This is a genomic window from Vibrio sp. T9 (assembly GCF_003123985.1).
GTDB classification, from domain to species: Bacteria; Pseudomonadota; Gammaproteobacteria; order Enterobacterales; family Vibrionaceae; genus Vibrio; species Vibrio diabolicus.
The window spans coordinates 171824-229494 of record NZ_NIGY01000006.1 but is presented as its reverse complement, the minus strand read 5'-3'; the positions used below and the strand labels follow the sequence as shown (position 1 = coordinate 229494).

49 protein-coding genes and 2 tRNA genes (2 of these 51 running past the window's edge) are annotated in these 57671 nt (G+C 45.1%); 13 read left to right on the top strand and 38 right to left on the bottom strand.

Annotated features, from left to right (window positions below; genetic code table 11):
• Both fusA and radA read right to left on the bottom strand, forming a co-directional pair.
• A protein-coding gene (gene fusA, locus CBX98_RS14020) for an elongation factor G (RefSeq protein WP_012841459.1) crosses the window boundary here: on the bottom strand, positions 1-817 show its start. The gene continues 1274 nt to the left of window position 1, outside the view; only the first 817 of its 2091 coding nucleotides appear in the window; its start codon is at positions 815-817; the stop codon falls past the left edge of the window.
• A gap of 215 nt (positions 818-1032) precedes the next feature.
• Positions 1033-2412 carry a DNA repair protein RadA gene (gene radA, locus CBX98_RS14015; protein ID WP_012841458.1) on the bottom strand — a complete coding sequence of 460 codons (1380 nt, stop codon included), beginning with the start codon at positions 2410-2412 and terminating at the stop codon, positions 1033-1035.
• Positions 2413-2548: 136 nt separating this feature from the next.
• On the opposite strand from radA, the gene CBX98_RS14010 reads away from it, so the two are divergent.
• On the top strand, positions 2549-4897 hold the full coding sequence (locus CBX98_RS14010; RefSeq protein WP_109169519.1) for a PilZ domain-containing protein: 2349 nt from the start codon (positions 2549-2551) through the stop codon (positions 4895-4897).
• A 66-nt stretch (positions 4898-4963) separates the two neighbouring features.
• Here the strand turns inward: CBX98_RS14010 and serB are convergent, their stop codons facing one another.
• A complete protein-coding gene (serB, locus tag CBX98_RS14005) occupies positions 4964-5944 on the bottom strand; it encodes a phosphoserine phosphatase (protein WP_109169517.1) in 981 nt (326 codons plus the stop codon).
• Positions 5945-6035: 91 nt separating this feature from the next.
• Here serB and CBX98_RS14000 point away from each other — a divergent pair, with 91 nt between their 5' ends.
• Complete coding sequence (locus CBX98_RS14000) at positions 6036-6641, top strand: YtjB family periplasmic protein (protein WP_041852892.1); 606 nt, start codon at positions 6036-6038, stop codon at positions 6639-6641.
• A gap of 97 nt (positions 6642-6738) precedes the next feature.
• Here the strand turns inward: CBX98_RS14000 and deoD are convergent, their stop codons facing one another.
• The 10 genes from deoD to CBX98_RS13945 all read right to left on the bottom strand — a co-directional run bounded on the left by deoD (position 6739) and on the right by CBX98_RS13945 (position 16866).
• Complete coding sequence (deoD, locus tag CBX98_RS13995; RefSeq protein ID WP_006742381.1) at positions 6739-7458, bottom strand: purine-nucleoside phosphorylase; 720 nt, start codon at positions 7456-7458, stop codon at positions 6739-6741.
• Positions 7459-7596: 138 nt separating this feature from the next.
• The gene (locus CBX98_RS13990) at positions 7597-8817 is read right to left on the bottom strand and encodes a phosphopentomutase (RefSeq protein ID WP_109169515.1); all 1221 of its coding nucleotides are present in this window, start codon (positions 8815-8817) and stop codon (positions 7597-7599) included.
• A gap of 68 nt (positions 8818-8885) precedes the next feature.
• Positions 8886-10214: a thymidine phosphorylase gene (gene deoA / locus CBX98_RS13985; protein WP_109169513.1), complete on the bottom strand. Its 1329-nt coding sequence runs from the start codon at positions 10212-10214 to the stop codon at positions 8886-8888.
• Positions 10215-10310: 96 nt separating this feature from the next.
• Complete coding sequence (gene deoC, locus CBX98_RS13980) at positions 10311-11087, bottom strand: deoxyribose-phosphate aldolase (protein ID WP_006742378.1); 777 nt, start codon at positions 11085-11087, stop codon at positions 10311-10313.
• A gap of 581 nt (positions 11088-11668) precedes the next feature.
• Positions 11669-12952, bottom strand: coding sequence for a NupC/NupG family nucleoside CNT transporter (locus CBX98_RS13970; protein WP_006742377.1), 1284 nt, complete (start codon positions 12950-12952; stop codon positions 11669-11671).
• A gap of 204 nt (positions 12953-13156) precedes the next feature.
• Positions 13157-13930 (bottom strand): TatD family hydrolase, encoded by a 774-nt coding sequence (locus CBX98_RS13965; RefSeq protein WP_109169511.1) that lies wholly within the window; start codon positions 13928-13930, stop codon positions 13157-13159.
• On the bottom strand, positions 13917-14114 hold the full coding sequence (locus tag CBX98_RS13960; protein ID WP_104970908.1) for a DUF5363 family protein: 198 nt from the start codon (positions 14112-14114) through the stop codon (positions 13917-13919). The genes CBX98_RS13965 and CBX98_RS13960 overlap by 14 nt, the downstream gene beginning before the upstream one ends.
• Before the next feature lie 94 nt (positions 14115-14208).
• Positions 14209-15798, bottom strand: a complete 1590-nt coding sequence (gene prfC, locus CBX98_RS13955; protein ID WP_012841453.1) for a peptide chain release factor 3 — start codon at positions 15796-15798, stop codon at positions 14209-14211.
• Between the two features lie 146 nt (positions 15799-15944).
• Positions 15945-16400: a ribosomal protein S18-alanine N-acetyltransferase gene (gene rimI / locus CBX98_RS13950; protein WP_109169509.1), complete on the bottom strand. Its 456-nt coding sequence runs from the start codon at positions 16398-16400 to the stop codon at positions 15945-15947.
• Positions 16401-16455: 55 nt separating this feature from the next.
• On the bottom strand, positions 16456-16866 hold the full coding sequence (locus CBX98_RS13945; protein WP_109169507.1) for a DNA polymerase III subunit psi: 411 nt from the start codon (positions 16864-16866) through the stop codon (positions 16456-16458).
• Between the two features lie 150 nt (positions 16867-17016).
• On the opposite strand from CBX98_RS13945, the gene CBX98_RS13940 reads away from it, so the two are divergent.
• Complete coding sequence (locus CBX98_RS13940) at positions 17017-17463, top strand: hypothetical protein (protein ID WP_109169505.1); 447 nt, start codon at positions 17017-17019, stop codon at positions 17461-17463.
• Between the two features lie 64 nt (positions 17464-17527).
• Here the strand turns inward: CBX98_RS13940 and CBX98_RS13935 are convergent, their stop codons facing one another.
• On the bottom strand, positions 17528-18031 hold the full coding sequence (locus CBX98_RS13935) for an N-acetyltransferase (RefSeq protein WP_047008946.1): 504 nt from the start codon (positions 18029-18031) through the stop codon (positions 17528-17530).
• Entirely contained in the window at positions 18015-18542 is a 528-nt protein-coding gene (locus CBX98_RS13930) for an SCP2 domain-containing protein (RefSeq protein WP_005394645.1), read from the bottom strand. Before CBX98_RS13930 ends, CBX98_RS13935 begins: the two co-directional genes overlap by 17 nt.
• 362 nt (positions 18543-18904) lie before the next feature.
• On the opposite strand from CBX98_RS13930, the gene CBX98_RS13920 reads away from it, so the two are divergent.
• The 3 genes from CBX98_RS13920 to CBX98_RS13910 all read left to right on the top strand — a co-directional run bounded on the left by CBX98_RS13920 (position 18905) and on the right by CBX98_RS13910 (position 22990).
• Positions 18905-20944: a bifunctional diguanylate cyclase/phosphodiesterase gene (locus CBX98_RS13920; RefSeq protein WP_047008947.1), complete on the top strand. Its 2040-nt coding sequence runs from the start codon at positions 18905-18907 to the stop codon at positions 20942-20944.
• 133 nt (positions 20945-21077) lie between these two features.
• On the top strand, positions 21078-22091 hold the full coding sequence (locus tag CBX98_RS13915; RefSeq protein WP_005394650.1) for a peptidase U32 family protein: 1014 nt from the start codon (positions 21078-21080) through the stop codon (positions 22089-22091).
• Positions 22092-22111: 20 nt separating this feature from the next.
• The gene (locus CBX98_RS13910; RefSeq protein WP_085342718.1) at positions 22112-22990 is read left to right on the top strand and encodes a U32 family peptidase; all 879 of its coding nucleotides are present in this window, start codon (positions 22112-22114) and stop codon (positions 22988-22990) included.
• A 53-nt stretch (positions 22991-23043) separates the two neighbouring features.
• Here CBX98_RS13910 and CBX98_RS13905 read toward each other — a convergent pair whose 3' ends face one another.
• The 17 genes from CBX98_RS13905 to rlmE form a co-directional block, all read right to left on the bottom strand.
• Entirely contained in the window at positions 23044-24390 is a 1347-nt protein-coding gene (locus CBX98_RS13905) for an MATE family efflux transporter (protein ID WP_109169503.1), read from the bottom strand.
• A 124-nt stretch (positions 24391-24514) separates the two neighbouring features.
• The gene (locus CBX98_RS13900; RefSeq protein ID WP_005394653.1) at positions 24515-24937 is read right to left on the bottom strand and encodes a MarR family transcriptional regulator; all 423 of its coding nucleotides are present in this window, start codon (positions 24935-24937) and stop codon (positions 24515-24517) included.
• Between the two features lie 98 nt (positions 24938-25035).
• Positions 25036-25956 carry a lipoprotein NlpI gene (gene nlpI, locus CBX98_RS13895; protein ID WP_109169501.1) on the bottom strand — a complete coding sequence of 307 codons (921 nt, stop codon included), beginning with the start codon at positions 25954-25956 and terminating at the stop codon, positions 25036-25038.
• 179 nt (positions 25957-26135) lie between these two features.
• On the bottom strand, positions 26136-28271 hold the full coding sequence (pnp, locus tag CBX98_RS13890; RefSeq protein ID WP_005394655.1) for a polyribonucleotide nucleotidyltransferase: 2136 nt from the start codon (positions 28269-28271) through the stop codon (positions 26136-26138).
• Between the two features lie 292 nt (positions 28272-28563).
• Positions 28564-28833, bottom strand: a complete 270-nt coding sequence (gene rpsO, locus CBX98_RS13885) for a 30S ribosomal protein S15 (protein WP_005380094.1) — start codon at positions 28831-28833, stop codon at positions 28564-28566.
• Between the two features lie 141 nt (positions 28834-28974).
• Positions 28975-29928, bottom strand: a complete 954-nt coding sequence (gene truB / locus CBX98_RS13880; RefSeq protein WP_005394656.1) for a tRNA pseudouridine(55) synthase TruB — start codon at positions 29926-29928, stop codon at positions 28975-28977.
• A complete protein-coding gene (gene rbfA / locus CBX98_RS13875) occupies positions 29928-30323 on the bottom strand; it encodes a 30S ribosome-binding factor RbfA (RefSeq protein WP_005394657.1) in 396 nt (131 codons plus the stop codon). Before rbfA ends, truB begins: the two co-directional genes overlap by 1 nt.
• Before the next feature lie 114 nt (positions 30324-30437).
• Positions 30438-33146, bottom strand: a complete 2709-nt coding sequence (gene infB, locus CBX98_RS13870; RefSeq protein ID WP_012841448.1) for a translation initiation factor IF-2 — start codon at positions 33144-33146, stop codon at positions 30438-30440.
• Between the two features lie 22 nt (positions 33147-33168).
• The gene (nusA, locus tag CBX98_RS13865) at positions 33169-34656 is read right to left on the bottom strand and encodes a transcription termination factor NusA (protein ID WP_109169499.1); all 1488 of its coding nucleotides are present in this window, start codon (positions 34654-34656) and stop codon (positions 33169-33171) included.
• Positions 34657-34692: 36 nt separating this feature from the next.
• Positions 34693-35148 (bottom strand): ribosome maturation factor RimP, encoded by a 456-nt coding sequence (rimP, locus tag CBX98_RS13860; RefSeq protein ID WP_005394659.1) that lies wholly within the window; start codon positions 35146-35148, stop codon positions 34693-34695.
• A gap of 225 nt (positions 35149-35373) precedes the next feature.
• Positions 35374-35450, bottom strand: a tRNA-Met gene (locus tag CBX98_RS13855).
• A gap of 56 nt (positions 35451-35506) precedes the next feature.
• Positions 35507-35590: transfer RNA gene (locus CBX98_RS13850), tRNA-Leu, on the bottom strand.
• Positions 35591-35606: 16 nt separating this feature from the next.
• A complete protein-coding gene (gene secG / locus CBX98_RS13845) occupies positions 35607-35945 on the bottom strand; it encodes a preprotein translocase subunit SecG (protein ID WP_005380080.1) in 339 nt (112 codons plus the stop codon).
• A 221-nt stretch (positions 35946-36166) separates the two neighbouring features.
• Positions 36167-37507, bottom strand: coding sequence for a phosphoglucosamine mutase (gene glmM / locus CBX98_RS13835; RefSeq protein ID WP_109169497.1), 1341 nt, complete (start codon positions 37505-37507; stop codon positions 36167-36169).
• A 19-nt stretch (positions 37508-37526) separates the two neighbouring features.
• Entirely contained in the window at positions 37527-38357 is an 831-nt protein-coding gene (folP, locus tag CBX98_RS13830) for a dihydropteroate synthase (RefSeq protein ID WP_065645530.1), read from the bottom strand.
• Positions 38358-38409: 52 nt separating this feature from the next.
• Positions 38410-40383 (bottom strand): ATP-dependent zinc metalloprotease FtsH, encoded by a 1974-nt coding sequence (ftsH, locus tag CBX98_RS13825; RefSeq protein ID WP_041852890.1) that lies wholly within the window; start codon positions 40381-40383, stop codon positions 38410-38412.
• A 108-nt stretch (positions 40384-40491) separates the two neighbouring features.
• A complete protein-coding gene (gene rlmE / locus CBX98_RS13820) occupies positions 40492-41121 on the bottom strand; it encodes a 23S rRNA (uridine(2552)-2'-O)-methyltransferase RlmE (RefSeq protein ID WP_005388985.1) in 630 nt (209 codons plus the stop codon).
• Positions 41122-41259: 138 nt separating this feature from the next.
• Between rlmE and yhbY the strand changes: the two genes are divergently transcribed.
• Positions 41260-41556, top strand: coding sequence for a ribosome assembly RNA-binding protein YhbY (gene yhbY / locus CBX98_RS13815; protein ID WP_005380066.1), 297 nt, complete (start codon positions 41260-41262; stop codon positions 41554-41556).
• A gap of 84 nt (positions 41557-41640) precedes the next feature.
• On the opposite strand, the gene greA is transcribed toward yhbY, so the two are convergent.
• The gene (gene greA, locus CBX98_RS13810; RefSeq protein ID WP_005380065.1) at positions 41641-42114 is read right to left on the bottom strand and encodes a transcription elongation factor GreA; all 474 of its coding nucleotides are present in this window, start codon (positions 42112-42114) and stop codon (positions 41641-41643) included.
• A 545-nt stretch (positions 42115-42659) separates the two neighbouring features.
• Here greA and CBX98_RS13805 point away from each other — a divergent pair.
• Together CBX98_RS13805 and dacB are read left to right on the top strand one after the other, a co-directional pair.
• Entirely contained in the window at positions 42660-43682 is a 1023-nt protein-coding gene (locus tag CBX98_RS13805) for a porin (RefSeq protein ID WP_046875051.1), read from the top strand.
• 186 nt (positions 43683-43868) lie between these two features.
• The gene (gene dacB / locus CBX98_RS13800; RefSeq protein ID WP_104969760.1) at positions 43869-45290 is read left to right on the top strand and encodes a serine-type D-Ala-D-Ala carboxypeptidase; all 1422 of its coding nucleotides are present in this window, start codon (positions 43869-43871) and stop codon (positions 45288-45290) included.
• Here the strand turns inward: dacB and CBX98_RS13795 are convergent.
• Both CBX98_RS13795 and tyrS read right to left on the bottom strand, forming a co-directional pair.
• The gene (locus CBX98_RS13795) at positions 45269-46114 is read right to left on the bottom strand and encodes a magnesium transporter (protein WP_012841442.1); all 846 of its coding nucleotides are present in this window, start codon (positions 46112-46114) and stop codon (positions 45269-45271) included. The two genes, dacB and CBX98_RS13795, sit on opposite strands and share 22 nt — an antisense overlap.
• Positions 46115-46532: 418 nt before the next feature.
• The gene (gene tyrS / locus CBX98_RS13790) at positions 46533-47720 is read right to left on the bottom strand and encodes a tyrosine--tRNA ligase (protein ID WP_012841441.1); all 1188 of its coding nucleotides are present in this window, start codon (positions 47718-47720) and stop codon (positions 46533-46535) included.
• Between the two features lie 130 nt (positions 47721-47850).
• On the opposite strand from tyrS, the gene CBX98_RS13785 reads away from it, so the two are divergent.
• Complete coding sequence (locus tag CBX98_RS13785; RefSeq protein ID WP_109169495.1) at positions 47851-49143, top strand: peptidoglycan DD-metalloendopeptidase family protein; 1293 nt, start codon at positions 47851-47853, stop codon at positions 49141-49143.
• 65 nt (positions 49144-49208) lie between these two features.
• On the opposite strand, the gene vmeK is transcribed toward CBX98_RS13785, so the two are convergent.
• The 3 genes from vmeK to erpA all read right to left on the bottom strand — a co-directional run bounded on the left by vmeK (position 49209) and on the right by erpA (position 53888).
• Positions 49209-52313 carry a multidrug efflux RND transporter permease subunit VmeK gene (gene vmeK / locus CBX98_RS13780; RefSeq protein WP_109169493.1) on the bottom strand — a complete coding sequence of 1035 codons (3105 nt, stop codon included), beginning with the start codon at positions 52311-52313 and terminating at the stop codon, positions 49209-49211.
• A gap of 9 nt (positions 52314-52322) precedes the next feature.
• Positions 52323-53441, bottom strand: coding sequence for an efflux RND transporter periplasmic adaptor subunit (locus CBX98_RS13775; protein ID WP_109169492.1), 1119 nt, complete (start codon positions 53439-53441; stop codon positions 52323-52325).
• 105 nt (positions 53442-53546) lie between these two features.
• Complete coding sequence (gene erpA / locus CBX98_RS13770; RefSeq protein ID WP_109169490.1) at positions 53547-53888, bottom strand: iron-sulfur cluster insertion protein ErpA; 342 nt, start codon at positions 53886-53888, stop codon at positions 53547-53549.
• Between the two features lie 246 nt (positions 53889-54134).
• Here erpA and hemL point away from each other — a divergent pair, with 246 nt between their 5' ends.
• From hemL to rsmC, 3 genes are all read left to right on the top strand, one after another.
• On the top strand, positions 54135-55430 hold the full coding sequence (hemL, locus tag CBX98_RS13765) for a glutamate-1-semialdehyde 2,1-aminomutase (RefSeq protein ID WP_012841437.1): 1296 nt from the start codon (positions 54135-54137) through the stop codon (positions 55428-55430).
• Between the two features lie 346 nt (positions 55431-55776).
• Positions 55777-56862, top strand: coding sequence for an AI-2E family transporter (locus tag CBX98_RS13760; RefSeq protein ID WP_006743285.1), 1086 nt, complete (start codon positions 55777-55779; stop codon positions 56860-56862).
• A 75-nt stretch (positions 56863-56937) separates the two neighbouring features.
• Positions 56938-57671: the 5' portion of a 16S rRNA (guanine(1207)-N(2))-methyltransferase RsmC gene (gene rsmC / locus CBX98_RS13755; RefSeq protein WP_109169489.1), read on the top strand. It continues 292 nt past the right edge of the window; the window shows 734 of its 1026 coding nt (coding positions 1-734); it begins with the start codon at positions 56938-56940; its stop codon lies off the right edge, out of view.

Below are 57671 nucleotides of genomic sequence, written 5' to 3'. Positions count from 1 at the left end.
CCGCGTCAAGAATAAGTTGGATACCTTTGTTCTTGTACGCTGAACCACAGTAAGTTGGGAAGAATGCTAGATCACGAGTACCTTTACGGATACAACGTTTGATGTCTTCTAGAGATGGCTCTTCGCCTTCTTCTAGGTAAGCCATCATTAGATCTTCGTCTTGCTCTAGAGCAGTTTCGATTAGCATTTCACGGTATTCAGCAGCTTTTTCTACCATGTCTGCTGGAATATCTTGAACTTCGTAGTTCTCTGGCTGGCCAGACTCATCCCATACGTAAGCTTGTTGGCTTAGTACGTCTACAACACCTACGAAATCTTCTTCGATACCGATAGGTAGAGTCATAACTAGAGGTGTAGCACCTAGTACGTTTTGTACTTGATCTACAACTTTGTAGAAATCTGCGCCCATACGGTCTAGTTTGTTAACGAAGATCAGACGTGATACGTGTGATTCGTCAGCGTAACGCCAGTTAGTTTCTGACTGAGGCTCAACACCACCAGAACCACAGAATACACCGATACCACCGTCAAGTACTTTTAGAGAACGGTAAACTTCGATAGTGAAGTCAACGTGTCCAGGAGTATCGATGATGTTTAGACGGTGATCGTTCCAGAAACAAGTTGTTGCTGCAGACTGGATTGTGATACCACGTTCAGCTTCCTGCTCCATGAAGTCAGTTGTAGTTGAACCGTCGTGTGTATCACCGATCTTATGGATCTTACCAGTTAGCTTTAGGATACGCTCTGTAGAGGTAGTTTTACCCGCGTCTACGTGAGCAAAAATACCAATGTTTCTGTATTTTGATAAATCAGTCATTGTCTTACTCTGTTAATAAGGTATAAAGTGCGCGCAGAGTATATCACATTCTGTCAATACTGATACCCTTGCGTGCGGATGGAAGAAAAAAAATTTTAACGTGAAATTTCCGTCCCCAAAGCATAGTCAAACACAGCAATTTATGTACTTTATTCGCATTTTATTGAGGACGGATAGAACAGTTTGTGATTACACAAATACCATTCTTATGAGCATTACAGCTCGTCAAAAGCCTCTATAGCTTCCGACAATTTCTTAACGCCGTGAATTTGCATGCCAGGAATGCCGCCTTTCGGCATGTTGGCTGCAGGCACAATGGCTTTCTTGAAACCATGTTTGAACGCTTCATTCAAACGTTCTTGCCCACTTGGCACAGGACGGATTTCGCCTGCAAGCCCGACCTCACCAAAAATAACCACATCTTTGGGTAGTGGACGGTCACGAAAACTCGATAAAAGCGCCATAACTAACGCAAGATCGGCACTCGTCTCCGTCACCTTAACACCGCCAACCACATTAACAAAGACATCTTGGTCTGCCATTTGTAAGCCACCATGCTTATGCAACACAGCGAGCAAAAGTGATAAGCGGTTCTGCTCCAAACCGACCGCAACACGGCGAGGGTTTGCCAATTGCGAGTAATCCACCAACGCTTGAATCTCTACTAATAGAGGACGCGTACCTTCCCAAACCACCATAACAGAAGAACCAGATGTTTCTTCTTCACCACGAGAAAGGAAAATCGCGGATGGGTTACTCACTTCTTTCAACCCTTGGCCTGTCATTGCAAAAACACCGAGCTCATTCACAGCGCCAAAGCGGTTTTTATGACTACGCAATGTGCGAAAGCGGCTATCAGTACCACCATCAAGCAGCACTGAACAGTCTATAATGTGCTCAAGAACTTTAGGGCCCGCAAGAGTACCATCTTTTGTTACGTGACCAACAATAAATACCGCGACGTTATTCTGTTTTGCGTATCGTGTCAGAGCTGTCGCAGATTCACGTACTTGAGCAACACTGCCCGGTGACGATTGAACATCTGAAACGTGCATTACCTGAATCGAGTCAATCACCATAATGCGAGGTTGCTCTTTTTCGGCGATTTGGCAAATTTTGTCGACGTTCGTTTCCGATAGCATTTTTAAATGATCTTTTGGCAAGCCTAGTCGAGAAGCTCGCATTGCCACCTGCTGCAACGACTCTTCACCTGTTACATAGAGCGTTGGCATTTGCGCAGACAAACTACACATGGTTTGCAGCAGCAAGGTGGATTTACCCGCGCCAGGGTTACCACCAATCAAAATAGCGGCGCCGGGCACAACGCCCCCACCTAATACGCGGTCAAGCTCTTTAAACCCACTGGTGAAGCGTGGCACTTCCTGCAGATCAATTTCAGATAACGTTTGAACTGTTGCTTCTGTTGCGGAACCAGCGTAGCCGGATAAACGTTCATTACGAGCAACCGTTGGCGATGCAGCGATACGGACTTCTGTTATCGTATTCCACGAACCACATGCGTTACACTGCCCCTGCCAACGGGGAAAATCCGCGCCACAATCATTACAAACATACGCTCGTTTTGCTTTCGCCATGATGCCTCGATTTTTTCTACAAATGTGACTAAGCACAGCCAAGTCAGACCTTAACTGAAATGAACTATTGATATACTTAAGTTTTACTTCGCTTAGCCGATACAATTTAAAGTAACGACATACTCTAACAGAAATAATGCAGCAATCTGAAATTCTCTCGATCGCAGAACGACTCATTCCCGTTTACGGTTCGGATGACTTTGACTTTGTCCTTGGCCAATTGACCGAGGAAGAGCCGCCTTCGGCCAAAATCTTAGTGAAAATGGAACTTAACCGCTTGATGGCTCCGTGCAAAAAAAGCATCGATCTGCGCGGTCGCGTCCAAGGTGAATGTCGCGAGTATATTTTGGATGGTATTCCACATTGGTTAGATGACGTTGCTTTCAACGCTTACCATAAAAACATCAAAAAGTTTGGCGGCTACACTGAGGGAATGTGGGAAGCTTTGGTCAACACACGGAATAACTTTCGCGTAATGAGCAAACGTCTTACTCAACAAAGAACGCAATCGTTAACGGTTCCTAAAAGCCCTTTCTTAGCGGAGCCCGTTCACCTCGGCTATGACTTAAAGCGCCAAGAAAAGCGCTTGAAAGTCCAATCTCAAGTCGAGATTTGCCGCTCTAAAGGGCAACTTCTGCATGGGTTAAGCATTGACTTATCCTGCTCTGGCGCAAAGTTCAAAGTCCCAAGTGCGTTTAAATATAACCTTGGGGAGATTATTCAGGTCACGTTTACTGAGTTTGCCAGCAAATCTCAGGTTGCCGGTATCGAGAAACCGCTGGCGTACCGCATACTTGCGGTTGATGACTGTTACGAGAATGACTCAGTTCGATACCTCAGAACCATACGTTTAACTGAAACCAATGTCGTTACTCGAGTGATCGATGAAGCGCTCAACAGCGCAGCTAAAAGAGCTCGTCACGATAATCAAGATAAGATCATTCGAGCTCGAACTCGTGGTTATGAGCACATCGCGCTCAAGCACACCAGCAGCTTACCCCTATTCTTTGATGGCAGTGAGCTGAAACTCGCTATGTTGACGCCAAACAATCAAAAGCTTTGGCAGTACTGGCATGATGAAAGGAACCAGCAAATGTTTGGGTCCTTATTTAATGAGAAGCGAGTCGCGTCACTCATTAAACCTGGCGTTAAAGGCACCACCAATGTCCTTTATTCATTTACTCACGAGCACGAAAACCGAACCTATTTCTATTCGATGCTTCGTCCTGAGGCCACTCGTGAACAACGCCAGCTATTTTGGCATTTAGGTGCTAAACGTGAAAGTTGGCGCGCGTTTAGAATTTCGATATTTGAACTGTCAGAGCAAGAACAGGAAGACTTAGCCGCTTTCTCTCCGGAGTTAGCTGAAACGTCCCAATCATTGACTCACATTGGCATCTTGCAAGAAATTGCTGACGAAAAATCAGGGCAGGATTATCTGCTCACTGAAAAGCCGCGCTTACCCGCAAATACGTTAAATGCATTTCGCCATCCGAGAAGAATTATAGGCAACCCGAAAGGCATTTATTTTGATGCCAAGTCTCGTCGTAAAGAGCCACGTTACCGATTTAAGACCCCAATAGAACTACGTTCTGGGCCCGTCACAGCGATCGGCAGCACCGTCGATATTTCAAAGCGAGGGCTCGGCATTAAACTGGACGAACCTACCATGTTGCGCTCTGGGCAAGAGGTTCAGGTCAACTTCCGAGAGTTACAACTCTACGACAAAAAGCTGCCTTTAACGTCGGTGCCATACCGGGTAATTCGTGTTAGCCCAGATGGCTGTAGCGTACAGTTAGTTATTGATGAAAGCAGCCACACCATTAAAGTGATCGCCTTTTTCAACAGCATTATCGAGCACAATCAAGATAAGTTGATCCCGCAGAAAGAGATGCTACCGAGTAATGCGTTACTTGAAAGACTGCACAGCATGTTGCTCTCTCGAACTCTGAGCACACCAATTTTTATCAGTAAAACAGCGTCGTCTTCAATCAAAACCCCCGTTATTGGGGTGAATTTGCCGCTACCTAAGCACATTGAGCTTTTTGCACGCCTTGGGCACGATCAATTGTTGTCACTTGAACCTATCTTTAAAGGTCGAACAAGCACATTAATCGCAGAGCCGATAAAGCGTGTAGAAGGTGCTCAAGCAAGACATCAGGATATCTACATTAGCGCAGCCAAAGTCGGCAATAAAATTACAGGCATTGAGTCTAAGCTTCATCAAGAGTTCAACAGCGTAAAAGAACGGATTCAATTTATAAAGAAAGCACGAATGATGGGTGACTTCTACGTGATTCGCTTATCTACAGCCCCAATTTTCGATCCGATGACATCGTTGCTGCAACAAGATTTAAGTGACTTAACCCAATTTGGCGTGCATCAAGCGAGCAAATTAGAAAAGGAGCTGACCGCTTTGGTCGGTTACAGTGAGTTTGAAGACATTACGGAAGAAGTTGTAATTAGATTGGAGTTAACCGAGTAAATTTAGAGCCATACCAAGTCAACGAAAAAACACCGCCAGAAAGGCGGTGTTTTTTGAATGGATAAATTAAGGTTTTGCTTTCCAGCTGACCTTTTGCTGCTTCACCAGTGCACCAGATAAAATACAGAGCACACCGCCTAAGCCTGCAAAGCGAATCGCAGATTGCGCTTGAGCTTCCACTTTAGGTTTTGCGTGGTACGCGATACCTAAGCCCGCCACCGACATCATCACAAGATCGTTAGCGCCATCACCGACAGCAACGGTGTTGTGCTGCTCAATTTCGTATTCATCCGCCAACTCCACCAGGATATCTGACTTCATCTGCGCGGTAACCACATCGCCAAGTACGTTCCCCGTGAGCTTACCATCAATGATTTCTAACTGATTAGAGCGAGCAAAATCTAAATCGACTTTATCTTTGATGTAGTCCGAGAAGTAAGTAAAACCACCGGAAGCAATCGCTGTTTTCCAGCCTAGTGCTTTTAACGTTGCGATTAACGCTTCAAAGTCCGGCATAAATGGCAATTGGGAACGAACTTGTTCAAGAATTGATTCATCAGCACCTTTGAGCTTGCCTACGCGTTGACGCAAACTTTGCTCAAAATCCAGTTCTCCTTGCATCGCACGTTCAGTAACTTCTGCCACCTCATCCCCGACTCCGGCCAATTTTGCGATTTCATCAATACACTCTATCTGGATTGCCGTTGAGTCCATGTCAAATACAATCAACCCTTGGGTTGAGAGATCTGGAACTTCATTAAGCGAGGCGTAATCCAAGTTGAGGCTTTGTAAGATCGTTTCGTGTTGAGGGGTCAACTCTCCTGCCATCAAGGCGACTTCATATTGGCCAACTTTCCACGTTTCTAACACGGGGTTGTAGACACCTGTGAAGAAATCAATGTCTTCAAAATGACGTGGCGAAAGGTATTCTGCAAACACTATCCAGTTTGCTTTTGCTTTATCTAGTTGGGAGGCAAATCGAGTCTCGGGTAATCGTTTTAAAAGTGTCGTATGTTTTCTGATAAGCAAGCTTTTTGACGCGTCCATGTATATAATCCCTTATGACTTTGCTAAAACGTTACCTCAACAAACTAAAAAGGCAAGTCTTTGTTTTATTTTAAATGGATGAGTAAAGAGCATGAGTGAATCCTTGTTCTCAGTAAGGAATGCCCTAAGAATTCTGGCACTAATCCTACTGTGTGTGATGTTGTTTATCACGATCAAAAACAGTGTTGTGATCAGTAAGGGCAACGAGAAAATTCAAGCACAGCAGCTTGAGACACTCACCAAAGTTTTGATTTCACAGGCGTCTCTTTCTGCCAGTGAAATGATTTTGACTAAAGATCAAGAACGCTTACTTAAACTGACAAACCAGCTAGCACAAGACCGTTTGGTGTTTGATGCGACAATATATGATGCACAAGGCGTACGTTTAGCGTCTAGTGAAGATGCGCTATCGGTACGCGAAGTTTTAGGCTTAGACACGCCTTTGGCAACAGCTTCCATTGGCCGCCAGCAGTTGGTTGAACCAGTATTTGCCGATGAAGCACTCATCGGTTTTGTTCGCGTTACCTTTGAGACAGGTCGTGTAACCGCGATTTCTGACCACCACTATCGTAAGAGTGATCGCTACATGTACATGATGGTGCTAATGAGTTTTGTGTGCGGCATGTTATTCATTATGATTTTACGTAGACAGCCTATCCGCCGTAAAAAAGCGCAAAACCTACTGCTAACCAAATAGTCAGTCGGTAATCAACATCTAATACAAAAACAGCCCGCATTGTGCGGGCTGTTCTTTTAGTTCTTAATGTCAAGAAACTAAGATGACTCTTTGTCGCTTATTCTTCGTCGCCTAGCAATACTGAATCTAGTGCGATTAGCATCATGTCGTTGAATGTTGTTTGACGCTCATCAGAAGTTGTTTGCTCACCCGTTTTGATGTGATCTGATACCGTACAGATTGTCAGAGCTTTTGCACCGTATTCTGCCGCTACGCCGTAAATACCCGCCGCTTCCATTTCAACACCAACAATGCCGTACTTGTCCATTACGTCGAACATTTCTGGATCTGGCGTGTAGAAAAGCTCCGCTGAAAACAGGTTACCCACTTTCACATCAATGCCACGTGCTTTTGCTGCGTCTTCTGCCGCGCGAACCATTTTGTAGTCTGCGATTGCTGCAAAGTCATGACCTTTAAAACGGATGCGGTTCACTTTAGAATCCGTACACGCGCCCATGCCGATCACAACATCACGCACTTTGATGTCTTCGTTTACTGCGCCACAGCTACCTACACGGATAATTTTCTTCACGCCGAAGTCTTTAATTAGCTCCGTTGCGTAAATCGAACATGATGGGATACCCATACCGTGGCCCATTACCGAGATCTTACGGCCTTTGTATGTGCCCGTGTAACCGAACATATTACGCACATCACACACTTGCACAACGTCTTCAAGGAAGGTTTCTGCGATGTATTTTGCACGTAGCGGGTCACCCGGCATCAGTACGACGTCTGCGAATGCACCCATTTCAGCATTGATATGTGGAGTTGCCATTTTCTTTTCCTTAACCTTTCTCTAGCGCTCCGCGCTTAAGGCGATATAAGCCAGAGTATTCTCATTTCCGACAAGCAGTACTTGCATACTGCAAACATAAAACTAGGAGCATTCAGCTCCTAGTTTTCAATATCCTAATTATAGGAAATTCTTACCGTAATCCATTGGAGAAGTACCGAAGTAGCTCGCCAATGTTTGGCCAATGTCTGCGAATGTTTCGCGGCGGCCAAGAGAGCCTGCTGGCACTTTTTGACCGTAAACCAATACTGGGATGTGCTCACGAGTATGGTCAGTACCTGGCCATGTTGGATCACAGCCGTGGTCTGCTGTTAGGATAAGCACGTCATCTTCACCCATCAGTTCTAGCACTTCATTGATGCGACCATCAAAGTACTCAAGCGCTGCAGCGTAACCCGCCACATCACGACGGTGACCGTAAGCTGAATCGAAGTCGACGAAGTTAGTGAATACGATGGTGTTATCAGCCGCTTCTTTGATCGCTTCTTTCGTTGCTTCAAATAGTGCTGGAATGCCTGTTGCTTTGGTTTTTTTAGTGATCCCGCAACCAGCATAAATATCTGAAATCTTACCGATGGAATGAACCTGACCGCCCTTCTCATCAACTAACTTTTGTAAGATAGTCGCTGATGGTGGCTCTACAGATAGGTCACGACGGTTACCCGTACGCTCAAATTGACCTTTACCCGGGCCAATGAATGGGCGCGCGATTACACGGCCGATGTTGTAATCTTCTAGTTCTTCACGCGCAATTTGGCAAAGCTCTAGTAGACGATCCAGGCCGAATGTCTCTTCGTGACAGGCGATTTGGAATACAGAGTCCGCAGAGGTGTAGAAGATTGGCTGCCCAGTTTTCATGTGCTCTTCACCCAAGTCATCAAGAACTTGAGTACCAGATGCGTGGCAGTTACCTAGGAAACCGTCAAGACCCGCGCGCTCAAGGATGCGATCCGTCAGATCTTTAGGGAAGCTGTTTGCTTTGTCTGTGAAGTAACCCCAGTCAAACAGAACAGGAACACCTGCGATTTCCCAGTGACCAGACGGCGTATCTTTACCAGAAGAAAGCTCTGCGGCGTGACCGTACGCACCAATGATTTCTGCATCAGCGTCTAGGCCAGGTGCGAAGCGACCTGTTGACTCTTTATGTGCCATTGCCAAACCTAACTTAGATAGGTTTGGAAGGCGAAGTGCGCCTTGACGTTGGTCGTTATCTGCTAAGCCTTTTTCGCATTGTTCTGCGATGTGGCCTAGTGTGTCTGAACCTACATCACCAAATTTCTCAGCGTCAGCGGTTGCACCAATACCGAATGAGTCTAGTACTAAAATAAATGCTCTTTTCATTGCTCGTTCCTTAGGCCCACTCGGCTTTTTATTATGGTTGAGTAGGCCTTGTGTAATTACTTGTTCTGTTAAATATCTTCTGCACGAATTTGGCGGTAAACCTCTGGAGTTGGTGTGTACTCACCACCTACTTTGATTGCACTGCGCAGTGCTTTTGCCGCTTCTTCCCACTGCTCTTCGCTGCGAGCGTGGATAACGGCAAGAGGTTTATCGCTATCTGCAACTTCACCCAAGCGGATGAACGCGTCGAAACCTACGGCATAGTCGATTTCATCAGTAGCAACACGGCGACCACCACCCATAGCAACGACAGCCATGCCAATCGCACGCGTGTCCATTGCTGAAACAATGCCCGTTTCCGTCGCGTAAACAGGCTTGATGATTTCCGCTTTTTCTAGGTAGTTATCGTAGTTTTCTACGAAGTCTGCTGGGCCGCCAAGACCCGCAACCATCTTGCCGAAGCATGCTGCTGCTTTACCGTTGTCTAGCGCTTCCATCAACTTCACACGTGCGTCTTCTGTGTTCTCAGCCAGTTTGCCAAGTACCAGCATTTCTGCACAAGAAGCCATGGTGACTTCAAGTAGGCGTGGGTTACGGTATTCACCCGTTAGGAAACGAACTGCTTCACGAACCTCCACCGCATTACCTGCCGAAGAGGCCAATACTTGGTTCATGTCTGTCAGGATTGCAGTGGTCTTAGTACCCGCACCGTTTGCTACTGCAACGATTGATTTCGCTAGCTCTTCAGACGCTTCGTAAGTTGGCATGAATGCACCAGAGCCGACTTTAACGTCCATCACTAGCGACTCCAGACCCGCCGCCAATTTCTTAGAAAGAATGGAAGCCGTGATCAGAGAAATGTTGTCTACGGTTGCGGTAATATCACGAGTCGCGTAAACACGCTTATCCGCAGGAGCTAGGTCACCGGTTTGACCGATGATCGCCACACCAGCGTCTTTAGTTACTTGCCCAAACACATCGTTGCTTGGTGTGATGTTGTAGCCAGGAATAGACTCAAGCTTATCTAGAGTACCGCCTGTGTGGCCAAGACCACGGCCAGAGATCATTGGTACGAAACCGCCACATGCTGCCACCATAGGGCCAAGCATCAAAGACGTTACGTCACCCACACCGCCGGTAGAGTGTTTGTCGACAATTGGGCCACCAAAGTTCATGTGGCTCCAGTCGATAACCATGCCCGAATCACGCATTGCACACGTTAGGGCGATGCGCTCATCCATGGTCATTTCATTGAAGAAAATCGTCATAGCAAACGCCGCGATCTGACCTTCAGATACGGTGTTATTTGCTACGCCTTGAATAAAGAAGTTGATTTCGTCTGCGGTAAGTACTTCACCGTCACGTTTTTTACGAATGATTTCTTGTGGTAAATACATTAGTGCCTCCCATGCTCTCGTGAGCCATGGTTAAGTAGGATAGAAGAGGTTTGGTAGCACCCGTTTAGGTGCTACCGTTCAGACATATTATTGGGATTAGTACGCTGCTGGATCAGCGGTTTCGTCTGTCACTTCTAATGTATTTAGTAGGTTAGTTAGCAGGCTAGACGCACCGAAACGGTAGTGACGGGCATCAACCCAGTTGTCACCTAGGATTTCGTCAGCCATTGCTAGGTATGCAGCTGCGTCTTCAGCAGTGCGCACACCACCTGCTGGTTTGAAACCAACAGTTTCTGCAACACCCATGTCGCGAATCACTTCAAGCATCATGCGTGCATATTCTGGTGTTGCGTTTACTGGCACTTTACCAGTTGAAGTTTTAATGAAGTCAGCACCTGCTTCAATACAGATTTGAGATGCTTTCTTGATTAGTGCTTCTTCTTTTAGTTCACCCGTTTCGATGATCACTTTAAGAAGAATGTCACCACAAGCTTCTTTACATTGCTTAACTAGTTCGAAGCCTACTTTCTCATCACCCGCCATTAGCGCGCGGTATGGGAAAACAACGTCAACTTCGTCTGCACCGTAAGCAACCGCCGCTTTTGTTTCAGCAACAGCGATTTCGATGTCGTCGTTACCGTGTGGGAAGTTCGTTACTGTTGCAATGCGAACCTCTGGCGTACCTTGCTCACGAAGTGTCTTCTTAGCAATAGGAATAAAGCGAGGGTAAATACAAATTGCAGCTGTGTTGCCTACTGCTGTTTTCGCGTCATGACATAATGAGATCACTTTTGCATCAGTGTCATCGTCATTCAACGTAGTTAGGTCCATAAGTTTAAGTGCACGTAGCGCTGCTGCTTTTAAATCGCTCATTTCTATCTCCGATCAATATTCAAAAAATTCACTACTCAGCCTTACATCACGTCTCTAACTATAATCAACAAGTCGAGACAATGTGAGTAAATGGCTAAACAGTCTATTAATGAACGGACTTGGTTCCCTGAAGACTCGGCATATACAGCGAAAATTTCATATGCCAATTGCTATCCTTGTCACCGCACAGTACCAGTTTGGCCTATGGCACAACAATCTATGATTGCGGTGTCTTTAATATCACATCACACAGCAAAACGCCTATTAGATCTGATATTGCTGGGCAAGTCATTTGCCCATCGATTATGTAATATTCATTACGTGATTAAGTATCAACCTTAACCACTATCCTGTGATTAATACATTATAGAGTTTCACCGCAAAACTGTAGCACCAAATAGAGCGCAAACGGTTTGTATCTCAAAATTTCCTAGCCCCTATTCCATCGGCTGCGTAACTCATAGACTGAGTCCGGCATCCGGTGAGATTTTAGAGCCCGAAAAACGAAAAATGCCCCGCAGCAATCTCTTGCTACAGGGCATGATGTAAAACGGCGTCTATATATTAAGAACCGATTCTAATTATAGTGCTGCAAGGCTTAAGCAGAAGCCTGCAATTGTCGCTGCCATAAGGTTAGACAACGTACCTGCAAGCACAGCTTTAACACCCATGCGAGCGATGTCACTACGACGGTTTGGTGCAAGGCTACCTAGACCACCAAGTAGAATCGCGATAGAAGAAAGGTTCGCGAAACCACATAGTGCGAATGAGATGATAGCTGTTGTCTTCTCAGACATTACTTCACCAGTTGCCGCGATTACTTGAGCGTTTTCACCTAGGTATGGTGTGAAGTTCAAGTAAGCAACGAATTCGTTCACTACGATTTTCTGACCGATGAATGAACCAGCAGTTACTGCTTCAGCCCATGGAACACCGATTAGGAATGCTAGTGGAGAGAATGCGTAACCTAGGATTAGCTCTAGCGTTAGTTCTGGCATGCCGAACCAACCACCGATGCCACCTAGCATACCGTTGATCAGCGCGATTAGACCAACGAATGCGATTAGCATTGCACCTACGTTAAGCGCAAGTTGTAGACCAGAAGCCGCACCGCCCGCTGCTGCGTCGATTACGTTTACTGGTTTGTCGTCGCCGCCGTCCATCGCTTCTTCAATACTTTCGTGAGGCTGGTCAGTCTCTGGGTGAAGGATTTTAGCGAATAGTAGACCACCTGGTGCCGCCATGAATGATGCTGCTACTAGGTACTCTAGTGGAACACCCATTGAAGCGTAGCCCGCTAGTACACCACCAGCAACAGAAGCTAGACCACCACACATTACCGCGAATAGCTCTGATTGAGTCATTTTTGGAACGAATGGACGAACAACTAGAGGTGCTTCTGTTTGACCTACGAAAATGTTTGCTGCTGCTGACATTGATTCCGCACGTGAAGTGCCCAGCGCTTTTTGTAGTGCGCCACCAAGAATCTTGATAACCCATTGCATAACGCCAATGTAGTAAAGAACTGAAATCAGTGCAGAGAAGAAGATCAGTGTAGGAAGAACACGGAATGCGAAGATGAAACCGCCGCCGCCGAATACTTCGAACATCTTGTCAGAAACAAGACCACCGAACAGGAATGATGAACCATCGTTACCGTAGTTGATAACGTTAGAAACACCTGAAGAGAAACCGTTTAGTAGATCACGGCCCCAAGGTACATACAGAACAAATGCACCTAATGCGAATTGGATAGCGAATGCGCCACCCACAGTTCTTAGATTGATAGCTTTTCGGTTATTAGAAAATGCCACTGCAATCGCAAGAAGCACTACCATACCGATTAGGCTCATAAACAGGCTCATAGTTTATGACTTCCTTATAAGTTATTTATTGGCGTGTTACAAAATGGAGCTATAAAGCGGGAGCAATTATACTCATGCAGAATCAATTAAAGTAATGCCAGCCTCACACTTTCCTATAAGATTCATGATTGATTCAGCCAGCTTTGTGAGTTAATTCACAATAAGCAGGAAAACGTTTTCTATTTCAAACCACATCTTTAGATTTTATTCACATATCGAGAAAGCAAAATTGCTATTTTTCCATAACTGAGAGGCAATCGATTGCTTTGGACCGTTATGCAACTCTACGAGCTCATTAAAGATGTGAATGAGTTTGGCTGGGTGATTCGACTCCCCTTGATACCCAATTATAGGCATATCCGGTGCATCTGTTTCGATCACGAGATGTTTGAGTGGTAATTTTTGAATTGCGTCGCGCGTTTTCTTCGCTCTTGGGTAGGTGATGGTTCCTCCTACACCGATAAAAAAACCTAATTTGACCCACTCCATTGCTTGCTGATAACTCCCAGAGAAAGCATGTAGCACACCACCCCGAGGGAGCTTCGCCGCTTTAACCATTTGAATAAGGCGATTGTGCGCTTTTCGGCTATGTAAAATAACTGGGAGTTCGAAGCGTCTAGCCAGTTCAAATTGAACTTCAAGTGTCTTTTCTTGCAACTGTGGGTCAACATCAATGGCAAAATCTAGCCCACACTCTCCTATTGCCACGCACTGGGGAGCATTTTGTTTTAGATAATGCTCCAATTCAGCAAAGTGCTGCTCGACGTTATCTTCAAGAAAATACGGATGAAACCCAAGGGCGTAATACAAATTGGCATGTTGATCTGCCAAGGTTTGAATACGAGCCCAGTTTTGAGGTCCCACTGAAGGAATCAGAATTCTTGTCACGCCTTGCGTTTGAGCTAGCTGAAGTTGATGTGCAAAGTCACCTTGGAATACATCAAAGTCAAAGTGACAATGGGTATCAAAGAGCTTCATCTTGAGACTTTTTATCTGTACCGACAAACTGAGAATCAGAAAATAACAGAGCTTCACTGTTCTCTTCATTTTGATGGGCAGGATCTTTTCGATACGGAACGCAGCTGCGTTTTTGATCGGGCGTTAGTCCCATCTCCTTGCACCAGTCGTCGTAATGCTTCAATCCTCGTTTAAACCAGTTCATATCTCATCCTTATAAAAACGCCCTTGGCTAAGTTTATAGCCAAGGGCGTTTTAAAATCTAGTTTGCGTTAAAGCTTACCCAAACCGCTTTTTGATTAGTGCTCACGCGTCGCACGGAAATCAATATCAGGGAAACGCTCTTTCGCCAAGTTTAAGTTAACCATTGTTGGTGCAATATACGTTAGGTTATCACCACCATCCAATGCTAAGTTTGCTTGGTTCTTACGTTGGAACTCATCCAGTTTCTTCGCATCATCACACTCAACCCAACGCGCAGTTGCAACGTTGATGCCTTCATAAATCGCTTCAACGTTATATTCAGACTTCAAACGAGCCACAACAACATCGAACTGAAGTACACCAACGGCACCAACGATCAGATCGTTGTTTTGTAGTGGACGGAATACCTGTACCGCACCTTCTTCTGATAGTTGCACCAAGCCTTTTAGTAGCTGTTTCTGCTTTAGTGGATCTTTCAGGCGAATACGACGGAACAGTTCCGGGGCAAAGTTCGGAATACCAGAGAACTTCAGTGACTCACCTTGAGTAAAGGTATCACCAATCTGGATAGTTCCGTGGTTATGCAGACCAATGATATCACCCGCGTAAGCGTGTTCTGCACGTGAACGGTCACCAGCCATAAAGGTTACTGCATCAGAGATACTCACCTGCTTGCCAAGACGAACGTGGTTCATCTTCATACCCTGCGTGTAAGTACCCGATACAATACGCATGAATGCGATACGGTCACGGTGTTTCGGGTCCATGTTTGCTTGGATCTTGAATACGAAACCAGAGAACTTCTCTTCTGTCGCTTCAACTTCACGCTCAACCGCCTGACGCGTTTTCGGTGCTGGCGCCCACTCTGTTAGACCATCTAGCATGTGGTCTACACCGAAGTTACCTAATGCGGTACCGAAGTAAACTGGCGTCAGGTCACCTGTTAAGAACATTTCCAAATCAAACTCAGGGCAAGCACCCATAACAAGCTCAAGCTCTTCTCGAACACTTTCCGCAAGGCCTGCACCGACTTTTTCATCAAGCTCTGGGTTATCTAGACCTTTGATGATTCGAACTTCTTGAATCTCATGACCGTGACCAGATTCGTATAAAATCGTTTCATCACGGTGAATGTGATACACACCTTTAAACTCTTTACCACAGCCGATTGGCCACGTGATAGGCGCACACATCATGCCCAATTCGTTTTCTACTTCGTCCAATACTTCCATTGGATCACGAACGTCACGGTCAAGTTTGTTCATGAAGGTCACGATTGGCGTATCACGTAGACGGGTTACTTCCATCAGCTTACGAGTACGATCCTCGACACCTTTCGCTGCATCGATAACCATCAAACACGAGTCGACTGCCGTTAGAGTACGATATGTATCTTCCGAGAAGTCTTCGTGTCCAGGAGTATCAAGTAGGTTTACCAGGCAATCATTGTAAGGGAACTGCATCACAGACGTGGTTACCGAGATACCACGTTCCTTTTCCATTTCCATCCAGTCTGATTTTGCGTGCTGTGCATTACCACGACCTTTAACCGTACCTGCTTTTTGAATCGCGTTTCCGAATAAAAGGACTTTTTCAGTAATGGTGGTTTTACCCGCATCCGGGTGAGAAATAATAGCGAACGTTCTACGTTTAGACACTTCGCTTAGAAAAGGTGTATTTGACATGAAACTGGTCTTCTTTGATGTCTGAATGCTTGCTCGAAAAGCAAACACGCTTTTTAGATTCAATATTGCGCGGTATTCTCGCTTATTATTGCCTCAGGGGCAACTGATCGCTTTAGGGGCGACTTCCCTAATGGGATGCGTTAACGTTAGTGAAAGAAGAGATAACTCATGATGATCGCATCTTCTTTTCCCGTGCCAGTTTTCGCAGGGTAATAGTTATGACGTCGTTCAACTTCATTGAATCCAGCTTGTTCATAAATATAAATAGCAGGCTTATTACTCTCTCGCACCTCAAGCCAAGCACTCTCCGCTTTTGATTGCTCACAATGTTCTAAGAACGCATCCAACAGTTTTTGACCATAGCCTTTACCCTGAAGATGCGGCGCGATAGCAATATTCAGCAACGTAACTTCACCGACAATATTCTGCGCATAGAAGTAGCCAATCACCATCTCGCCATCGAGCATCACATGATGACATGCTCCACGGCTGGATAAATCACGTACCAAAGACTCTGCCCACGGATGCGAGTGTGCTTGCTGCTCAATTTGCCAAACTTGATCTAAGTGCTCAGCGCACATTGGTAAGATTTTAGTTGTCATTATTTACCTAGGGGTTCATGTGCAATACCAATTGCAGTAAAACGGGGATTAATGCTTATTTGCGCGAATTGTTGCAAGAACAAATCTGTTGCCAAAGTGCACGTTTTTGTTGGGTATTCCCATCCACATCTTGCAACAATGGCGATGTCAGCGGTTTAGTGTCAGGCAATACTTCGGCTTCACACCCAGCAAACCAAACCCACTCAAGCTCGTGCTGGCCAAGTAATGGAAATCGCTCTGGCTCAATATGTAACGCTTGGTCAAGCGTTAACTTCATACTCTTTAGGATGTTTTCAAACAAAACCGCCGTCTCATTCTCTGGACATACCGGAGAAATTAACAGGAGTTTGCAAGAACTTTGCAAATCGATTTTTGGCGATTGGTAACCTGCCAATCTATCTGGGTGTACCAGCTCCCATGTGCTGATGCCCATTTCGTGTAAATACTGTTTCTCGTTAATTGACATTTTCCGTCACCTATTTGAACGAGGGCAATCCTAACAAATAATCTTGATTATACCTAAAGGACTTCAAGGAACACCTCAATACATTGGAATGATTGAACTGTTCTGCCTATGACAATGGCCATACCGTAGGTATAACATATGAGGTACATTATGAAATTCTTACCTACACTGCTGCTTTGCGCACTGGTAGCCGCCACCAGCATGAGTGTTTTTGCTAATAGCAGCGATGAGTGGGAGCTGATTGCAACAAAAACCGTCAAATTCCAAACAGAAACGGATACCGTGACACCAAATAGCCTATTTCGAAATCGCAGCTTCAGTAAAATTAAACTGAAATGTGTGCAGGGCACGGTAGACATTAACGACTTAAAAGTCTTGATGACGGACGGTAGTGAGAAAAAGCTAACCTCTATGGGTGTGCTAACAAGTGGATTATCGACTCGTGCATGGAGACTTCCTGGCTCAAAAGAAGCGAAGCTAAAACAGATTGAAATGACTTACAGCAGTTGGGGCAGCAGAAAACTCAATGTTTTAGGGCTAAGTAAGAAAGCAAAAATAGAGGTTTGGGGTAAGAAGAAAAGTGACCAGTCGTCTTAACCTCCCTATCTCAGTTTTCAATGAACTAAGAAAGAAGCCCACTGAGTTAGTGGGCTTCTTTCATTTACAGTTCAGAGAACTCTGGCGCGTAATCTATGCGTCCGGAGTGTCCGGCACATTGACCTTCGACCAACTCTGCGATACGAAATGCACCTTTAGGAACATCCCAAGCGCATTCGAATCCCATCTCGTCGCATGATTGAAAGCCCTGGCGCGCGTAATAATCAGGATCGCCCAACACCACACACACTGGATAGCCAAAATCACGAAGTGAATCAAAACCTTCTTTGATCAACTCTGCAGCGATGCCTTGGCGACGGTAATCTTCATGAACAGCCAATGGCGCCAGCCCTTGCCACGACAAATCTTCACCATTTAAGGTCACTGGGCTAAATAAAGCATGGCCTATCACCTCTCCCTCATCTGTACACGCGACTAAGGAAAGTGTGAATTTGCTGTTTTCGCGCAAACGCATCACAAGCTTAGCTTCAGCTTCCGTCGGGAAGGCGTGTTTCAATAAGCGGTCAATGGTAAGAATGTCCGCAGGGGCTTCAGTTCGAATAAGCATTCGCTACTCCGGTTGGTTGTGCAGGCGCTTGAACTCCTTTCTGAACAAAATCAGCCAATTGATTCAAAGCGACTTGCATTGCTTTCGGTAACTGCTCTAAGTCGACACTGTCCATTAAGTTTTTCACTTCTAAGCCAAGCTCAGTATCGCCTTCAATTGAAAGGCGACGTTGGAAGAACAGTGTGTCAGGGTCTTCTTTACGACCAGCAATCAGTACTAGGTCGTTTAGATTACCACTAAAACTCACATCTTCCTGAACTGGTTTTTCAGCTACCACTAATTTTTCGTCTTGATAGCTGATGTACCATGCTAAGTTCAAGTCTTTAATCGCAACTTTTAACCACTTGTCTTCAAGGAACTCAAAGTCACCATCTTCCAAGGCTTCTTTAAACACCATTTTTAGCCCCTCCAGCAATGCTTTTTGCTGAATTGGCTGTGGTAATAACTGGACTGGAGAACGCAAAATGTTAGCTGCGTTCTTTACTAGTTGACTGCGAATCTTGTTTAACACGTTCATTATCCGTTACTTTGTCATTAGGTTGCCTATATTAAGCAATCGTGGCAATGAGATTACTGTTATGTATCAATAAAGTGCTTATTTTAGATTGGTGGATTATTGTTCACTAACGCTTCTTTTTTTGAAGTTACGTGTATTATTGATGCGAACAGGTGGATAAACACTTTTACAACCGTATTTTCAAAGTTATAGTTATCTGAGCGTATCCATGTGATTGTCGACTGTAAAGTTAAAACCGCGAGCCCTTTAATGGCAAGCGATACTGGACTTGATAGTAGACCGCCGCAGGCTTATCAGGGTGTCGCTTTTTATACACGGACGAATAATCTGGCTCATTGGAGATCGGTAATACCCTAATGCCTTCCCAGCAATTAAAACATTGGTTTGCCACGCTAACCTCAAATAGCCCTTTCTTCTTTGCCATTCTTGATAAAAAACACAATTATCGAATGGTAAGTGACCGTTACTGCGATATCGCAGGTTTAAGTCATGAGGAAATCATCGGCTTAAACGATTGCCAGGTACTGGGTGAGCAGTTTTATAAAAAGCTGGCCCCTTACTATCAGCGTGCATTCAAAGGAACGCATGTCGAAGCCGAAATCACCCTCGATGAAACCGACCTTGAAACAAGCCTGCACTTTAGTCTGTCACCGGTTTTTGAAGGTAACGAAATTCGCTTTGTCGTTTTTCACGCTGTGGATACTTCAGAAAAGCAGATCCTCGTACGCTCCTTAGAGGAGTCCGAAAGTAAGTTTGCGAAATTGACACAACTACTGCCTGACGGTCTGCTGCTTATCGAAGATGACATTATCATCTCTGCCAACCCTGCATCAGCACGCCTTCTGGGACTGAACTCTCCCCATGAGTTGTTAGGCGAAGAGCTCAGCCGTTTATTCATCGATGAAAACAGCAAGAAAGTGTTTAGTCATCGTTTGAGTACATTAATTTCTGACAAGCCTTTTGTTTGCTTAACCAGCGCGAGATGTGGCTTTGAACGAAAAGTTCAGTTACACGCTGATTCCACGGCGATATTAGGTAGCGAGTCTCAAATCATCTTGATCCAAGACGCTGACGATACACCTAAGAATTTGTCTTCTGCATCGAATGAAGACATACATATTGATTCGCTCACCAAACTGTACAACCGCTTTGGTTTTACCAAACGTTTGGAACAGCTGATCAAAAAGCAAACGCCGCTTCTGGTGTTCTATTTGGATATCGATAACTTCAAAAACATTAATGATTCACTTGGTCACCACATTGGCGATAAAGTGATTCAAGAGGTATCGGCCCGTCTTAAACGATTACTGCCAAATCAAGCGATTATTGGTCATTTGGGTGGCGATGAGTTTGGCGTCATTCTGCCAGAACCAGAAAATACCCGCATGGCTGAAATTTTGTCAGATCGCATTATCTCGTTGATCAACCAGCCTTTCGACTTGCACCACTTCAGTAAACGCCTTGCGTGCTCAATTGGTAGCGTTCGTTACCCTGAAGACGGGCAAGATGCGAGAATCCTGCTACAAAATGCTGATACGGCGATGTATGAAGCCAAAGATCGTGGCCGAAATCGCCTGATCAAATTTAACGACCAGATGAACAAAGAAGCGCGCATGCGTTTGTGGCTTGAAATCGAACTGCAAAAAGCATTGCAGCAGAACGGTTTAGAAGTGTGGTATCAACCAAAGGTTAACGCGCGTGACTTCAGCATTAACGGTGCCGAAGCGCTCGTTCGTTGGAAACACCCTGTCGAAGGTTACATTAGCCCAGGTTCATTCATTCCTGTCGCCGAGCGTGCAGGGTTAATCGAACACCTTGGACGCGTCGTGATGCGTGATGTTTTCAATACGGTAAAACGTTGGAAACAACAAGGCATACTGCCAGGTCGTGTCGCTATCAACCTCTCTCCCGAGCAATTTGGTAATCCACAGCTGATCGACTTTATGGAAAAGTTGCTTCGCACTACCGAGCTTGATCCAAGCTGCATTACCTTCGAGCTAACCGAAAGTGCCGTGATGAGTGATAGCGAACATACACTGCAAATGCTGAATGCGATTAAGAAACTGGGCTTCGCCCTCTCTATCGATGACTTTGGTACCGGTTACTCTTCCCTTTCCTACTTAGCGCGCTTCCCTATCGACGAGCTGAAAATCGACCGCGCGTTTATTAACGATATCGACACGCTACCCAAACAGGTCACTGTGATTGAAAACATCATTAATCTGGGTAAGTCACTCGACTTGACGGTCGTTGCCGAGGGGGTGGAAACCCACCAGCAAGCTACTTTGCTCTCTAACCTTCAATGTAATGCGATTCAAGGATTCCATTTTTATCGCCCACAGCCAAAACATGAAATTGAAGAGCTGTTTGTACAGAATCGTCGTCATAAGAACTAACCCCGACTCGATACCCTTACTCTCAAGGGGTAAATATCGACTTTATTGAGCTAAACCTAACTTAGGTCAATTTCGCTATTCATAATTCTTCATAAAATGCGGACACCTTTTTATTCTCAATGATTGTGAGCATATGGAACTCTTGTGTCCCGCGGGTAACCTGCCTGCGTTAAAAACTGCGATTGATTGCGGTGCCGATGCCGTCTACATTGGCTTCAAAGATGATACCAACGCCCGTCACTTTGCTGGCCTCAACTTTAACGGCAAAAAGTTAGAAAAAGCGGTGCAATACGTTCACGACCGCGACAAAAAAATTCATGTCGCGTTGAATACCTTCGCTCATCCCAATGGCTTTGAGCGCTGGACGAACGCGGTAGACAATGCAGCGGCATTGGGTGTGGACGCGCTGATTGTTGCAGACATTGCAGTTCTGGAGTATGCAGCTCGCAAATATCCCGATCTGGAACTACATCTTTCAGTGCAAGCATCTGCGACCAACATCGCAGCCATTGATTTTTATAAACAGAACTTCAACGTAAAACGTGTGGTGCTGCCTCGCGTCTTATCGATTCATCAGGTGAAGCAGCTTTCGCGCAACATCACTAGCGATGTCGAGCTTGAAGTCTTTGCTTTTGGTAGCCTTTGTATTATGTCCGAAGGCCGTTGTTATTTGTCATCATACATGACGGGTGAGTCCCCAAACACTGTGGGTGCCTGTTCTCCTGCCAAATACGTTCGTTGGCAAGAAACTGATCAAGGTCTTGAGTCTCGTCTAAACAATATCCTAATTGACCGCTACTGCGCAGGAGAAAACGCGGGCTACCCTACGCTCTGTAAAGGTCGTTTTGAAACAGAAATTGATGGTGAGAAAAAACGCTATCATGCTCTTGAAGAGCCAACCAGTTTGAACACCCTTTCGATGCTGCCAGAACTATTTGCCGCTAATGTCGCGTCTGTAAAAATTGAAGGGCGCCAACGCAGCCCAGCTTACGTAGAGCAAGTCACTCGAACATGGCGAGCCGCGATTGATCGCTACCAAGCCAACCCAGAAGCTTACCAAGTTGAAGCCGCATGGGATGCGACGCTCGCAAATGTGTCAGAAGGAACGCAAACCACCCTAGGTGCTTACCACCGTAAATGGCAGTAGAGGTTAAGATGGATAACTCAATGAAATACGCACTTGGCCCACTACTCTATTTTTGGCCAAAACAAGATGTAGAAGCCTTCTACCAACAAGCAAAACAAAGCTCTGCAGACATTATTTACCTGGGTGAATCGGTTTGCTCTAAACGCAGAGAAATGAAACCAGCCCACTGGTTGGAAATCGCCAAAGACTTATCTGCCTCTGGCAAGCAAGTCGTTATCTCTACGATGGCGCTACTGGAAGCACCGAGTGAAGTAAACATCATGAAGAAGTACATCAATAACGGTGACTTCGCCATTGAGGCTAATGACGTATCGGCGGTTCAATTAGCATCAGAGCATAAAGTGCCTTTCGTCGTTGGTCCTGCAATCAATACTTATAACGCACACACGCTCAACTTATTTTTGAAGCAAGGTATGATGCGTTGGTGCATGCCTGTCGAGCTCTCTCGCGAATGGTTAAACGATACTTTAGTTCAGTGTGACGAGCTTGGTATTCGTAACAAGTTTGAAGTTGAGGTATTTAGCCACGGTTATTTGCCTTTAGCATATTCCGCTCGCTGTTTCACTGCCCGAGCTGAAAACCGAGCGAAAGACGATTGCGAAACCTGCTGTATCAAATACCCTACGGGTATCCAGGTCAGCAGCCAAGAAGGGCAAGAAGTCTTCAACCTTAACGGCATTCAAACGCAATCAGGGTATTGTTATAACCTGATCAATGACTTACCAAGCATGCAAGGGCTGGTTGATGTGGTCCGCTTAAGCCCTCTCGGTGTGAGTACACTTTCTGAGTTAGAGCATTTTCGCTCAAACGAGCACGGCGACAACCCTGAAAAACTTGAAAGCCGCCAATGCAATGGCTATTGGCATCAGCTAGCTGGCTTAGAAGTAAAAAACATTTAGCTCTCCAAAAAAGAAAAGCGAGGCCCAACCTCGCTTTTCTCTATCAGCCATTGTTAACAGGCTTGCACTGTTGGCTCAGCCGAAGTTTCGTTTAGCAGCTTTTTCACGTCCCGCCACAACATACTGACCACAACTAAACTCAGCGCAATATTGGACAATGGGAAAGCCAGCCAAATGCCTGTCACGCCAAACAGTTTCGGCATAACGAACAAAAACGGCAGTTGAACCAACATGTTGCCTAGTGTCACAAACATGGCTTTGCTGCCTTTGTTTACCGATTGGTAGTACGCAGCCGCCACGACTAAAAAGCCATCTAGGAACAACGCAAACATGTGTAAACGAATCCCGATCACCGTGCTATCAATCAACTGTTGATCAGCATTGTTAAACACCGAGACCAACTCGTACGGGAAAAGGTTCATCAAACCCACAAACGCCACACCACCAAGCACAGATGTCCCCATTGCGACTTGCAGTAATTTTCTGACGTTCGCCTGGTTGCGCGCCCCGTGATTGAAACTCACTAGAGGTTGCATACCGTTCGCGATTCCCTCTGCAATCAGATAGTAAACCGTCACGATATATCCCAAAATGGCATACGCCCCTATTAACATTGCACTTCCGTACTGAGCAAATAATGCGTTGTGCATTGCCACCATCACAGAGCCGTACGCGTACATAAAGAAGCTAGATGTACCGATCATTATAATCTTTGGTGCAACATCAACTTGAACCTTAAAGTCACTGATTCGAAGGCGTAAGGTCGCTTTTGAAGTAAAGAAGTAACCAATACCAAGCACGGTTACCACCAATTGTGCCAGCGCTGTAGCAATGGCCGCTCCGGTTAACTCCCACCCCAACCAAGCAATAAATACGTAGTCTAATACAATATTAATGACAGCACCGATGACCATCAGCATCGTTGCTAAGTTCGGGCTGTCGTCATTGCGTAAAAGAAATGGAACCGCGATAGAGCCTAGCGTAAATACGCACGCGACAATCAGAATATGCAGATATTGCAGCGCGAGTTCAAACACTCGCCCTTCCGCCCCCTGCCAGCGAATAAATTCATCGGCAAAATAGAACAATATGGTAGCAACGACCGGCATCAATATCGCTAACAACCCCAATCCGGTTGTTAAAATACGCTTCGCGCCTTCATGATCGTTTTCTCCTTGCTTAATCGACGTTAGCGCACCAGTCCCCACGCCAATCATCATCCCTATACCAAGGATGGAACCGATGATCGGCCACGCAACATTGATCCCTGCTAATCCGTCAGCACCAACATAACGGCCAATAAAAATGCCATCAACTATTTGATATAAACCGTTCACGAGCATTGCTGCGACGGTTGGAATCGTATATTTCCAAAACTGTCTATAAATTGAGTTTTGCATGACTGCCACCAGTAGTTAGCAAAGCTAACCATTTAATTAGCAAGACTAACTAAATAGTTAAATTAAATAAAAGAAAAATGAAACACCAAAGGCTAATACGTACAGCGGAGGCCTTGGGTTTAATTTAAAATGACTTATTGCTCAATGCTTTATTCAGTAAAGCTTGTAACTGCTCAGCTTCTTGCTGATTTAATTGTTGCATCATTTGTTCAGAGATATCTTTGTAAACCACCTGCTCCAAAGACATTTTTTCTGCGACTTCTTCTGTCAGCAATACACGCTTAGCACGGGCATCCTCATTACATGCGATGCGTTTCACTAAACCCTTTTTTTCCAAACGAACAACCATTGTAGATGCGGAAGGCTTAGTCACTTGCAACTCTTCTGCAAGATCGGTTATTCGTACACCCTCAGGGTAAACCTGAATCACACGTAAATAGTCGAACTCATTAAAGCTTAGATGTGATAACGGATCTTCTTTGGCATAAACACGCCAAGCTTTGGCGCAAAAACGCTCTAAATCAATCAAGCTTTCTTCTAGTGCCACAAAATCCACCACTACTTAGTTAGCAAGGCTAACTATTTTAAATAAGTCACTCATCAAGTTCAATCATAAAAAAGCCGCTCTCATCGAGCGGCTCTAAATCAATCAATTTCCTGCTTCTTAGCGGCCTTTAGCTTGGCCAATCTGTCTTGCTGTAATTGATCGTAGATTTGTGCCAGTTCCAAGAAGGAATACCGGTGCTCAACATAATCATAAACGTTGAACGAAATCGCGAGCTTATAAAGTGAGATGGCACTTGCGATGTCACCTTCAAGCTGATTACGCTTTCCAAGGTAGAAATACGTTTCCGTCAATCGTTCAGCTAGGCGATAGTTCTCTCTCGTTCCATCCATAATTGCTTTAAGCGCGTCTTCGTCCGAGACGTCTCGCAGCATGATGGCAACAAGAACCCATCCCCACTCTTCACTACGATCTCGTAAATAACGCTGTTGAAGATTGGCTTTTGCTTGCTCTGGATTTTGCTCAGCTTCGATGATGTACAGCCATAATGAACGAAAAGGATCCGTTGGCATTTCTTGATAGTGCTTGGTCATATCTTCTAAAGCGAGATCGATTCGGCCACCATAATACAGTGCAATCGCACGGTTGCGTTCAGCATAGGAATTATCCGGAGCCAACTCTATGGTCGAGTCAAACGCTTCATAAGCCGCGTCAAACTCCCCCACTTGGGTGAAATACACCCCCAAAAGATTGAAGATATCCGGTTGAGCAGGATTCAACTGCAAAGACTGGTTAAAGTCCAAACGGGCAAGATCACGCAAACCAACGCTATCGTAGTAGCTACCGCGCTCATAATGCATTTTAGCGCGTACTTCATCACTGAGATCAGGACGTTGTAGCAACTGCGATAAACGCGCGATTTGTACTTCTTGTTGAACGCTAGGCTGAAGTGGCACCGCCATCGGTGGATATAGCCACTTTTGTGCTGATTGCTGAGAAGTGTTTGCACAACCGGTCAGCGCGATAGCAACACATAAACTTGCGGTTTGAAACCATTTCACTAATTGATACTCCTGTTTGGACCGCTCAAAATTTATTTCTCTTAATGCAATATAGGCGATAACCTCGTTTGAGGTTAATGCGTCGAAATAAACCAAAAAAAGGGGAGCGAAAATGCTCCCCTTTTATAACATGCTTTCAGGCCCTTAATCTAATAAAAGGCTGAAAGTCTCATTTTGTCTTACTCGTCTTTCGCAGCTGGTGCTTCAGCAGCAGCTTCTTCAGCTGGCTTTTCTACCGCTTCTTTCATGCTTAGACGTACACGGCCTTGGCGGTCGATTTCAAGAACTTTAACTTGAACTTCTTGGCCTTCAGCTAGGTAGTCAGACACTTTCTCAACACGTTTTTCGGCGATTTGAGAAATGTGTACGAGACCATCTTTGCCTGGAAGAACCGTTACGAATGCACCGAAGTCAGCTAGACGTGCAACTTTACCCGTGTAGATACGGCCAACTTCAACTTCAGCAGTGATCTCTTCGATACGGCGGATAGCTTCTTTCGCAGCAGTGCCTTCAGTTGCAGCAATCTTGATAGTACCGTCGTCTTCGATTTCAATAGTTGTACCAGTCTCTTCAGTTAGAGCACGGATAACTGCACCACCTTTACCGATAACGTCTTTGATCTTCTCTGCGCTGATCTTCATCGTGTGAATACGAGGAGCAAATTCAGAGATGTCTTCACGGGCACCAGAGATTGCTTCATCCATTACAGATAGGATGTGCTTACGTGCGCCTTGAGCTTGGTTAAGCGCAATTTGCATGATTTCTTTAGTGATGCCTTCGATCTTGATGTCCATTTGAAGAGCAGTGATACCAGTGTTAGTACCTGCTACTTTAAAGTCCATATCACCTAGATGGTCTTCGTCACCAAGGATGTCAGAAAGAACAACGAAGTCGTCGCCTTCTTTAACAAGGCCCATTGCGATACCCGCAACAGAAGACTTGATTGGCACACCTGCGTCCATAAGCGCAAGAGACGTACCACATACAGAAGCCATTGAAGATGAACCGTTAGATTCAGTGATTTCCGATACAACACGTACTGTGTATGGGAACTCATCTACTGATGGCATTACTGCTGCGATACCACGTTTAGCCAGTTTACCGTGGCCGATTTCACGACGCTTAGGAGAACCTACAAAACCAGTCTCACCTACACAGTATGGAGGGAAGTTGTAGTGCAGTAGGAAGTGATCTTTACGCTCGCCTGTTAGCTCATCAATGATTTGAGCATCACGCTGAGTACCTAGAGTTGCCGTCACGATAGCCTGAGTTTCACCACGAGTGAATAGTGCGCTACCGTGTGTGCGAGGAAGAACACCAGTGCGTACATCTAGTGCACGAACCATGTCTTTTTCACGGCCATCAATACGAGGGTTACCCGCGATAATGCTACGACGTACAACTGTTTTCTCTAGATCATGGAAGATAGTGTGGATTTCTTTTGTATCCGCTTCAGGATCTTCAGCAAGAAGAACTTCATTTACTTCCGCAGCGATCTCATTGATACGGTCGTAACGAGCCATCTTCTCAGTGATTTTGTAAGCCTCAACAAGCTTCGCTTCTGCTAGCTCAGCAATCTTATCTTTAAGCGCTGTGTTTTCTTCAGGAGCTACCCAATCCCAAGCAGGAGTTGCCACTTCTGCTTTGAATTCGTTGATAGCTTTGATAGCAACTTGTTGTTGATCATGACCGTAAACAACCGCTGCTAGCATTTCTTCTTCAGTTAGGTTGTCCGCTTCTGATTCAACCATCAGTACGGCTGATTCTGTACCAGCAACAACAAGATCAAGCTTAGAAGTTTCTAGTTCAGTTTGGCTAGGGTTAAGTACAAGCTGACCATCGATATGACCGACACGCGCCGCACCGATAGGGCCGTTGAATGGAATGCCAGAGATAGCAAGAGCAGCAGAAGTACCGATCATTGTAACGATATCTGGCTGAACATCTGGGTTTACAGACATTACTGTCGCGATAACCTGAACTTCGTTTTTAAACGCGTCTGGGAATAGCGGACGGATTGGACGGTCGATTAGACGAGCTGTTAGCGTTTCGCCTTCAGAAGGACGACCTTCACGCTTGAAGAAACCGCCTGGGATTTTACCTGCTGCGTAAGTACGCTCTTGGTAGTTAACCGTTAGTGGGAAGAAGTCTTGACCTGCAACGGCTTCTTTTTTACCTACAACAGATACAAATACAGACGTATCATCCATTGTGACCATAACTGCTGCTGTAGCTTGACGTGCAATAACGCCAGTTTCCAAAGTAACTGTGTGGTTACCGTACTGGAACGTTTTAACAACTGGTTTTTCGAACATTGTTATTCCTTGTTTCTAATCTTCCTTTAGTGCTTAAAGAAATCTTAGATGTGTTAATTGACACTCAAGACATTACGAATCGCGACTAGTAAAAAGAAACTCGGAAATTCCTTTTGAATAGTCGCGACCTTTTGGTCGACGTGGTTGACTGTAATGCTATGAGCTTTTGAGAAAACCTCTTACGAGGTTTAGCCGCCAGTATTATAACGGCATAAGTCTAATTTGGCTAAATTTAGGCAACAAAAAAGGGGCATAAAGCCCCTTTTTAGACAAACTGCTATGCAGTCGCTGATTAGCGACGTAGGCCTAGACGTTTGATTAGGTCTTGGTAGCGAGCTAGGTTTTTACCTTTTAGGTAATCTAGAAGCTTACGACGACGAGAAACCATGCGTAGAAGACCACGACGGCTGTGGTGATCGCCTTTGTGCGCTTTGAAGTGACCTTGTAGGTGGTTGATAGAAGCTGTAAGTAGAGCTACTTGAACTTCTGGTGAACCAGTGTCGCCTTCGCCTTGTGCGTATTCTGCAACGATTGCTGCTTTAGTTTCTGCATTCAGAGACATAATTCTCTCCTAATAAGAGTAGGTTTAAAGTTGTAGCAGCCAATCTCTGATTCAGCCGCTACGCGAAGCGCGGATTATAGGGAAATTTCCTATCTCGTGCAATATAAAAATACCGACACTCAGGTCGGTATTTTCAATCATTTACTTGGATGCGACGTCATCTCGGAACACGACCAATCGCTTAGGAGCGATTTTGCCATCTTCGTTCATTTCGCCAACGCCAATAAACAAACGCTCTTCACCCATGGTAAGGCGAAGTGAGCCTTCGGTAGGCGCACCAAATACTTGAACAGGTTGCCCATGCTGAACCATATCCGCCAGTTCAGGCACTAAGTTGACTTCTGGTAAGTCTTCTACCGCTGTATCCATTGGTAACAGCAATGGGTCCAGTAGTTCTCGAGGAGCGCGCTCTTCACGGTGTGCTTGCTCTAGTAACTCATTCAGTTGCTCAAGTGTCACCATCTTCTCGTAAGGGTATTTCGCAACACCAGTGCGTCGAAGCATAGTTACGTGCGCACCACAACCTAACATTTCGCCTAGGTCATCCACGATGGTACGAATGTAGGTGCCTTTTGAGCAATGAACTTCCATCTCGACTTCATCGCCTTCAAAACGGTGAAGAACAATCTCGTATACCGTGATCTTACGAGATTCACGCGGAACTTCGATGCCTTTGCGAGCGTATTCATACAAGGGTTTCCCTTGATATTTCAACGCTGAAAACATGGAAGGTACTTGATCAGATTCGCCACGGAACTTCTCAATGCACGCTTCTAGCTTGTCTAACGTAACATCGATTGGACGTGTCTCTACGACTTCACCATCCGAGTCAGACGTGTTGGTACGTTCACCAAGCTTTGCGATCACACGGTAACGTTTATCAGAATCTAGAAGAAACTGAGAAAACTTCGTCGCTTCACCCAAGCAAATTGGCAGCATGCCTGTCGCTAATGGGTCCAAGGCTCCAGTGTGGCCTGCTTTCTCAGCAAAGTAGATTCGCTTTACTTTTTGCAGTGCATCATTGGAAGAGATACCTGTTGGTTTGTCCAACAGTATAACGCCATTAATTGGACGACCTTTACGACGACGAGCCATTATTCTTCGTCCTCACGACCAGAATCTTTTTGCTTTTTCTTGTCTGAGCTTACCACTTCAGACACTAGGTTAGACATACGCATACCTTCAACAAGCGTATTGTCATAATGGAAGCGGATTTCTGGCGTTAGACGTAGGCGAATGCGCTTACCTAACATCATGCGAATGTGCACTTCGTGCTCGCGTAGTGCAGCTAGACATGATTCTGGTGTTTGCTCGCCCACACATAGGAAGGTTACAAATACTTTTGCGTAAGCAAGGTCACGAGAAACTTCTACGTCTGAGATCGTTACCATGCCAAGGCGTGAGTCACGAACTTCACGTTGAAGGATCATCGCTAGTTCTTTTTGCAGCTGCTGTGCAACGCGCTGCGTGCGGCTAAATTCTTTTGACATATCTTTACTCTTATATAGAAAGAATGGGGGGTTGGTCAAAGCCAGCCCCCCATGGTGTATTCAACAACCAATTACTACTTATCTTTCAAAGACAATATTAGTAATTTTAGTCAATTAGTCTAGAGTACGTTTAATTTCAACGATTTCGAAGACTTCGATTTGGTCACCAACGCGAACATCATTGTAGTTCTTAACGCCGATACCACATTCGTAGCCATTCTTAACTTCTTGAACGTCATCTTTGAAACGACGTAGTGACTCTAGTTCACCTTCGTAAATAACAACGTTATCACGCAGTACACGGATTGGGTTGTTACGCTTGATCACACCTTCTGTAACCATACAACCAGCGATAGCGCCCAGTTTCGGTGACTTAAACACGTCACGAACTTCAGCAAGACCAATGATCTCTTGCTTGAATTCTGGAGCAAGCATACCGCCCATTGCTTGTTTCACTTCGTCAATCAATTGGTAAATGATTGAGTAGTAACGTAAGTCAACAGCTGCGGCTTCAACAGCACGGCGAGCAGAAGCATCTGCACGAACGTTAAAGCCAAGGATGATTGCGTTTGAAGCTTCCGCTAGTACTACGTCAGTTTCCGTAATACCACCAACACCAGAACCAACGATGTTCACTTTAACTTCGTCAGTAGATAGCTTAACTAGTGAGTCTGCGATTGCTTCTACAGAACCTTGAACGTCTGCTTTAAGTACAACGTTAAGTTCAGCAACTTCACCAGCAGTCATGTTAGAGAACATGTTCTCTAGTTTAGATTTCTGCTGACGAGCAAGTTTCACTTCACGGAACTTACCAGCACGGTAGTTAGCTACTTCACGCGCTTTACGCTCGTCACGAACTACTGTTGCTTCATCACCTGAAGATGGTACACCTGAAAGACCTAGGATCTCTACAGGGATAGATGGGCCAGCCGAAGTGATTTCTTTACCTAGCTCATCACGCATTGCACGAACACGGCCGTATTCTTGACCACAAAGAACGATGTCGCCTTTGTTTAGTGTACCTGATTGAACAAGTACTGTTGCAACTGGACCACGACCTTTATCTAGGCGAGATTCAACAACAACACCAGATGCCATGCCTTCAGCTACAGCTGTAAGTTCAAGAACTTCAGACTGAAGAAGGATTGCTTCTAGAAGACCATCGATGTTTGTACCCTGTTTAGCAGAGATGTGAACGAACATGTTCTCACCGCCCCACTCTTCAGGAATAACGTCGTATTGAGCAAGCTCGTTCTTAACGTTATCTGGGTTCGCGTCTTCTTTATCGATCTTGTTCACAGCAACAATTAGAGGAACGCCTGCCGCTTTCGCGTGCTGAATCGCTTCTACTGTTTGTGGCATTACGCCATCGTCTGCTGCAACTACAAGAACAACGATATCTGTTGCTTGAGCACCACGAGCACGCATTGCAGTAAACGCTGCGTGTCCAGGAGTATCAAGGAACGTGATCATGCCGTTGTCTGTTTCAACGTGGTACGCACCAATGTGCTGAGTAATACCACCCGCTTCGCCAGAAGCAACGTGTGTGCGACGGATGTAGTCAAGTGTTGACGTTTTACCGTGGTCAACGTGACCCATGATAGTAACAACTGGAGCACGTGGAACTGCTTCCGCGTTAGTGTCACGGTCAGATAGTACCGCTTCTTCCAGTTCGTTCTCTTTACGAAGAACTACTTTATGGCCCATTTCTTCAGCAACAAGTTGTGCTGTTTCTTGGTCGATCACTTGGTTGATAGTCGCCATAGCGCCCATCTTCATCATTACTTTGATAACTTCTGTCGCTTTAACCGACATCTTGTTAGCAAGTTCTGATAGAACGATCGTTTCGCCAATTACAACGTCTTGCTTAGCAACCGTTGCTGACTTATCAAAGCCATGCTGCATTGAAGTCGGTTTAGCAAGTTTGCCTTTACGACCTCTACCGCCACGTTGGTTGTTACGGCCACCGCGAGCTTGGTCGTCTTTACCTGAAGCTTTTTTCTTCTTACGACGACCGCTCTCTACTTTGCGATCTGCTTCATCTTCGGCTTCACGTGCGTATTGTGAAGTCGTTACATGGTAATCTGTATCTTCCATATCACCCTTTTTCTCTTCTGCAGCAGACCAACGCTCTTTATTCTTTTCAGCCAATTCGCGAGCTTCTTCAAGCTTGCGCTGACTTTCCTCTTCAGCCTTACGCTTAGCTTCTTCTTCCTGACGACGTTTAAGCTCGTCGGCCTCTTTTCGCGCTGCTTCTTGCTTAATTTTCTCTTCAGCATCACGCTTTGCTTTTTCTTCAGCATTACGTTGTGCATTCGTATCTACGTCTCGCTTCGCTTTTTCTTCAGCTTCACGTTTCGCTTTTTCTTCCGCTTCACGTTTTGCAGCTTCTTCAGCTTCACGTTTTGCAGCTTCTTCAGCTTCACGTTTTGCAGCTTCTTCTGCTGCACGTTTTGCTGCTTCTTCTGCTTCACGTTGTGCTGCTTCTTCAGCTTCACGTTTCGCTTCATCTTCAATTGTGCTGCGCTTCACGTATGTACGTTTTTTGCGCACCTCAACCTGAACATTCTTACTCTTGCCACCACCCGCGTTCACACTAAGTGTACTACGAGTTTTACGCTGAAGCGTAAGGCGAGTCGGCTCTGAATCACCTGATTTATCACCGTGTTCTTTCTTTAAATGAGAGAGAAGCTTCTGCTTCTCTTCATCAGTAACATTGTCAGAGCTCGCCTTTTTAATGCCAGCGTCAGCAAGTTGTTCAATCAAGCGGTCGACTGGCGTACCAATCTCATCACTCAGTGCTTTAACTGTTAATTGTGTCATGCCGCTTCCTCCTTGCCGAAAATTATGCTTCTTCGCCGAACCAACAGATGTTACGTGCGGCCATAATTAGCTCACCTGCACGTTCTTCGGTCAGGCCTTCGATACCTTCTAAATCGTCAATACCTTGGTCAGCAAGATCTTCCAGTGTCGCTACACCTTTCGCTGCCAATTTAAATGCCATCTCACGCTCAAGACCTTCAAGTGCAAGCAGATCTTCAGCCGGTTCTAGACCTTCAAAAGACTCTTCTTGTGCTAGTGCGATCGTCGTTAGTGCATCTTTTGCACGTCCACGAAGCTCTTCGATTAGTTCTTCATTCAAACCATCGATTTCTAGTAGCTCGTTAACTGGCACGTATGCGACTTCTTCTAGCGTTGAGAAACCTTCTTCAACAAGAAGTTGAGCGAAGTCTTCTTCAATATCTAGGTACTTCATGAAGTTTTCAATAGATGCTTGTGATTCTTCAGCGTGTTTCTTCTGAAGATCAGCAACTGTCATAACATTCAGTTCCCAACCTGTTAGTTGAGATGCTAGACGCACGTTTTGACCATTACGACCGATAGCTTGCGCTAGGTTGTCAGCTTCAACTGCGATGTCCATTGAGTGTGCATCCTCATCAACGATGATAGAAGCAACATCAGCTGGCGCCATTGCGTTGATAACGAATTGAGCTGGGTTATCATCCCAAAGCACAATATCGATACGCTCACCACCAAGTTCGCCAGAAACAGCTTGTACACGTGCACCACGCATACCAACACACGCACCTACAGGGTCGATACGTTTGTCATTTGTTTTGACAGCGATCTTAGCGCGAGAACCAGGATCACGTGCCGCGCCTTTCAACTCGATAATATCTTCAGCGATTTCAGGCACTTCAACACGGAATAGTTCTGCCAGCATTTCAGGCTTAGAACGAGTGATGAACAGTTGGAAACCACGTGCTTCTGGCGCAACTTTGTAAAGAAGACCACGAACGCGGTCGCCTGGACGGAAGTTTTCACGAGGAAGTTGGTCATCACGTAGGATTACCGCTTCAGCGTTGTTACCAAGGTCAAGTACGATTGTGTCGCGGTTTACTTTTTTCACAACGCCAGTGATTAGATCACCTTCATTGTCGATGAACTGCTCAACGATTTGTGCACGTTCAGCTTCACGAACTTTTTGTACGATAACTTGCTTAGCCGTTTGAGTCGTAATACGGTCAAACGTTACTGATTCGATTTCGTCTTCTACGTAGTCGCCAAGCTCGATTGAGTCATCTTCGTACTGTGCTGCTTCTAGTGAGATCTCTTTTGTAGGGTTCTCAACATCATCAACAACTAACCAACGACGGTAAGTCACAAACTCACCAGTTTTACGGTCAATGGCAACACGTACGTCGATTTCGATTTCGTATTTTTTCTTTGTAGAAGTTGCTAGAGCAATCTCAAGAGCCTCAAAGATACGCTCACGAGGTACCGCTTTTTCGTTCGATACCGCTTCTGCTACCGCTAAAATTTCTTTACTCATTGTATTTAGCCTCTAAGCTTAAACTTTTTTAGGGAACTAAAATTTAGGGATCAGGTTAGCTTTGGAAATGTTACTTAGAGCAAACTCTTCTTGCTGACCGTCTACAGTAATCGTCACTGTTTCGCCATCAACGCCGTGGATAATACCTTTCCACTTACGACGGTTTGCTACAGCCATTTTCAATACGATGCTGACCTCGTGACCAATAAATTGCTCGTAATGTGCTGCTTTAAAAAGTGGTCTTTCTAAACCTGGAGAAGACACTTCTAGGCTGTAAGCAACAGAAATTGGATCTTCAACGTCTAAAACCGCACTAACTTGGTGGCTAACTTCTGCACAGTCGTCCACGTTAATACCATTTTCATGGTCAATGTAGATGCGTAACGTTGAGTGCGCGCCTGCACGAATGAATTCTAATCCAACCAACTCATAGCCTGATGCCTCTACTGGTGCTTCAAGCATTTCAGTAAGTTGTCTTTCTAAACCAGTCATTTAACCACTCCAGAAACAAAAAAAGGGCTCAGAGCCCAATCAAAAAACCAAGCAGTCTCTGAGCTATTTCAAAAAGCTCAGATAACAAAAAACCCCGATAGTCGGGGTTTTATGCTGCTGGACCCTGATACGTTAAGAATAGCCAACAAATGCTTCTCTTAACTCGTAGTGTGGTTAGCACTACGCAAACTTGCCAATCTACGATTTCTTCTTAAAGAAAGAGATTGGTTGCGGGGGCCGGATTTGAACCGACGACCTTCGGGTTATGAGCCCGACGAGCTACCAAGCTGCTCCACCCCGCGTCCGACTTGCTGAGCATTATACTCGCAAACAAGTGATTTACAAGTTTGTAAATACATGGTGCCGAGAGAGGGACTCGAACCCTCACACCTAAGGCACTAGCACCTCATGCTAGCGTGTCTACCAATTTCACCATCTCGGCATCAAAACCTTACAGCTTATTGAGGAATTTCATCACCCGCAGGGGCTGGAACTTCACTCGCTGCATCCTTAACTTGTTCAACAACTGGTTGACCTAATGTTGGGTCTACCCATTGTGATTCAGTCTGGTGCGTAGACATACGACCAAGCAACAAGCTAACGATAAAGAATACGGTTGCTAAAATAGCAGTTGTTCGGGTTAAGAAATTACCTGAGCCGCCAGCACCAAACACTGTGTTTGAAGCACCAGCACCGAACGAGGCTCCCATATCTGCGCCTTTACCTTGTTGAATCAACACAAGGCCAATCACACCAAGCGCTGCCAACAGGTAAATCACAAGTAGAACTGAAAACATTTTTTCCACCTATGTTCCAAATTGTTGAGCCAGCGCCGTTCAAGAGAATAAATCATAATTGAACAAGGCTAGCGACCTCCTAACGGGAGGCGGAGCAATACTAGCGAAAGCCGGTAACGCTGACAAGGGAAAATTAGTAAAAAATCAATGCCAATGCGCTAAGCGCTCAAAAAAAGGGCAAAAGATGCCCTTTTCATTCACTGCATACTTTAACGCAATGATTAACAACTTGCTTTTACAGCTTCGGCAATTTTCAATGCAGAGCTTTGAACTAGCTCGCCATCCTCACCTTCCACCATAACGCGAATCAAAGGCTCTGTGCCAGATTTACGCAGCAATACACGTCCTTTATCGCCTAGCTCAGCTTCAACTTCTTCTACAGCAGCCAATACTGCTTGCGCTTCTAGAGGGTTGTTTTCACCAGCGAAACGTACATTTTCTAAAACTTGTGGGTAAAGCGTCATGCCTTGCGACAAGTCGTGCAGTGACATGTCACTACCAACAACAGAAGCAAGCACTTGTAGAGCTGCAACAATCGCGTCTCCCGTTGTTACTTTATCTAGCAAGATAACGTGACCAGAGTTTTCGGCACCGATCTTCCAGCCTTTAGCCAGCAATTGCTCCATTACATAGCGGTCACCGACAGCAGCACGAACAAATGGAATACCTAATTGCTTCAGGCCATTTTCCATACCTAGGTTAGTCATCAATGTACCAACCACGCCACCTTTTAGTTCACCACGACGCAGAGCATCACGTGCGATGATGTAAGCAATTTGGTCACCATCGACTTTATTACCTAAATGGTCAACCATGATGATACGGTCGCCGTCACCATCAAATGCAAGACCAAGATGAGCTTGCTCTTCTACAACGCGTTTTTGTAGCGCGCGAACGTCTGTAGCACCGACTTCTTCATTGATGTTGATACCATTTGGCTCAACACCCATCGCGATTACATCTGCACCAAGTTCTTTGAAGACATTTGGAGCAATGTGGTACGTTGCACCGTGCGCACAATCTACCACGATTTTAAAGTTTGCAAGACTCAATTCAGATGGGAAAGTACTCTTACAGAATTCGATGTAACGGCCTGCAGCGTCATTTAGACGAGTGGCTTTACCAAGTTCTGCAGACTCAACACATTCAATGTCTTTATCCAGCTCAGCTTCAATCGCCAACTCGATATCGTCAGGTAGCTTAGTACCTTCAGAAGAAAAGAATTTAATGCCGTTGTCGTAATATGGGTTATGCGATGCAGAAATCACAATCCCCGCCTCTGCGCGGAAAGTTTGAGTTAAATATGCCACTGCTGGGGTTGGCATTGGACCAGTAAATGTTGCTTTAAGTCCCGCTGCAGCAAGGCCTGCTTCTAATGCAGATTCAAGCATATAACCGGAGATACGCGTATCTTTACCTATAATAACTTTCTTTGTGCCTTGTTTTGCTAGTACACGACCAGCAGCCCAGCCAAGCTTAAGTACGAAGTCCGGAGTGATTGGGTATTGTCCTACTTTACCGCGCACACCGTCAGTACCAAAGTAACGTCTTTTATTCGACATAAACTTTCCTTTATTATTTTTAAATATTGTTTTTCGTCATCTCAACAACTTTCATTGCTTCGATTGTCTCTTCAAAGTCATGCACACGAATGATCTGCGCGCCTTTCATTGCTGCAATCGTAGCGCAAACGACACTCGCATTTGTACATTCAGCCGCTGGCTTATCCAACAACTTAAAAATCATTGACTTACGAGACATGCCAGCCAAAATTGGCAGGCCGAATTCATGAAACTTTTCAAGATGAGCGAGCATATGATAATTGTGTTCTATCGTTTTGCCAAAGCCAAACCCAGGATCGAGAATCAGTTGAGATTTATCAATCCCTGCTGCTTCACATGCCGCGATACGTTCTTCTAGAAAGGCAGATACGTCGCTCATCAAATCATCATAATGAGGTGCAACTTGCATGGTTCTAGGTTGACCTTTCATATGCATCAGACAAATTGGAAGCTTTGCTTCTGCTGCGACTTCGAGAGCACCAGGTTCTTGCAAAGATCGAATGTCATTGATCAAATCTGCACCAGCATCAATAGCTTGACGCATAACTTCCGCTTTACTGGTATCGACCGAAATCCACACATCGTACTTTTCACGAATGGCCTTGATTACTGGGACAACACGTCGAAGTTCTTCTTCTAAAGACACATCTGGCGCGCCAGGCCTTGTCGACTCCCCACCAACATCAACAATGCTTACACCAGCCTTTATCATTTTATCAACTTGAGCAAGGGCGAGTTCAATCGAGTTGTATTTACCACCATCCGAAAAGGAATCCGGAGTCACATTTAGAATGGCCATAACATGTGGACGGGAAAGATCTAAAGATTTGTTATTTGCTGTAATCATCATCATAAACACAAAAACCCCGAGATAACTCGGGGTTTATTATTATCAACACTCTTTATTCAGAGTCTTTCTTTTCAGGCGCTTCGCTAGAAGTCGCTTCTGGAGAGCTAGACTTTTCTGCATCTTTCGCAGCGTCCGTTGCTTCTTCTTTAACTTCTGGCTTTGCTTGAGGCTTCTCGCTGTCTTCAGGTTTGCTAGTTGAGTTATCACTCCAACCCGCAGGCTCACGAATTTCAGCTTTGCGCTCCATTAAATCATCAATTTGACGAGCATCAATGGTTTCATACTTCATCAGCGCATCTTTCATCGCATGCATGATATCCATGTTTTCTTGAAGAATCTTCTTCGCACGGTCATAGTTGCGGTCAATGATTTGACGAACTTCATCATCAATCAGCTTCGCCGTATCATCAGATACATGCTTAGTCTGAGTCACGCTACGACCAAGGAACACCTCACCTTCATCTTCTGCATACAGTAGAGGACCAAGCTTTTCAGAGAAACCCCATTGAGTAACCATCTTACGAGCAATATCAGTTGCACGTTCAATATCGTTTGACGCGCCTGTTGAGACTTTATCAGCACCGTAGATGAGTTCTTCCGCTAGACGACCACCGTACAAGCTAGAGATCATAGACTCTAGATGCTGGCGAGACATGCTGACACGGTCTTGCTCCGGTAGGTACATAGTCACACCCAACGCGCGACCGCGTGGAATGATCGACACTTTGTACACTGGATCGTGCTCAGGTACTAAACGACCAACAATTGCGTGACCTGCTTCGTGATAAGCCGTTGACTCTTTTGTCTCTTCAGACATCACCATTGAACGGCGCTCGGCACCCATCATGATTTTGTCTTTCGCTAATTCGAATTCAACCATAGAAACGTTACGCTTGTTACCACGCGCAGCAAATAGCGCCGCTTCGTTGACTAGGTTTGCTAAATCAGCACCAGAGAAGCCTGGTGTACCACGAGCGATTAGAGAAGGCTCTACGTCACCTGCTAGAGGGACTTTACGCATGTGTACTTTTAGAATCTGCTCACGACCACGTACATCTGGCAATCCAACCACTACTTGGCGGTCAAAACGACCAGGACGTAGCAACGCTGGGTCAAGAACGTCTGGACGGTTAGTTGCAGCGATTACGATGATACCTTCGTTACCTTCGAAACCATCCATCTCTACTAGCATTTGGTTTAGTGTTTGCTCACGTTCATCGTGACCACCACCAACACCAGCACCACGCTGACGACCTACCGCATCGATTTCATCGATGAAGATAATACAAGGCGCTGCTTTCTTAGCTTGTTCGAACATGTCACGTACACGAGATGCACCGACACCCACAAACATTTCTACGAAATCTGAACCCGAGATGGTAAAAAACGGTACTTTTGCTTCACCAGCAATGGCTTTCGCTAGAAGCGTTTTACCAGTACCAGGAGGACCAACCATTAAAACACCAGTAGGAATCTTACCGCCCAGTTTTTGGAAGCGGCTTGGATCACGCAAGTAGTCCACCAGCTCTTTCACGTCTTCTTTTGCTTCGTCACAACCAGCGACGTCAGCAAAAGTTGTCTTGATTTGTTCTTCGCTCATCATTCGAGCTTTGCTCTTACCAAAAGACATAGCGCCTTTACCGCCGCCGCCTTGCATTTGACGCATGAAGAAAATCCATACACCAATCAGTAAGATCATTGGGAACCAAGAAATGAAAATAGTACCAAGCAAGCTTTGCTCTTCTGGAGGCGTGCCCTGTACTTTCACGTTTTGGTTAATTAGGTCATCTAGAAGCTTTTGGTCATACACTGGCATGTAAGTGACCATTTTGGCACCGCCGCCACGACGAACAAAGCTAATTTCACCGTCTTTAAAAGTTGCTTCTTGAATCTGGCCTTGGCCAACTTCCTGTACAAACGTGGTGTAATCCACGGTTCTGCCATTGCTTTCTCCAGGGCCAAAGCTCTGGAATACCGACATCAATACGACGGCGATAACAAGCCACAGAATTAAATTTTTTGCCATGTCACTCAAGGTGTAAGCCTCTCGATAACTAATTGTAATTAAAGGTAGGGTACTACAGTTCATTCACTGTAGCTATAGTGTTAACACGCTCTCAAGAGAGCAAAATGGTTAACCTTTGTAACCAGTGGCTACAACAAAGACTTCTCGAGAGCGAGCTCGCGATGAGTCTGGTTTTCTAATTTTTACGGCTTTAAACATGTCTCGGACTTCTTTCACATACTGATCGAAGCCTTCCCCCTGGAAAACCTTTACGACAAAGCTACCATTAGGCGCTAGAACTTGTCGACACATATCTAAAGCCAATTCAACTAAATACATAGCACGAGGTTGGTCAACAGAGTTATTTCCCGCAATATTAGGTGCCATGTCAGACATTACTACGTCTACCATTGAAGGTTGGATTCTTTCTAGCAAAGCTTCCAATACTGCATCATCGCGAAAGTCGCCTTGTAAAAAGCTGACACCCGCAATCGGGTCCATAGGAAGCAAATCACACGCAATGATCTGACCACTGTCTCCTACTATCTTAGCAGCATATTGAGACCACCCGCCCGGTGCCGCACCCAAATCGACGACTGTCATCCCAGGCTTTAACAATTTATCTTTCGTTTGAATCTCATCGATCTTGAAATAAGCACGTGAGCGATAGCCTTTTTTACGAGCCTCATTCGCGTATTTATCATCAAAGTGTTCTTTCAACCAACGACCAGAACTAGCCGAATGTTTTTGTTTACTCATTTTAATCCCAACAAGGCGCAAATTGGAGCTATTGTTTTAATAGGCGCTACCTATTACTCAATAAATTATAGTCTTCAGCAATAGATGGCGTTAAAATAGCTTTTTTCAACCCTTATTTTAAAGAAAATTGGCCGCGTAATGAACCTAAGCACCAAACAAAAGCAGCACCTTAAAGGCCTAGCTCACAGTTTAAAACCTGTCGTGCTAATGGGCGCAAATGGACTTACAGAAGCCGTGCTAGCAGAAATTGAAATCGCTCTTAACCATCACGAACTGATCAAAGTAAAAGTTGCTTCAGAAGATCGTGAAACAAAACAGCTAATCATCGACGCTATCGTACGTGAGACGGGCGCAGAAAAAGTTCAGACTATTGGTAAAGTGCTTGTGCTATACCGCCAGTCTGAAGAGCGTAAAATCGAAATCCCTCGTAAGTAATTCTACTTACGTTGCTGAAGAAAAAAGGTCGCCATTGGCGACCTTTTTGCGTTTTATTGGAGTAACAAAATTACTCTCAACAACTTAGATGTATTCTACTCGGTCGATTTCGAAGTCTTTCGCGCCACCCGGAGTTTGAATAGCAACCTCATCGCCTTCCATCTTACCGATCAAGCCACGAGCAATTGGTGAGCTTACTGAAATACGGCCAGCTTTAATGTCTGCTTCGTCATCACCAACAATTTGGTATGTTTTTTCTTCTTCGGTGTCGATGTCAATCAAGGTTACGGTTGAACCAAAAATAACTTTACCCGTGTTCTCCATCTTCGTTACATCAATTACTTGAGCAACTGACAGTTTGTATTCAATGTCACGGATTTGTGCTTCACAGATACCCTGCTCTTCTCGAGCGGCGTGATATTCTGCGTTCTCTTTTAAATCACCTAACTCACGAGCTTCAGCGATTGCCTCTGAAATTTGAGGACGTAGTTTAAGTAGACGATCGAGTTCTGCACGTAGCTTTTGCTCGCCACGTAGTGTCATTGGAACTTTTTCCATTTTATAACCTCAAGCCCAAATGGGTCTTTGGACAAAAAAAAGCCCACCCTGCCATAGGGCTGGGTAGTGCGCTTAAAGATGTATTTCATTTAGTGTAAACAAACTCCCGGACGAAATCATCTTAATTCGAAACGCTGTAAGACTATGCCCTTTCGGCATAATGATATAAGTCACTTTTAGAACGATTCTAGAGTGCATCACTGTCGCAATTTGTTGAAAAACAACACTGTTCATTACACCAAAAACATCAAAAAAGATAAAAACTAATCAATGTCAGACGAATGTTATAGTCAAAAAATCCCATTTAAAACAAAAAGTTAAATCAAAAACCAGACCAATCGAACAGTGTTCATCGATACGATTTATATCATTTTACTAACTCATACGGAAACTTTAGCAGTAAAACATGTCCAGCGAGTTGTTAGATCAAAGGCTTACAAGGGCGAATTATACCGCTCATTGGCCGATTATAGACCAACAACTTGTGAGAGATTACCTCTCCCCCATACAACAATGATTATGGACAGCTAACTAGGACAAATAAGATGAAAAAGACTCTAATTGCTCTTTCTGTATCTGCAGCAGCTATGGCAACTGGCGTAAACGCAGCTGAACTTTACAACCAAGACGGCACTTCTCTAGAAATGGGCGGCCGTGCTGAAGCACGTCTATCTATGAAAGATGGCGACGCTCAAGACAAATCTCGCATCCGTCTAAACTTCCTTGGTAAACAAGAGATCAATGACAACCTATACGGTGTTGGTTTCTGGGAAGGTGAATTTGAGACTGCTCAAAACGGTACTGTAGACGGCGACGACAAGAGCGATCTAGAAACTCGTCTTGCTTACGCTGGTCTTGGCGGTGCTTACGGTGAGTTCGCATACGGTAAAACTGAAGGTGCACTAGGCGTTATCACTGACTTCACAGATATCATGGCTTACCACGGTAACTCTGCAGCAGACAAACTAGCTGTAGCAGACCGTACAGACAACATGATGGCTTACAAAGGTCAATTCGAAAACCTAAGTGTTAAAGCAAGCTACCGCTTCGCTGATCGTATGGAAAACAAAAACACTGGTGAGTACTACGACAACAAACAAGACGGTTACTCTCTATCTGCAATCTACGCTCTAGCTGACACTGGTCTTGAGCTAGGTGCTGGTTACGCAGATCAAGACGAAGCTAACGAGTACATGCTAGCTGCATCTTACACAATGTCTGATCTTTACTTCGCTGGTGTATTCACTGACGGCGAGAAAATGGAAGACTCAAACAACCGTAACACAGTTGATTACACTGGTTACGAGCTAGCGGGTGCTTACACTCTAGGCCAAACGGTATTTACAACAACGTACAACAATGCAGAAACTAACAACGAAACTTCTGCAAACAACTTCGCTGTTGATGCTTCTTACTACTTCAAGCCTAACTTCCGTGGTTACATTTCTTACAACTTCAACCTGATTGACGCAGGTGACAAGTTTGGTTCAACTGACACGAACAAAACAGTTGCAACTAAGATCGATGCTGAAGACGAGCTAGCTCTAGGTCTACGTTACGACTTCTAATTCCGGTCTTTGACTAGAATATCGAATGCCCGCTTCAAGCGGGCATTTTTTATACTCCATTTTAAGCCGCGCGCCTTTCTCTCATGTCTCATTCCTGATGACATATAAAGCATTTCTTTAGTTACCTAGCATATTGGAAGGACTTGCGTATACTCAATCACATAACTCACCTTAGAAAGTATCATTATGCGTTTACGTTGGCCCTTGCTCATATTCTCTTCATTACTTTCTGCTTTTTCACAAGCGTACCCTCATCAAGAAGTGTTGCCGGAAGGCTCTCGCATCAGTTTAGTCGCGGAAAAACTCAGTGAGAATGCTGAACTTGACGGTGTTCATCCTACCGAACAACTGTTCCCACCAGCCAGTACATTAAAAATCGTCACAGCATTAGCGGCGAAGTTAGAGCTGGGTGATAACTTCCGCTTTCGAACCAAGCTAGAAGCGTCGAGCTCAGACGCAGTGATTTACTTTGTCGGCGATCCAACGCTCCAAACCAACGATTTAAAATCACTTCTTACCCTAGCCAAGAAAAATGGTTTAAAACGTATTGACGGTGACTTATGGCTCGATAACAGCGCATTCACTGGTTACAACCGTGCAGTAGGCTGGCCGTGGGATATCTTGGGAGTTTGCTACAGCGCTCCGGCATCGACCATCACACTCAATAACAACTGTGTGCAGGCTTCTATCTATACGCAAAAAGACGGTGGGACTCGAGTCTACGTACCTGAGCATCAACCTATTCGTGTAACAAGTACTGTCGAGACCGTTTCTAAAACGATTAAGAAAAGTCGTCATTGCGATTTAGGCTTAGTCGCAAACCCTGATAACAACTACAAGCTAACTGGATGCTTAGTTGAGAGGGAGAAACCATTGCCACTTAAATTTGCCATTCAAGATCCTGAACTTTATACCAGCCATAGATTGGCAGCTTTGCTTAAGCAGCTCAATATTGAGTTATCAGGAAAGATTAGGATCGGTTCGGCTCCGGAAAAACAGCGCAAGCTAATCGCCATGCATCAATCAGAGGCATTACCAGACATTCTGGAAGAGATGCTTAAAAACTCTGATAACTTGATTGCAGATACATTAACCAAAACACTTGGCGCTAAGTTTTTTGTTCAGTCAGGTAGCTTTGCCAACGGTACAGAGGCGATCAAGCAGATCATTTTCGCCAACACTGGTATTGATATTCGTAATGCGCGCCTGGAAGACGGCTCAGGACTTTCGCGAAACAACCGTATTTCCGCCACCAAAATGGCGGAAATTCTTCGTTATATTTGGAAGCACGAAGACGAGCTTAAACTGATCGCCATCATGCCGAAGTCAGGTGAGTCAGGCACACTAAAGTACCGACAAAGTATGCGAAAGTTGCCAATTAAAGGACAATTGATCGCCAAAAGCGGCTCCCTCTACGGAACTTACAACATGGCCGGATATGGCTTGGATAAAAATGGTCAACCTAATACCGTTTTTGTTCAGTTTGTTTCAGACTACTTCCCAGAAAAAAGGGACGATAACAAACCTGTCATCGCCCCTATTACACATTTTGAGCAGCTTTTTTACAATGATATTGTGAACTTTAGTCAGGCAATACCTAAGAAATAGTTCACCACGTTAAAGTAAATCCACATTCCTGAAATATCGACGATAGACGCAAGAACTGGACTCACCAATACGGCTGGGTCCATCTTGCAAGCTCGTGCAATAATTGGTAGCAGCCCACCTAATGTTGTAGAAATCGTTACTTGGATGAATAACGCAACCGCTATTGCCAATGCGATATCGGTAAGTTCAAAGCCCCCTGTTGATTGACCGGCACTAAATAACATAATGCGTCCAATCATCACGATAGCGATAGCTAACGCAATAAATAGAGCAACGCGGCTCTCTTTCCACAAAACTTCTAGCCATTGGCGTTTCTTTAGCTCCCCAGTTGCAAGAGCACGAATCACCAAAGTTGCAGCTTGTGTTCCTGTATTACCACCAGCCGCAGCGATCACAGGCATGTACACCGCAAGCAAAACGAGCTGGCTAAGGGTGTCCTCATACTGAGCAATGATCAAACCCGACACAATCCCCAAAAGTGCCAGTGCAATGATCCACCCAATACGCTGCTTCACGTGCCCCAAAACACTAGTCGATAAATAACCATCAGGTGTATCAACTTCAGACATATGCAAACCCAATTGGTGAGCATAATGACGTGCGCGTTTGTCATGGCCTGCTTGCTCAAGTTGAGCAATAAGACTATTCACATAACCGACAGAGCAATGCTGCAAAATACCTACCGCCTCATCGATCGGCATGATCGTAAGCAAATGGACTTGTTGCTCTTGCTCATACTGCAAAAATGCATTGCGAGCTGCACCAATTTCTACTTCAGAAAAGTTTGGTGTTGTTTCAATAAAAGTGTTGTTCATTACCGTCATGGCGAATCTCCCGATTGGCATTGGTAACGACCATCGACAAGGCACGCAAAGTCAATCTTGCATACTTAAAGTCACACAACAATTAAGATGCACAGAGAAAACCAATGCGGATGCACTGTCTATTCAGAATGTATGAAGGAAATAACGAGAAGAAAATTAGAAAAGATGCCTCACCACTTAGGTAAGGCGGAGATCGCCAATACCGAAGCGGGTTATTTCGCTCCCTTGCTCTTACTCACCCAACGACTGGGAGGATGGTCGGTATTGTTCATGTAAATCTCCGATAACGCTGCCATTATTGGCAGCGCGAGTATAGTAGCAAAGTTCAACATGTTTGGAAGGTTTACTTTGTCTTTTTCGCTAAATTTTTATACAAAAAAAGCGCCCATCAGGCGCTTTCATTTGCAGCGATTATTGATTACTGAATAGTAATACGTGCAAATTTACGTTTGCCTACTTGGAACACGTAAGTACCCGCTTCTGGAGCAAATTTGCTGTCCGCAATTTTTTCACCATCCATCTTCACAGCGCCCTGCTTAACCATGCGCATCGCATCTGACGATGATGGGCATAAGCCAGCTTCTTTCAACAGATTGCTCACTGGGCGACCTGCATCAAAATCAAATTCTGGCATTTCATCAGGAATTTGGTTCTTCGCAAAACGGTTTACGAATTCTTGCTCTGCCGCATCTGCATCAGCTTCGCTGTGGAAACGAGCAATAATTTCTTTTGCTAGCAATACTTTGATGTCACGAGGGTTTTTGCCCGCTTCTACATCAGCTTTGAATTGAGCAATCTCTTCCAGAGGACGGAAAGATAGCAGCTCGTAGTAGCTCCACATTAGGTCATCAGAAATAGACATGATTTTACCAAACATTTCGCTTGGCGCTTCGCTGATACCGATGTAGTTGTTTGCTGACTTAGACATCTTCTTCTCGCCATCAAGGCCCACTAGAAGAGGCATCATCAGTACAACCTGTGGTTTTTGACCGTGAGACTTTTGCAGTTCACGCCCCATTAGCAGGTTGAACTTCTGGTCAGTACCACCAAGCTCAACGTCAGTTTCCATTGCTACTGAGTCCCAACCTTGTAGAAGTGGGTACATGAACTCATGAATAGCAATTGGTTGACCACCCGCGTAACGCTTTTTAAAGTCATCACGCTCTAGCATACGAGCAACGGTTTGGTTTGCAGCAAGACGAATCATACCTTCTGCACCAAGCTCAGATAACCACTCAGAGTTGAACTGAATCTTAGTTTTTGCAGGGTCTAGAATTTTGAATACCTGCTCTTTGTAAGTTTCTGCATTACGCAATACGTCTTCGCGGCTTAGCGGTGGACGTGTTGTGTTTTTACCTGTTGGGTCACCAACCATTGCAGTGAAGTCACCAATTAGGAACGTCACCTCATGACCTAGCTCTTGGAACAAGCGAAGCTTATTGAAAATAACCGTATGACCTAGGTGAATATCTGGAGCCGTAGGATCCGCACCCAATTTAATACGTAGAGGACGGTCTTCTTTTAGTTTTGCGATAAGCTCTTCTTCTGGAATCAGCTCTTCAACACCGCGCTTAATCTCGGCTAGTGCAGCTTCAATGCTCGCCATTCTTGTTCACTCCCACAGATTTGGCAAAAATATAATAGCTGAACATATTACTTGAATAGCGATGCATTTTGAAACACGTTAGACTAGGTAGTTGTCAATTTTTCCGTTTAATTTAGCAATCAAGTACCTCATGCATTCGATTTTTGTCCGACTTCCACTCTTGCACAAAGTATTGATCGGTTTTTTTAGTGCGCTGATTATCTTCGCGCTCTTCTTTTTACCTGATCCGCAAGACCTAGACCCGCAGCAGAGCCGATTAAAAGTTGGTCAACATTATCCTGTGCCTGTTTCCCTAGAACTCAGTGCACTAAACAGTTCGTCTCCAGCGTCCTCCGCTGTACTGCGTTGGGAAACGTACAAAGTGAAAAATGGTGAGAGTGCCGCCATCTTGTTTAGTCGCGTGGGGCTTTCTGCCCGCCTATTGCATGATCTTGTCTCATCAGACAAAGAAGTGGAAAAGCAATTAACCCGGCTTCGACCTGGCGATCGATTGCAATTCGGTTTTGATGAAAACAACGACTTAGTACAGTTAAGAAGAACATTAAGCGCATTCGAAACTTTTCGTATCACGTTAAAAGACGGCAAATACGTCTCAGAAGTCGATAAAAAAGAAGTCGACTTCCAGTACAACTACGCTGAAGCCACCATCAAATCAAACTTTTGGAATGCGGGAATCTCTTCAGGATTAAATGGCAACCAAATCATGGAACTGGCCGGCATATTTGGCTGGGATATCGACTTTGCTTTAGATATTCGTAAAAACGACAGCTTCCGAGTGCTTTACCAAGAGGAAGTGGTAGAAGGTGAAGTGATTGGACGCGGAAAAATCATTGCTGCGATATTTAAAAACCAAGGCGATACTTTCACCGCAATACTGGATCAGAAAAGTGGCAAGTATTATGACGAAAATGGGCGTGCAATGAAAAAAGCATTCTTACGCGCGCCGTTGGATTTCCGTCGAGTATCGTCTAACTTCAACCCACGCCGCTTACACCCTGTAACGGGACGCGTTCGTCCTCATAGAGGCACGGACTATGCTGCACCAGTGGGCACCCCGATTTGGGCGGCTGGCGATGGTGTCGTTCAAAAATCGTCTTACAACAAATTTAATGGTAACTACGTTTTCATTAAACATAGCAATACTTACATTACCAAGTACCTGCACTTAACTAAACGTACAGTACGAGCTGGTCAACGCGTTAAGCAAGGTCAAACCATTGGTACGCTTGGCGGAACAGGTCGTGTAACAGGCCCTCACTTGCACTATGAGTTCCTTGTGAATGGTGTCCACAAAAACCCGCGTACGGTGAATTTGCCACAATCTAAATCCCTAACAGGCAAAGCAAGACAAACTTTCATGGCAAACGCAAAAATTAGCATGGACAAACTTGAGCGCTACAGCAAACTGTTAGCAATGAAGTAAATTGATGTATTGAAAAGGGCAGCTCAGCTGCCCTTTTTGTTTCTTTAATATCATCACGATGAAGCTTACTTTTCGGAGTGATGCTCTCTCCCGAGCATGAGCAAGCATGGTGTCAGAACCAGCGTTAGCAAAGTCGCAAACGCCAATCCACCCGCGACAGCCGTCGCAAGTTGAGACCACCATTGAGTGCTTGGCGCGCCAAATTCCACTTTCTGGTTAACTAAGTCGATGTTCATTTCTAGCACCATTGGCAATAAGCCTAGTATGGTGGTCACCGTCGTGAGTAAAACGGGTCTTAAACGCTGCACACCTGTGCGCAAGATCGCCTCAGATTTCTCTAAGCCACGTTTACGCATTTGATTATAAGTATCGATTAATACGATGTTGTTATTCACAACAATACCTGCAAGCGCAATCACCCCTATTCCCGACATGATGATGCCAAATGGCTTTTGGAAAATAAGCAATCCAGCAAAGACCCCAACGGTAGAAAACAACACAGCACTGAGGATTAAGAAAGCTTGATAAAAGCTATTAAACTGCGTAATTAAAATCAGAGCCATCACACCAAGCGCGACAATAAAAGCATTTTGTAAGAATGCTGATGAGTTTTCCTGCTCTTCATTTTGACCCCGAATCTTATATTCAATGCCTTCCGGTAAGTCGAGCTGTTCCATTCCAGCGGCAATCTTCGGTAGCTCAAGAGCCAAATTGTAACCTTCCACCATGTCTGCTTTGATATTGATAACTCGATGGCCGTCTACACGACGAATGGTATCTTGCTTATGATCTGGCTTAATTTGAGCAAAGTTCGTGATTGGCACCAAACCAGCCGCCGTTTTCACTCTCAGTTGATCAAATCGACCAATATCGCGCTTATCTTGTGGATAGCGCACCAAAATATCGACTTCTTCATCCGCATCATCGGGCAAATAATCGCCTATTTTCAAACCGTTTGTAACAAACTGAACAGTATTCCCGACTAAGGTCGCATCCGCTGCAAAGCGAGAGGCGTCATCTCGCTGGATATCAATTTGCCAATCAATCCCTTCCTTATTAGTGGTATCACTCAAATTGGTCAGTGCAGGATTACCATCAGCCCAGTGTCGGACTTTTTTGGCCGCTTCATCTAACGCACTAACACTCAAGTTTCGTGATGACACTTCAATCACGAGATCATGCTCGACAGGCGGTCCTGCGTCCGGGAATTTATACTCAAGTTCAACACCATAAAAGCGATCTGTGGTCTCTTTTAGCTCTTCAATAATGGTTTTCACTTTGCGTCGATACTGCCAATCCACAGGCGTTATCTGAATCTGGCCGATTTCATCCCCATTATCACTTGAGCCTGTACGCGTGTAGACACTTTCAAACTCGTCATGACCGAGCATCACCTTCTCGATTTCGCGCATAACCACATCTTTTTCGTGAATAGACAGGTCACCATAAGAACGAACTTTAACGGTAAAAAAGGCTGGGTCCACTTCAGGGAAAAACTCTGCACCCAAGCCAGCCTTGTTGTAAGTGAAGCCGACACCTGCCGCTAGCAGTATCGCGCTGAGTAATACTTTCCATGGATGACGAATCGCTACCGACAGAGTCTGGTAATAAAGTTTGGTAATGCCTGTCGCTTTTTCAAAGTTGCCGTTATGCAGCTCAACCATTTCTCGCTGAGCTTTCTGATTGACTACTTGAGGCTTGCCAATGATCCCACCGATGACAGGAACGAACAGTAAAGCCATCATCAGCGAAGCGGCCAAAGTAGCAATTAAAGTAAGTGGTAAGTACTTCATGAACTCACCAGTAATGTCTGGCCAGAAAAGTAACGGAGCAAACGCAGCCAATGTGGTTGCTGTGGATGCGGTAATAGGCCAGGCCATTCGCTTTGCTGCATCTCGATAGGCTTCTTTACGAGGTGTACCCTCTTGCATGCGCCTATCCGCAAACTCTGTCACCACAATGGCACCATCCACCAACATGCCCACCGCCATAATTAAAGCAAACAGTACGACGATATTGACCGTAAGCCCAAATACCGATAACACCAACAACCCAGTCAAGAACGATCCCGGAATAGAAATCCCTACGAGAAGCGCGGTCCTAACCCCCAATATGGCAATAATGACGATCACTACGAGGATAATTGCGGATAAGATATTGTTTTGTAGATCACTGAGCATCAATTTGACATCGTCGGATTGATCCCAAGTGTATTTGACTTGCAAATTGTCGGGCCACTCGGCTCGTTGTTGTCCCTGAGCCAGTACTTCTTTTACCAGCTCGACCGTTTCAATGATGTTTTCCCCTGCCCGTTTTTTTACGTCCAAAACGATGGCAGATTCACCATCTAAACGAGCAAAACTTTCAGGATCGCGAAATGCACGTCGTACTGTCGCCACATCGCCAAAGGTGATCACCTCTTTGCCATTCACTTTGATTGGCAGTTCAAGCACATCTTTCAGTGAATCAAACACCGATGGGACTTTTACCGAAAAGCGTCCATACCCAGTATCGACAAATCCCGCTGCAACTACTCGGTTATTCAAGGCGATTAAATTATAAATATCCGCTTGATCGAGACCGTAGCTTTCCATCAATAGCGGATCGACAACTATTTCCACGATGTCTTCGCGATCCCCTGCGATTTCAACCTCAAGAACCTGACGGAAACTCTCCAAACGATCACGTAGCGTTCTGGCAATCTGTACAATGGTCCGCTCTGGTACGGTGCCATATAGAACAACAGTCAAAACAGGCTCTTCAGATGCAAACGTGACTTCATTTACCGTTGGCTCATCACTGTCCTCTGGTAATTTTGGCTTCGCAAGATCAACGGCGTCTCGGACATCTGCCATCGCTTTATCAAGATCCACTCCAACACTAAATTCCAGCGTCACCGAAGCATGACCTTCTGATGCCACAGAGGTCATCTCTTTTACGCCTTCAATAGAGCGCAACTCTTGCTCTATTGGCCGAACTAATAAACGTTCGGCATCAACGGGAGAAATGCCTTGATGCCCAACAGAAACGTAGATAATAGGAATGGTAATATCTGGGCTCGATTCCTTGGGGATAGTGACGTAAGTAATGACACCGGCAATTAAGATCATCACCAGTAATGTCAGCATGGTGCGAGCGCGGGATAACGCAGCATCAATCAGAGTGTACATAAGTGCTCCTTACTGCTCACTAGCCGCTTCAACAACTGCGTCATCAACTTTGTTGGCCAGTACTTGATCGCCATCGCGTACAAACCCTTGCCCCAGCACGATAATATCGGCTCGCTCTCCTAACCCAGAGAGCCAAACACCATCATCTTCGGCCTTAACGAGCTGAATCGGAACAAATTCAACATGCTCATTACGCAGTGTTTTAACACCTAAATTACCTTCTTCATCGAGTGCTAGCATTGCAGCCGTAATCTTTACCGCCAACACTTCACTCAACGGCAGCTGTACTTCAGCGCTCATACCGGCCGGAATTCTTGCATCTTGGTTATCAATTTCGATTTCAATTGGAAAGGTGTTAGTAGAAGCAGAAGAAACACGCCCAATGTAGCGTACCCGACCTTGATAATGCTGTTGGTTAATGGTTCTTACATCGGCTTGTAGGCCTTCCTTAAGGTATTGTATATGCCGTTCACTGACATCGGCTTCAATCACCAAAGTGTCCAAATCAATGACCGTCGCAATAGGATCGCCAATCCCTACAAAGTCGCCTAACTCAACAAAGTGGTGATCAACAATGCCATCGAATGGTGCTTTCACCTCGGTATTTCTTAATGCCGTTTGCACGTTGCTCAAATTCGCTCGAGCATCCACCAATGCCGCATGTGCTGTCGCAAACGCAACTTCGCCCTGTAGTCCGCGACTTTTTAGCGATTTAGCTGCATTAAACTCTTTCTCTTTAACCAACAGCATCGCCTGAGCCCGCTTGAGCTGAATACCAAGATCGCGCTTGTCGATGCTTGCGATCACTTGCCCCTGCTTGACTGTTTGACCTTTTTCTATAGTGAGGCTGACTATTTTACCCGCGACTTCAGCGCCAAGGCGCGCTTGACGATTGGGGGCAGTCCGTCCATACAGTTCGATGGTTTTACTTGTGGGTTCAGCAATAAAGGTGTCGAACATCACCTTTGCAAGTGGCGTGGTGTTCGTTGAAGAGGATGAAGAATTGAGATTATCATCTTGTGCTTTCAGTTGACCTATTGCCAGCCATGCAACAAGAAGCAATATGAGGATAAGAGATACTAGCCACGGGCGCTCGACAATGCGACGTCCGAAAGACGATCCAGACATATAAAGTCCTTTTTATTATTTCTCTGCATATTCTGCGAGAGCGACTTTACGTGACATCCTTCTACGTAAAGTTCAGGCAGCCACTGGCTGCCTGATTGGTGTTAATTACACACTGAACGATGCACCACAACCACATGTTGTCGTTGCATTTGGGTTGTTTACAAAGAAGCGCGCGCCTTCTAACCCTTCTGTGTAGTCAACAATGCCGCCAACGAGATATTGCAGACTCATAGGGTCTACAACCAGTGTTACACCACTGTTTACGATTGTCGTATCGCCTTCGTTTATATTTTCATCAAAAGTAAAGCCGTATTGGAAGCCGCTACAGCCGCCACCAGTAATGTATACGCGCAGTTTCAATGCTGGGTTTTCTTCTTCAGCAATCAATGCTTTAACGCGAGATGCTGCTGCGTCAGAAAAAGATAATGGTACGTTTACTTCGCTCACGAAGACCTCTCTCACTCGTGTAATGCGTCAAGCCTGAAGCAAGACGTCAAATTTGTGCTAATTGAGACGATTATCCAATACCTGACAAACTCGTTCAAGTATTCACCGCCGATTCTTTATAACAGATGCGGATATATAAGATTACACTGCGAAACAACACATAAATTAAGCAAAACGTTTCTAACTTGATTATAGCTAGGTACAATGCGCTCCACTTGGTCCGAGCAATCAAAAGAGGATAACCCCATGACCAAATCATCAGAGCTGTATCAAAAAGCTCAGCAAACCATCCCTGGCGGTGTCAATTCACCAGTTCGTGCATTCAACGGCGTTGGCGGCTCTCCGCTATTTATCGAACGAGCAGACGGTCCACTGATTTTTGATGCCGATGGTAAAGCGTACATTGATTACGTTGGCTCTTGGGGTCCAATGATTCTTGGCCACAACCACGCGGTTATCCGCGAAGCCGTCATTGACGCAGCGCAACGCGGCCTTAGCTTCGGTGCGCCAACAGAACTTGAAATCGCGATGGCAGAGTTAGTTTCTGAACTTGTTCCATCAATGGAGCAAATCCGTATGGTAAGTTCTGGTACCGAAGCGACTATGAGCGCGATTCGCCTTGCACGTGGCTTCACTGGTCGCGACAAGATCATGAAATTTGAAGGTTGTTACCACGGCCACGCTGACAGCTTGCTAGTCAAAGCGGGCTCTGGCGCATTGACCCTTGGTCAACCAAGCTCTCCTGGCGTTCCTGCAGACTTTGCTAAGCACACACTAACAGCAACATTCAACGACCTAGATTCTGTACGCGAGCTATTCGCTGCTAACAAAGGCGAAATCGCTTGTATCATCGTTGAGCCAGTTGCAGGCAACATGAACTGTATTCCACCAGTGGAAGGCTTCCACGAAGGTCTACGTGAAATCTGTGATCAAGAAGGCGCGCTACTAATTTTTGATGAAGTTATGACAGGCTTCCGTGTGGCACTTGGTGGCGCACAAGCGCACTACAACATCAAGCCAGACCTAACGACACTGGGTAAAGTGATCGGTGGTGGTATGCCAGTGGGTGCTTTCGGTGGTCGTAAAGAAGTAATGCAATACGTTGCGCCAACTGGTCCGGTTTACCAAGCGGGTACGCTTTCTGGCAACCCTGTCGCAATGGCTGCAGGCTATGCATGTTTGAACCTTCTAAAAGAAGAAGGCAACGAAAAACGCCTAGCTTCAAAAACCAAACAACTAGCAGATGGCTTTAAGTCTCTAGCAGAGAAACACGGTATTCCTCTGGTTGTGAACCAAGTGGGCGGCATGTTTGGCTTCTTCTTCACTGACCAAGAAAAAGTGACTTGCTACGAAGACGTAACGAAGTGCGATGTGGAACGCTTCAAGCGCTTCTTCCACTTAATGCTCAAACACGGTGTCTACCTAGCGCCTTCAGCGTTCGAAGCGAGCTTTACTTCCCTTGCTCACGGTTCAAAAGAAATCGATGCCACGCTAGAAGCGGCTGACCGCTGTTTTGCAACTCTTGCAGAAGAAGCAAAATAATCGCTTAAAAGCTGCGATAACTAATTTAAAAAAGGACCATCACGGTCCTTTTTTATTGCCAATTCAATATAACCAACACTGCTAAAACACCAATAACAATGCCAAACCACGGTATTCGTTTGGCTTTTTTCTCGGTTTGACACTTTTTATCACCGTTGCAACAACCCATAGTTCATCTCTTGATTGATAACCGACTGATTTGTGGTCATTATAACAAGGTATATTGCTCTGCTCTAATTCGGCATTGTCATAAGGTTGAAAGAGTTAAGAGTGCAAAGTAATACAGGTTCAACGCCATCTTTGAAGGCGCAAACCGTAAACGTCACCTGTAAGTTGGACTAATCTCATGCCAAATAATGTAAAAATAACGTCGAGTCACCGAGTACTAATGGTCGCTTTACTCGCCGCTGCTTTTGCTTGCTACTTATTGGTTGAGCCATACATCAATTCCATTGTGATGGCTTTTATCATTTCTTTGCTCATGTTTCCGGTACACGAATGGTTTGAGCGAAAAATTCCCAAGCACCCCAATATGGCCGCACTGCTGTCATGTGTCGTCTTGACGTTTATTATCGTTATCCCACTGCTATTTGTGTTTGCAGCCATTGTTCAACAAGGCTCTGTTTTTTCACAAAATACGTACAACTGGGTCACTAATGGCGGCATCCAAGATATATTTCAACACCCTTTTGTTATCAAAGGTTTAGCTATAGTTAATGAGTACTTACCTTTCGATAAAATCGAGCCCAAAGCCATTGCGGAAAAAATTGGTCAATTTGCTACATCGTTTGGCTCTAACTTAGTTGCTATCAGCGCAAAGATTTTAGGAGACGCCACCAACTTCCTAATGAATTTTTTCCTGATGCTGTTTGTGCTGTTTTTTCTACTTCGTGATCACGACAAAATTATCTCTGCGATTCGTCATATTCTGCCACTCTCACGTAGCCAGGAAGACCGTATATTGACAGAGATCGAGCAGGTTTCTAAATCAGCCGTGATGGGCTCATTCCTAACGGCTATTGCTCAGGGTCTGGCTGGCGGTATCGGTATGTGGCTCGCTGGCTTCCCTGGGTTATTTTGGGGAACGATGATGGGCTTTGCATCATTCATTCCAGTGGTCGGAACCGCACTAATCTGGATTCCTGCAGCGGCCTACTTGTTCTTAACAGGCGATATGACTTGGGCTATCTTCTTGACGGTGTGGAGTGTGGTCGTCGTTGGTTCTATTGATAACCTGTTGCGTCCGCTGCTAATGCAAGGCAGCGCAGGCATGAACACCTTAATGATTTTCTTCTCGTTACTGGGTGGTCTGCACCTGTTTGGTTTGATTGGTCTTATCTACGGTCCACTGATTTTTGCCGTGACAATGGTACTGTTTAATATCTACGAAGAAGAATTCAAAGACTTCCTCAACCAGCAAGACAACAGCTAGTCACAGCTTAATCACTTCAAGCTTGGGGCAGATTGTGCGAAAATCTGCCCCAATTATTTCTGATGAACCCAATTTATGTCTGCTTATATCGCTCCTAGCCAAATCGCTCAGCGTCAGCTCGATTACTTCAACGGAAAACATGTTTTAGTTGCAGGTGAAGTCGAAGATCTCTTTCCACTTGAACTGACCAAACACTGTGAATCTGTGGAAGTCTTCACTTCAAACTACAGCTTCTACCGTCAAATTCGCACTCATAACAAGGTTAAAAGCCATTTTGGTTCTGAGTTTAATACTGAGACACAAGCAGACATGGTGCTTTTGTACTGGCCTAAAGCCAAAGCCGAAGCCGAATACCTTCTGGCGATGTTGATGGCGAAACTAGGCGTGAACACTGAAATTGTAGTGGTTGGCGAAAACCGCTCAGGTGTTAAAAGCATCGAGAAGATGTTCAAAGAGTATGGCCCGGTCAATAAATACGATTCCGCTCGTCGCTGTTCATTTTACTGGGGCACTTGCCTCAATGAACCAAAGCCGTTCAATCAAGCAGACTGGTTTAAAACCTATACGGTCACACTTGGTGAGCAATCACTGACTGTTAAGAGCTTGCCTGGAGTATTCAGTCATGGCGAATTCGATTTAGGTAGCCGCCTATTACTCGAAACCCTACCTACTCTATCAGGTAAAGTCCTCGACTTTGGATGTGGTGCTGGGGTGTTAGGTGCTTTCATGGCAAAAGCCAATCCGGAAATTGCGATTGAGATGTGTGACATTAACGCGTATGCCATCACATCGAGTCAAGCCACACTAAA

Coding starts and splice junctions, on each gene's coding strand:
- radA (WP_012841458.1), bottom strand. CDS start 2,412: ATGGCGAAAGCAAAACGAGCGTATGTTTGTAATGATTGTGGCGCGGAT.
- CBX98_RS14010 (WP_109169519.1), top strand. CDS start 2,549: ATGCAGCAATCTGAAATTCTCTCGATCGCAGAACGACTCATTCCCGTT.
- serB (WP_109169517.1), bottom strand. CDS start 5,944: ATGGACGCGTCAAAAAGCTTGCTTATCAGAAAACATACGACACTTTTA.
- CBX98_RS14000 (WP_041852892.1), top strand. CDS start 6,036: ATGAGTGAATCCTTGTTCTCAGTAAGGAATGCCCTAAGAATTCTGGCA.
- deoD (WP_006742381.1), bottom strand. CDS start 7,458: ATGGCAACTCCACATATCAATGCTGAAATGGGTGCATTCGCAGACGTC.
- CBX98_RS13990 (WP_109169515.1), bottom strand. CDS start 8,817: ATGAAAAGAGCATTTATTTTAGTACTAGACTCATTCGGTATTGGTGCA.
- deoA (WP_109169513.1), bottom strand. CDS start 10,214: ATGTATTTACCACAAGAAATCATTCGTAAAAAACGTGACGGTGAAGTA.
- deoC (WP_006742378.1), bottom strand. CDS start 11,087: ATGAGCGATTTAAAAGCAGCAGCGCTACGTGCACTTAAACTTATGGAC.
- CBX98_RS13970 (WP_006742377.1), bottom strand. CDS start 12,952: ATGAGCCTGTTTATGAGCCTAATCGGTATGGTAGTGCTTCTTGCGATT.
- CBX98_RS13965 (WP_109169511.1), bottom strand. CDS start 13,930: ATGAAGCTCTTTGATACCCATTGTCACTTTGACTTTGATGTATTCCAA.
- CBX98_RS13960 (WP_104970908.1), bottom strand. CDS start 14,114: ATGAACTGGTTTAAACGAGGATTGAAGCATTACGACGACTGGTGCAAG.
- prfC (WP_012841453.1), bottom strand. CDS start 15,798: ATGTCAAATACACCTTTTCTAAGCGAAGTGTCTAAACGTAGAACGTTC.
- rimI (WP_109169509.1), bottom strand. CDS start 16,400: ATGACAACTAAAATCTTACCAATGTGCGCTGAGCACTTAGATCAAGTT.
- CBX98_RS13945 (WP_109169507.1), bottom strand. CDS start 16,866: ATGTCAATTAACGAGAAACAGTATTTACACGAAATGGGCATCAGCACA.
- CBX98_RS13940 (WP_109169505.1), top strand. CDS start 17,017: ATGAAATTCTTACCTACACTGCTGCTTTGCGCACTGGTAGCCGCCACC.
- CBX98_RS13935 (WP_047008946.1), bottom strand. CDS start 18,031: ATGCTTATTCGAACTGAAGCCCCTGCGGACATTCTTACCATTGACCGC.
- CBX98_RS13920 (WP_047008947.1), top strand. CDS start 18,905: ATGCCTTCCCAGCAATTAAAACATTGGTTTGCCACGCTAACCTCAAAT.
- CBX98_RS13915 (WP_005394650.1), top strand. CDS start 21,078: ATGGAACTCTTGTGTCCCGCGGGTAACCTGCCTGCGTTAAAAACTGCG.
- CBX98_RS13910 (WP_085342718.1), top strand. CDS start 22,112: ATGAAATACGCACTTGGCCCACTACTCTATTTTTGGCCAAAACAAGAT.
- CBX98_RS13905 (WP_109169503.1), bottom strand. CDS start 24,390: ATGCAAAACTCAATTTATAGACAGTTTTGGAAATATACGATTCCAACC.
- pnp (WP_005394655.1), bottom strand. CDS start 28,271: ATGTTCGAAAAACCAGTTGTTAAAACGTTCCAGTACGGTAACCACACA.
- rpsO (WP_005380094.1), bottom strand. CDS start 28,833: ATGTCTCTGAATGCAGAAACTAAAGCAGCAATCGTTGCAGAATACGCA.
- truB (WP_005394656.1), bottom strand. CDS start 29,928: ATGGCTCGTCGTCGTAAAGGTCGTCCAATTAATGGCGTTATACTGTTG.
- rbfA (WP_005394657.1), bottom strand. CDS start 30,323: ATGTCAAAAGAATTTAGCCGCACGCAGCGCGTTGCACAGCAGCTGCAA.
- infB (WP_012841448.1), bottom strand. CDS start 33,146: ATGACACAATTAACAGTTAAAGCACTGAGTGATGAGATTGGTACGCCA.
- nusA (WP_109169499.1), bottom strand. CDS start 34,656: ATGAGTAAAGAAATTTTAGCGGTAGCAGAAGCGGTATCGAACGAAAAA.
- rimP (WP_005394659.1), bottom strand. CDS start 35,148: ATGACTGGTTTAGAAAGACAACTTACTGAAATGCTTGAAGCACCAGTA.
- secG (WP_005380080.1), bottom strand. CDS start 35,945: ATGTTTTCAGTTCTACTTGTGATTTACCTGTTGGCAGCGCTTGGTGTG.
- glmM (WP_109169497.1), bottom strand. CDS start 37,507: ATGTCGAATAAAAGACGTTACTTTGGTACTGACGGTGTGCGCGGTAAA.
- folP (WP_065645530.1), bottom strand. CDS start 38,357: ATGATGATTACAGCAAATAACAAATCTTTAGATCTTTCCCGTCCACAT.
- ftsH (WP_041852890.1), bottom strand. CDS start 40,383: ATGGCAAAAAATTTAATTCTGTGGCTTGTTATCGCCGTCGTATTGATG.
- rlmE (WP_005388985.1), bottom strand. CDS start 41,121: ATGAGTAAACAAAAACATTCGGCTAGTTCTGGTCGTTGGTTGAAAGAA.
- yhbY (WP_005380066.1), top strand. CDS start 41,260: ATGAACCTAAGCACCAAACAAAAGCAGCACCTTAAAGGCCTAGCTCAC.
- greA (WP_005380065.1), bottom strand. CDS start 42,114: ATGGAAAAAGTTCCAATGACACTACGTGGCGAGCAAAAGCTACGTGCA.
- CBX98_RS13805 (WP_046875051.1), top strand. CDS start 42,660: ATGAAAAAGACTCTAATTGCTCTTTCTGTATCTGCAGCAGCTATGGCA.
- dacB (WP_104969760.1), top strand. CDS start 43,869: ATGCGTTTACGTTGGCCCTTGCTCATATTCTCTTCATTACTTTCTGCT.
- CBX98_RS13795 (WP_012841442.1), bottom strand. CDS start 46,114: ATGACGGTAATGAACAACACTTTTATTGAAACAACACCAAACTTTTCT.
- tyrS (WP_012841441.1), bottom strand. CDS start 47,720: ATGGCGAGCATTGAAGCTGCACTAGCCGAGATTAAGCGCGGTGTTGAA.
- CBX98_RS13785 (WP_109169495.1), top strand. CDS start 47,851: ATGCATTCGATTTTTGTCCGACTTCCACTCTTGCACAAAGTATTGATC.
- vmeK (WP_109169493.1), bottom strand. CDS start 52,313: ATGTACACTCTGATTGATGCTGCGTTATCCCGCGCTCGCACCATGCTG.
- CBX98_RS13775 (WP_109169492.1), bottom strand. CDS start 53,441: ATGTCTGGATCGTCTTTCGGACGTCGCATTGTCGAGCGCCCGTGGCTA.
- hemL (WP_012841437.1), top strand. CDS start 54,135: ATGACCAAATCATCAGAGCTGTATCAAAAAGCTCAGCAAACCATCCCT.
- CBX98_RS13760 (WP_006743285.1), top strand. CDS start 55,777: ATGCCAAATAATGTAAAAATAACGTCGAGTCACCGAGTACTAATGGTC.